This window comes from Pantoea wallisii (genome assembly GCF_002095485.1).
Lineage (GTDB): Bacteria > Pseudomonadota > Gammaproteobacteria > Enterobacterales > Enterobacteriaceae > Pantoea > Pantoea wallisii.
In genome coordinates this window covers 1-47,315 of sequence record NZ_MLFS01000039.1, presented here as the reverse complement: position 1 = coordinate 47,315, position 47,315 = coordinate 1, and the positions used below count along the sequence as shown (strand labels likewise).

The window sequence follows — 47,315 nt, the reverse complement described above, 5'->3', positions numbered from 1 at the left end:
CGACTGCCCATATTGTTGCCATTTTGCGTCCAGCTTGCCGCGCAGCGGGCGCGGATGGTGTGTCGTCATGCGTTTCCTGCCTGGTTGAGCATTAATTTTGTGACCGGGAATCCAGCCTCAACATAACGGTAAACAGCATCCGGGGAAATAGCTATATATCAATCAGCGATTTGCGATAGAGTGCCAAAAGTCGCTGGCGACGCAACCTCCTTCGCGGTCGCCATTTTTTTCGGGTAAAGGAGTGGTGATGAAACTGACTTTCCGCAAAACGCTGACCGCATTAATGCTGACCAGCGCAATTTCGCCCGCCTTCGCAGCCAGCGTGCCAGCCGGGGCAACGTTAGCCAGTAAGCAGGAGATCGTGCGCCATATTAAAGATGAACCCGCCTCGCTTGACCCGCTAAAAGCGGTCGGTTTGCCGGAGATTCAGGTTATGCGCGATCTGTTTGAAGGGCTCACCAATCAGGATGCCCGGGGCAACATCGTGCCGGGCGTCGCGCAAAGCTGGAGCAGTAACGATAACAAGAGCTGGATTTTCACCCTGCGGAAAGATGCGCGCTGGTCAAATGGCGAGCCAGTGACGGCGCAGGATTTTGTCTATAGCTGGCAGCGGGTCGTCGATCCTAAAAACAGTTCACCCTTTGCCTGGTTTGCCGCACTGAGCGGCATTGAGAACGCAGAAGCGATCACCAAAGGGGAGATGCCCGCCACGAAACTGGGCGTGACCGCCATCGGCGCTAGTCAGCTAAAAGTGACGCTGTCACGCCCTGTGCCCTGGTTCCCGGCGATGGTGGCCAATGCTGCAATGTATCCGGTCTCGCAGAAGGTGATTGAGCAACAGGGCGAGAACTGGACTGCGCCGGGCAAGCTGGTCGGCAACGGCGCGTACCAGCTTGAGTCGCGGGTGGTTAACGAAAAGATCGTGCTGGTACGTAATCCTCACTACTGGAATGACAAACAGTCCGTGCTGACCAAAGTGACGTTCATTCCGATTAATGAAGAGTCGAGCGCCACCAAACGCTACCGTGCCGGTGATATCGACATCACAGAGTCCTTTCCGAAAAATATGTATGCGCTGCTGAAGCGCTCCCTGCCGGGCGAGGTCTATACACCAGACCAGCTGGGGACTTACTACTACGCCTTCAACACGCAAAAAGGGCCAACCGCCGACGTGCGGGTGCGTAAGGCGCTCTCCTGGAGCATCGATCGCCGCATCATCGCGGAAAAAGTGTTGGGCACCGGTGAAAAACCGGCCTGGCACTTTACCCCGGACGTCACCGCAGGCTTTACGCCGCAGCAGAGCTATCTGCAACAGCACAGCCAGCAGGAGCTGAACGCACAGGCCAAAGCGTTGCTTACTGCGGCAGGCTATGGGCCCGCCAAACCGCTGCATTTGACGCTGCTGTATAACACCTCGGAGAGCCATCAGAAGATTGCGATTGCCGTCGCCTCAATGTGGAAAAAGAGTCTTGGCGTGGACGTTACGCTGCAGAATCAGGAGTGGAAAACATACATTGATAGCCGTAATAGCGGCAATTTTGATGTGATCCGCGCGTCGTGGGTCGGCGATTACAACGAACCCTCCACCTTCCTCAGTCTGTTAACCTCGAGTCACAGCGGTAATATTGCCCGCTTTAAGAGCGCCGACTATGATGCGGTACTGAATAAAGCCAGCAATGAAACCAGCCGTGCAGCGCGCAACGCCGATTACAATAAGGCCGAGCAGATTATCGCCGATCAGGTGCCGATTGCGCCGCTCTATCAATACACCAACGGGCGTTTAATTAAGCCGTGGGTGAAAGGGTATCCGATAAATAATCCGGAAGACGTGGCTTACAGCCGTGAACTGTGGATTGAGAAGCACTGATCGCCCTCTGTTATCACCTGCGCGGCGCACTGAACTGTGCCGCGCACCGCGCCTGTCATTTTTGCTCACAGCCTGATGATTGCAACTGGCCCGCGTCACGCTAGACTGTATCGTATTGATTTTGATAGTGAGGCGAGTGCGTGAACGTCATTGAAGGAAAAGCGCTGCAGGTATCGGATGCGATAATATCCTGCCAGTTTGATGGGAAAGGGGGTGTCATTCCGATTGAGGATAAAGACATCATCCACTGTGAACGTCACTGCTGGCTGCACCTGAATTATACCCAGCGGCAGAGCGCAGAGTGGTTACAGAATACGCCACTGATTCCTGACGCCGTGCGTGATGCGCTGGCCGGTGACAGCATGCGGCCGCGCGTCACCCGTCTTGGCGACGGGTTTATGATTGTGCTACGCAGCGTTAATCACAACGCCGATTCCCGGCCCGATCAGCTGGTGGCGATGCGCGTCTTCATTAACGACAAGCTGATCGTCTCTACGCGACGGCGCAAAGTTTATGCCGTTGACGAAGTCCTGACGGAGTTGCAAAAAGGCAATGGCCCGGTTGACGGCGGCAGCTGGCTGGTGGATGTCTGCGATGCGCTGACCGATCACGCCAGTGAGTTTATTGAAGAGATGCACGACAAAATCATTGAGCTGGAAGATGCCCTGATGGACCAGCAGGTGCCCGCACGCGGCGAGCTGGCGCTGCTGCGCAAGCAGTTAATTGTGATGCGGCGCTACATGGCACCGCAGCGTGATGTCTATGCGCGCCTGGCGAGTGAGAAGTTGCCGTGGATGAATGATGACGATCGGCGCCGTATGCAGGATGTGGCGGACCGGCTCGGGCGCGGCCTTGACGATCTTAATGCCGGCGTGGCGCGTACCGGTATTCTGGCTGATGAAGTGGCTTCACTGCTGGCCGAATCGATGAACCGCCGCACCTATACCATGTCGCTTATGGCGATGATCTTCCTGCCTGCTACCTTCCTGACAGGCCTGTTTGGCGTCAACCTCGGCGGTATTCCCGGCGGCAACTGGCCGCTCGGATTCACTGCGTTTTGTGTTCTGCTGCTGGTGATGGTACTGGGCGTTGCGCTGTGGCTGAAGCGGCGCAACTGGCTATAGCACAGACTGAAAAAGGCAATGTTGTTAAAAACCGGGAAAAACCTGATCGATATCAATAAGCCCCAGGCACAGTCAGGGCAAACTCTCTTCCGCAGGTGAATGCAACGTCAAGCGATGGGCGTTGTGCTCCATATTGTCTTACTTCCTTTTTTGAATTACTGCATAGCACATTTGATTCGTACGACGCCGGCTTATCCGCCGGCTTTTTTTTACCCGCTTGGCTTAACCCGGTATCTTTCCTACGCTTAAAGGACATTCAGCGAAACAGGAGAAGGGCATGCGAATGCAACACGCCAGCGAACCTATCCCCACCGATCCGCCACCGATTCCTGAGCCGGTGCCACAGCCGCAGCCAATACCGGAACCTGAACCGCCGCACGATCCTGAATTTCCACCTATTAGCGATCCACCGCCGCACCGCTAATAAAAAAGGCGCGTAGCCGAAGCGACGCGCCTTATTTTTTCAGAACCGTATTTATTTGATTTCCAGTATATCCAGACGCGCACTGACATCAGGCGCGTCTTCATCGTCAGGTTGCCAGCCAGCCGGTTGTACCGGCAGGGTTTCACGGTCAAAGCCGATATCACCGCCATCAACCACGCTATCGCCGTGTTTGATGCTTTTAAAATCGAACAGATTAATGTCTGCCATATGCGACGGCACAATGTTCTGCATCGCGCTGAACATGGTCTCAATGCGGCCCGGATAGCGTTTATCCCAGTCACGCAGCATGTCCGCTACCACCTGACGCTGCAGGTTAGGCTGTGAACCACACAGGTTACAAGGAATGATCGGGAACTGACGCGCCTCGGCAAAGCGGATGATGTCTTTTTCACGGCAGTAGGCCAGCGGACGGATCACAATGTGCTTACCGTCATCGCTCATCAGTTTCGGCGGCATGCCTTTCATCTTGCCACCGTAGAACATATTCAGGAACAGTGTTTGCAGGATGTCATCGCGATGGTGACCCAGCGCGATCTTCGTGCAGCCCAGTTCGGTCGCGGTGCGATACAGAATTCCGCGGCGCAGGCGCGAGCAGAGTGAGCAGGTGGTTTTGCCTTCCGGGATCTTCTCTTTAACAATCGAGTAGGTATCTTCATTAACGATTTTATACTCGACGCCCAGCTCATCCAGATAAGCTGGCAGGATATGTTCAGGAAACCCTGGCTGTTTCTGATCAAGGTTAACGGCAATCAGCGAAAAGTTTACCGGCGCGCTCTGCTGCAAATTGCGTAAAATTTCCAGCATGGTGTAGCTATCTTTACCGCCGGAGAGGCACACCATAATGCGATCGCCTTCCTCAATCATGTTGAAATCGGCGATGGCTTCACCCACGTTGCGCCGCAGACGCTTCTGCAGCTTGTTAAGGTTGTATTGTTCTTTCTTGTTTACTTCTTGATTTTCCGACATTATTTTCAAGCCTGAGAGAGAAGGCAAGGGCCGTTAGCGGCTGAAACAGGTTTCAGTGGCAATAAACCCTTTTGACATGAGTGCGTATGGTACGGATTGCGGGCGCGAAAGCCAGTCTAACGTGATCGCTTTGTACTGAAATCTATTAGTCATGCGCCGTTTCATCGTGGACGCTGACTCACATCATCTCCAGCGACTGCACGCCTTTAATTTCCATCACTTTATCATAGATAGCGTGCATAGGGGCGCGACGTGACAATGTCACCTCTACGCTCAGTTCGCATAAGCCGCTCTCTTCATCACGGTTGACCACGGCGATATGCCCGTAGCGCACCTTTTCCCGCTGCAGCACCAGTAGCACCAGCGGCACGCTTTTGGGTTTCAAATGCACAATTAACGTATGGTGGCGTCCAATCAGCCAGTGGCTAATCCGGCGGAAGGTCTCCAGCACCACCAGCGCCAGCACCGTGCCGTAAATGCCAATTTCATACATGCCGCTGCCAATCACTAAGCCGATTGCCGCGGTGACCCATAACCCGGCGGCGGTGGTTAACCCTTTAACAATCTGCTTCTGAATAATGATGGTGCCAGCACCAAGAAAGCCCATGCCGCTTACCACCTGCGCGGCAATCCGGCTGGGATCGAGCGAGACATGCTGATCGCCGAGCATATCGGCGAAGCCATACTTTGATACCAGCATAAACATCGCACTGCCGATGCCGACCAGAATATGTGTACGCAGGCCCGCTTCTTTGGCACGCATCTGACGCTCAAGACCGATTAATCCTCCCAGAATACCCGCCAGCGCGATACGGATAAGCATGTCCGTTAACATTATTCCCCCTGAGTGTCCTGATAATCCCGTGCGAAGAGGGCAAGTGGCCCCAATCCAATCAGGATAATTCTGCTTGCAATACCTGAAATTAAATTTTGTAAAAAGCTGTGTCGCCTATCGATCCCTCACCGCACCTGACATATGCTGGTGCGACTTTTCCGCCAGGTCCCCCGGAGCCCAATCGATGAAAGCCGCTACTTTACTGCTGGCCGGTGCCGCGCTGTTACTCTCTGCCTGCAGCAGCAACAGTGACAGTGAACCGCCGCAGCAGGCTACTGCCGCCCACGTCCAGCCCCATGTGATTATGTCATCTATGGCTGAGGTTAACTGCAGTAATGCCGGGGGGACGCTGGCGTTTTCGCGTCAGTTAGACGGTTCACGCGTTGGCATGTGCCAGCTGGTGAACGGTCGCCGCTGCGATGAGCAAGCGCTGATAGGTGGATCGTGCGCCCGCTAAAGCAGGCGCAATGTGTTATGCAGTCACCTGATTTGGGCAGTGTTCGCCACGGTCGAGTTGTTGCAGGTTGCCCAGCGTGGTTTCCGAAATCGCGGTGAGAGCCTCAGCAGTGAGAAACGCCTGATGGCCAGTAAACAGTACGTTGTGGCAGGCTGACAGGCGACGGAACACGTCGTCCTGAATCACATCATTGGATTTATCCTCAAAGAACAGGCCGCGTTCGTTCTCATACACATCCATACCCAGTGAGCCGATTTTCTGCTGCTTCAGTGCATCAATGGCCGCCTGCGAATCGATCAATCCGCCACGGCTGGTGTTGATGATCATGACGCCATCTTTCATCTGGCTAAACGCCTGCGCATCCAGCAGATGGTGGTTTTCCGGCGTTAGCGGACAGTGCAGCGTAATCACATCCGATTCAGTAAACAGCGTTTTCAGATCGACATACTCTGCACCCAGCGCCAGAGCTGCATCGCTTGGATAAGGATCATACGCCAGCAGCCGCATGCCAAATCCTTTCAGAATGCGCATCGTCGCAACGCCAATTTTACCCGTACCGATTACGCCAGCGGTTTTATTGTGCATATTGAAACCGGTTAAGCCATCCAGAGAAAAGTTGGCGTCGCGCGTGCGCTGATAAGCACGATGAATCCGGCGGTTGAGCGTCATCATCAGGCCAATAGTGTGCTCGGCCACCGCTTCGGGCGAGTAGGCGGGCACGCGTACCACCTGTAAACCCAGCGCAGCTGCCGTATCCAGATCGACATTATTAAACCCGGCGCAGCGCAGGGCGATATACTTCACCCCCAGCGCGGCAAGCTCCTCAACCACTGCTTTGCTGGCGTCATCATTCACGAAGATGCACACCGCATCATATCCGGCCGCGTTTTTTGCTGTGGTCTCCGTCAGCAAAAAGTCAAAGAAGGCCAGCTCAAATCCATAGCTGGCATTAACATGCTCAAGATATTTCTGGTCATAGTGCTTGGTGCTATAAACCGCAACTTTCATTGTTTCGCTCCTGAAAAATGTTAGGCCGTTATCACTACAGGATAACGGTTTCCGCCTGACTTTGCTGGTATTCAGCCGGTGAATCGGGGTAAGACCTTCATTTGCCGGGCATAACATGCCATCATCATTGTCAGGATTACGTTAACAACAGGAACGTTAGCTGCCATGACGCGGGGCCTTCGTCGAACACTAGCTGCGCTGATGGCGCTGATATTACTGCTTCTGGGCTTGCTGCTGACGCTGACGCAATGGCTGCCGCGTCTGGCGGGGATCTGGCTACCGGAAAATACCCGCGTTGAGCTAAACGGTACCCCACGCTGGCATCATGGTGGCCTGGCGTTTCCTCAGGTGCGCTATCTGGCAGATCAGTGTGAGCTGGCAAACGTGGAAGATGTGGTCATTGGCTGGCAGCAGCAGCGCTGGCAGGTTAATGCGCGGCATGTGCAACTCAACAGCGACTGTCTGCAAGCGCTGCCGCAGGGTGAGGCGGGGGGCGCACCGCGCAGCCTCGCTGCATGGCAGCAGATGCTGCCGGGCGCAGATATCCATCTGCAACAGCTGAGTATTCTGCCGTGGCAAGCTTACGCGGGTCATTTCGATCTCACCCTCAGTAAAGAGACGCAGCGGCTGCACTATCAGGGTGACAATCTGTTACTGGATGCGCACCTGACCGGCCAGCAGCTCCACATTGCGCAGCTGCAGCTTCGCCATCCTCTGTTACCTGAACCGCTGACGCTGCAGGGCGATCTGACCTTGCCCACTTTCGCCAATGGTTTGCCGGTGGCTGGCGAACTACGGGGCGGGGTGCATATTACCCAGTGGCCGCAGCCGCTTATGCTGGCCCTTAACTGGCAGCAGCAGCAAGGCGTGTTAAGCGTGCAGCAGCAGGGTGAGGACGATCCTTTGCTGCAACTGCCGTGGCAGGTGGATGCGCAGCAGATTCGCATTACGCAAGGCCGCTGGCGCTGGCCGCAGGCTACACAAGCGCTCTCCGGCGGATTGGCGCTCACGCTCGATAACTGGCAGCAGGGGCTGGAGAAGACACTGGTAAGCGGACGCATGAATTTGCTGACGCAAGGGCGTGGCGGGAAAGGCAATCTGGTGCTGAGCGTCGGGCCGGGCACGCTCAGCCTGATCGACAGCGCACTGCCGTTCCGGTTAACCGGCGAAAGTAAACTCGCCGATCTGCAACTCTACGGCAGCATACCCGGCCTGCTGCACGGCATGCTGACCGATCCGCAGCTGAGCCTGAAACAGGGCGCACTGCTGCGTTTGCGCGGCCGGCTACTGGACACGCTGGAAGTGGATGAGGCGCGCTGGCCGCTGGCGGGTGTCACCGTAGCATCACGCGGGATCAATGGCCGCCTGCAGGCTATTCTCAAGGCTCACGACGCGCAATACGGGCGCTTTACGCTGCACCTGGATGGCCGCGCCAGCGACTTCTGGCCTGACAGCGGGCGCTGGCGCTGGCGTTACTGGGGCGATGGCCGTCTGGCGCCGCTTGATGCCCGTTGGGATGTGCGGGGCACCGGCGGCTGGCAGGAGAGGCTGATTAGTCTGGATACGCTGGATACCGGTTTCGATAAGCTGGCGTATGGTGCGGTAGCGGTGGATGCACCGCGCCTGACGCTAACCGCGCCGGTGCGCTGGCAGCGTGACCCGGCCGCGCCAACGTTCACCGGCGGTTTTGCACTAAAATCCGGCCAGACGCAGTTCAGCTATGGCGGCTGGCTGCCAGCGTCTGAGCTCAACTTCGCAGCCCAGGGGCGCGATCCCAGCCATTTCCTCTGGCGTGGCGATCTCAGGGCAGAGGATATCGGGCCGCTGCGCGTACACGGGCGTTGGGATGGCGAACGCCTGCGCGGCGAAGCCTGGTGGCCGGCTCAGTCGCTGACGGTTTTCCAGCCGCTGCTAAGCAGCGATCTGAAGATGCGTATCCAGTCCGGTGAACTGCGGGCGCAGATCGCTTTCTCTGCCGCCGCCGGCCAGGGCTTCGAAGCAGGTGGTTTCTGGGCAGTGAGTAACGGCAGTGTCTGGATGCCGGACAGTGAGATCAACGGCGTCGATTTTACCCTGCCATTCCGCCTGAAAGATCATCGGTGGCAGCTCGGACGGCGCGGGCCGGTCACGCTGCGTATTGCTGAAGTGAAAAACCAGTTTGCGCTACAGAACATCACGGCCGATCTGCAGGGGCACTATCCGTGGCAGGTGCGCCAGCCGCTGACGCTGAGCAATGTTAATCTTGACCTGCTGGGCGGCCACGTTAGCCTGCCGCTGCTGCAGATGCCGCAGCAGCAGCCTGCACGCGTTTCGCTGCGGAATATTGATCTCAGCGAGCTGGTCACCGCCATCAAACCGAAACAGTTTGCCATGTCCGGCAAGGTTAGCGGCGAGTTGCCGCTGTGGCTGAGCAATCCGCAGTGCTGATCGAGAAGGGCTGGATTGCCAATAGTGGCCCGCTGACCTTCCGTATGGATAAAGACATGGCGGATGCGATTGTCAGCAATAACATCGCGGCGGGGGCGGCAATGGACTGGCTGCGCTACATGGAAATTTCACGATCCTGGGCGACGATCGATCTGGATAATGTTGGGCGTCTGACCATGCAGGCGGAGGTCAAAGGCACCAGTCAGTTCAGTAACCGGCGCCAGTCAATTAACCTGAACTATCAGCATCAGGAAAACCTGTTCCAGCTGTGGCGCAGTTTGCGCTTTGGCGATAATTTGCAATCCTGGGTGGAGCAGCACGCCACCCTGCCATCAAAAAGGGACCCGAAACCATGAGCCTGAGGGCACTACTGGTGCTGGCAGCCGGGCTGCCGCTAATGGGCTGCGTGCCGCGTATTGAAGTGGCGGCGCCGAAAGAGCCTATTACCATTAACATGAACGTAAAAATCGAGCATGAGATCCACATTAAAGTGGATAAAGATGTGGAAGCGCTGCTGAAAAATCAGAGCGGTCTGTTTTGAGGAGGCGCAGCATGAAACGTCACAGCATCGCGCTGGTAATGGCGCTGTTACTGACGCCATCGGCCTGGGCGCTCACGCTGGATGACGCGCGCCAGCAGGGGCGCGCCGGCGAAACGCTGAGCGGCTATCTCGCTGCACGTCAGCAGGATGAGGAGACGCTGGCACTGGTAAAGCGCATTAATGCGGGCCGTATGCAGCAGTATGCGCGTGTGGCGCAGCAAAATAGACTTACAACCAGCGAAGTGGCGCGCATCGCCGGCGAAAAGCTGGTAAATCGTGCCGGCAGCGGCGAGTACGTGCGCGGCATTAACGGGCAGTGGCTGCAGAAGCAGTAGGCGCGCTTCAGGCGTAAAAAAGCCGGGCACTCAGGCCCGGCAAATCAGATAGCACTGTTTTAATGATAATTACGCAGCAACAATCTGTTTGATCGCATCTTTGGCATCGCTGGCCGCTTTGGTCGCCACTTCCGGACCGTAAGCGATACCTTCAGCGAACACGAAGTTCACATCGGTGATGCCGATAAAGCCAAGGAACAGTTTGACGTAAGGAGTCAGCAGATCGCTTGGGGTATCTTTGTGAATGCCGCCGCGGCTGGAGAGGATCACGGCACGCTTACCTTTCACCAGGCCTTCCGGACCCGCTTCGGTGTAGCGGAAGGTCACGCCAGCGCGGGCAATCAGGTCAAAGTAGTTCTTCAGCTGCGTCGGGATGTTGAAGTTGTACATTGGCGCGGCGATAACCACGGTGTCATGGGCCTGCAGTTCTGCAATCAGCTCATCAGAGAGCGCCAGGGCTTCCTGCTGACGCGGTGACAGCGGAGCGTCAGAGGGACGCAGTGCGCCAACCAGCTCACCATCCAGCACCGGAATCGGCTGAGCTGCCAGGTCACGTACGGTGACGTCATTGCCTTTAGCGCGTGCCTCTTCCGCATAAAAATCAGCCAGCTGATTTGACTGAGAGTAACCGGCGAGAATGCTTGATTTCAGAACTAAAACGTTGCTCATGGTAGGTTCCTGTACGTTATGCGGTTGGCTTACCGCTCAATGCGTTACACTCTACGGCGTTCCTCCGGACGGTAAAAGCGTAATATTTCGAGGTCTATGTTCGAAATTATTGAATAAGGTGGCACGCCTTGTCAGGTCAGTCAGGCCAGTTTGTGCTATGATGGCGGCCATTAATCGATTGAATCTGCCGGGGATTCCGCCGGCAATGAGCGCCGCTGTCAGGGCCGCTGCAACAACAGGTAACTCATCACTATGTCATCATCCGTTACGTCACCTTTAGCCCCTCTCTGGACGCGGCTCGATAACCTGATGCTGCGCGATCGCCAGCGCTTGCAGCGCCGTCTGCACGGCGCGGCAAAAGTGAAGAATCCGGCTGCTCAGCAGGGCATTGCGGCTGAACTGGAAAGCGAGTTCGCAACCGCTGAGCAGCGCGTGGCGCAGCGCACGGCTGCCACGCCGCGCATTACGTTTCCGGAAAATCTGCCGGTCAGCCAGAAACAGCAGGAGATTGCCGCCGCCATCCGCGATCATCAGGTGGTGATTGTGGCCGGGGAGACGGGGTCCGGTAAAACCACGCAGCTGCCTAAAATCTGCCTTGCGCTCGGGCGTGGCGTAAAAGGCCTGATTGGACATACGCAGCCGCGTCGCCTGGCCGCCCGCACGGTGGCGAACCGCATCGCGGAGGAGCTCAACACCTCTCTGGGTGGCACCATCGGTTATAAGGTTCGTTTTAACGATCAGGTCAGTGAGACCACCCAGGTTAAACTGATGACCGATGGCATTTTGCTGGCCGAAATCCAGCAGGATCGCCAGCTGCTGCAGTATGACACCATCATCATTGATGAAGCTCACGAACGCAGTCTGAATATCGATTTCCTGCTGGGCTATCTGCGCGAGCTGCTGCCGCGTCGCCCGGATCTGAAAGTGATTATCACCTCGGCCACCATCGATCCGCAGCGCTTTTCACGCCACTTCAACCATGCGCCGGTCATCGAAGTCTCGGGCCGCACCTATCCGGTAGAGGTCCGTTATCGCCCGATCGTCGAAGAGGCTGACGACACGGAGCGCGACCAGCTACAGGCGATATTTGATGCAGTTGATGAGCTGGGCCAGGAGAGCCGCGGCGACATCTTGATCTTTATGAGCGGCGAGCGGGAGATTCGGGACACCGCTGATGCGCTGATGAAGCGCGATCTGCCCCATACCGAGATTCTGCCGCTGTATGCGCGGCTGTCGAACGCCGAGCAGAACCGCGTATTCCAGTCACACAGCGGCCGCCGCATCGTGCTGGCGACCAACGTGGCGGAAACCTCGCTGACCGTGCCGGGCATCAAATACGTTATCGATCCGGGCACCGCACGTATCAGCCGCTACAGCTACCGCACCAAGGTCCAGCGCCTGCCGATTGAGCCGATTTCGCAAGCCTCCGCCAACCAGCGTAAAGGGCGCTGCGGTCGCGTGTCGGAAGGTATCTGTATCCGTCTCTACTCGGAAGATGATTTCCTGAGCCGCCCGGCGTTTACCGATCCGGAGATTCTGCGCACCAATCTGGCCTCGGTCATTTTGCAGATGACGGCGCTCGGGCTGGGTGACATTGCCGCTTTCCCGTTCGTAGAGGCGCCGGACAGGCGCAATATTCAGGATGGCGTACGTCTGCTGGAGGAGCTGGGGGCAATCACCCTCAGCGAAGATGAAACCTATAAACTGACCGCCTCAGGACGCAATCTGGCGCAGTTACCGGTCGATCCCCGTCTGGCGCGCATGGTGCTGGAGGCGCAGAAGTTCGGCTGCGTACGCGAAGTGATGATTATCGCGGCCGCCCTGTCGATTCAGGACCCGCGTGAGCGTCCGGTGGAGAAACAGCAGGCATCCGATGAGAAACACCGGCGTTTTGCGGATAAAGAGTCGGATTTCCTCGCTTTCGTGAATCTGTGGAACTACCTGCAGGAGCAGCAGAAAGCGCTGTCCGGTAGTCAGTTCCGTCGCCAGTGTAAAAGCGATTTCCTTAACTATCTGCGCGTGCGTGAGTGGCAAGACATTTATACGCAGCTGCGTCAGGTTGTGCGCGAGCAGGGCCTGCCGGTCAACAGTGAGCCGGCGCCCTATCGTGAAGTGCACTGCGCACTGCTGACCGGGTTACTGTCACATATTGGCCAGAAAGATGCCGAAAAACAGGAGTTCACCGGCGCACGCAACGCACGCTTCTCCATCTTCCCGGGCTCCGGGCTGTTTAAGAAGCCGCCGAAGTGGACCATGGTGGCAGAGCTGGTAGAGACCAGCCGTCTATGGGGCCGCGTGGCCGCGCGCATCGACCCGGAGTGGATTGAACCGCTGGCGCAGCATCTGCTGAAGCGCAGCTACAGCGAGCCGCACTGGGAGAAAGCGCAGGGCGCCGTGATGGCTACCGAAAAGGTGACGCTCTACGGTTTACCGATTGTGCAGGCCCGAAAAGTGAACTACAGCCGCATCGACCCGCAGCTCAGCCGTGAGCTGTTTATTCGCCATGCGCTGGTGGAGGGCGAATGGCAAACGCGCCACGCTTTCTTCCGTAATAACCTGAAGCTGCGCAGTGAAGTTGAGGATCTGGAGCACAAATCGCGCCGCCGCGACATTCTGGTGGATGACGAGACGCTGTTTGCCTTTTACGATCGCCGCATTGGCAGCGACGTGGTTTCGGCACGCCACTTTGACAGCTGGTGGAAGCAGGCCAGTAAAGAGAATCCCGAGCTGCTGAATTTTGATAAGCAGATGCTGATCAAAGATGGCGCGGAGAAGATCAGCCAGCTCGATTATCCGAACTTCTGGTATCAGGGCAATCTGAAGCTGAAGCTCAGCTATCAGTTTGAGCCGGGCGCCGATGCGGATGGCGTAACGGTGCACATTCCGCTGCCGCTGCTGAACCAGGTCGATGAGAGCGGATTCGAGTGGCAGATCCCCGGCGTGCGGCGCGAGCTGATTATTGCGCTGATAAAGTCACTGCCGAAGCCGGTGCGGCGCAACTTTGTGCCGGCACCGAACTACGCTGAAGCATTTCTGGGGCGGGTGACGGCGCTGGAGTCGCCGCTGCTGGATGCGCTGGAGCGCGAGTTCCGCCGCATGTCGGGCGTGACCATTGACCGCGACGCCTGGCAGTGGGATCAGGTGCCCGATCATCTCAGGATGACTTTCCGCGTGGTTGACGAGCACAACCGTAAGCTTCAGGAGGGCAAGGATCTGCATCAGCTCAAGCAACTGCTGAAAGGCAAGGTGCAGGAGACGCTATCAAAAGTGGCGGATGACGGACTGGAGCAGAGTGGACTGCACATCTGGAGCTTTGGCGACCTGCCGCAAAGCTATCAGCAGAAGCGCGGCAACTATCAGGTGAAAGCCTGGCCTGCGCTGGTGGATGAGAAAGAGAGCGTAGCGATCCGCCTGTTTGACAGTGAGCAGGAGCAGCAGAAGATGATGTGGCGCGGTCAGCGCCGCTTGCTGCTGCTGAATATTCCGTCGCCGATCAAGTACCTGCATGAGAAGCTTCCCAACAAAGCGAAGCTGGGACTGTACTTTAATCCCTACGGCAAAGTGCTGGATCTGATCGATGACTGTATCGCCTGCGGCGTTGATAAGCTGATGGGAGAGGCGGGCGGTCCGGCGTGGCAGCAGGCGAACTTTGAGCAGCTACGCGATAAAGTGCGCGCCGAGCTGAATGATACGGTGGTGACCATTGCGAAGCAGGTCGAGCAAATCCTTACCAGCGTTTTCAGGATCAATAAGTTCCTCAAGGGGCGCGTCGATATGACGCTGGCACTGGCACTGGCGGATATCAAGGCTCAGCTGAACGGGCTGGTGTACCGCGGCTTCGTGACCGGGAACGGTTATCAGCGCCTTGGCGATACGCTGCGTTATCTGCACGGCATTGAGCGCCGCCTGGATAAGCTGCCGGTTGATCCGCATAGCGATCGGGCACGGATGCTGAAAGTGCAGGCGGTAGAGCAGGCCTGGCAGGCGTGGCGCAATAAATTGCCGCCGCAGCGGCAGGATGATGCCGAGGTGCAGGCGATTCGCTGGATGCTTGAGGAGTTGCGTATCAGCTATTTCGCGCAGCAGCTCGGCACGCCGTACCCCATCTCTGATAAGCGCATTCTGCAGGCGATGGAGCAGATCGGTCAGGCGCAGGGGTGATATGAACGCAGGCGGCCCTGTCGGGGCGCCTGCGGCTTACTGTGCCAGCTCTTCCAGCTTGTCTTTGAACGATGTCACCGCAATGGCGCGGTTATCGGCGCGGTAGCGATCGGCCGCAGCAGGGGCTGAACTCTGCACGGCGACCAGCTGCCAGCCATCGTCCTGCTTCAGCAGCAGCGGTGAACCGCTATCCCCGGGCAGGGTGTCGCACTGGTGTGACAGCACCGCGCGCTGCGCCCAGCCGGTAATAACGCAATCGCTGTGCGAATAGAGCGTATCAAGGTGATCGGCCGGATAGCCAGCCTGCGTGACTTTACGATCGGTCACTTTCAGCGCCGCGGTCAGATCGCTGCGCGACCCGTCAAACAGCGGAATCGGCACGATACCCGAGGGCGGATTGTGCAGAATCACCAGACCATAGTCGTAAGGGGCAGCGCCGGGCGGCACAATCCAGCCTTCGCCATCTGCCTGTAAACGGCGCGCCAGCGAGGGCTCCACGCGCGCATCAATATCATGAATTTCATAACGCCAGCCTTTGGCGCCGGCCATAAAGCGCAGCGCCACCGGTTTATCAAATTTTCCGGGCGGCGTGAGTAAACAGTGGCCGGCGGTGAGGGCGAGGTGAGCAGAAATAAGCGTGGCGGTGCACAGATTACCGCTCTCGGTTTCGAGCTGACCAATCGCGTCCCACGGGGCAGCGCTGACATCCGTAATGGCCTGACGGTGATCTTTGCCAAAGAACAGGGTTTTGATCTCTTGTGGGCTGAGCCCATCTTCATCATCGGCATGTGCGGCGAGATTAACGCTAAAAAGACCAACAAATAACAGGATAGCCAGGCGCATAGTTCTCTCAATGGCGAGAATAAAGTGAGGGTTTTGTCATCACGCTTGAGCGATAACTATAGTCGGTGAGCGGTAAAAAAGGGAGAAATATTGGAGTAATCAGCACGCTACAACGACCAGATAAAAAAGCTGGCTGCGACCAGGCCGCATAGAATCATCACAATCAGGATTATTTCGAAGCGATAGCGACGCACCATTTTTCGCTACTCCAGTAAATAAACACCCGGCATAACCGGGTGTTTTCAATCAATAATGCGGTGTTGGCGCGCAACGGCAACCTTATTTAGCTGCTTTTTTCGCTTTGTGATGTTTTTTAGCGGCCTGCGCTTTCTGTGCAGCAGGCTTGGTTACTTTTTTGTGGTGCTTTTTAGCAGCCTGCGCTTTCTGTGCAGCAGGTTTAGTGGCTTTGTGGTGCTTTTTAGCCGCCTGTGCTTTCTGTGCAGCTGGTTTGGTGGCTTTATGATGCTTTTTAGCCGCCTGCGCTTTCTGCTCAGCAGGCGCTTTCTTCGCCTTGTGGTGTTTCTTAGCCGCCTGCGCCTTCTGCGCAGCCGCTTTCTTATGGTGAGTCATTTTATGTTTTACTGGCGCGGTAGTTGTCGCGGCAGCAGCTGGCGCAGCGGTAGTTGTCTCAGCGGCGAAAGCAACAGAAGACAGACCCATAGCAGCGGCGATCACCAGTGCAAATAATTTTTTCATTGCAAAATCCTCGGACTATTTTTCATGTGTAGCCCACTGCGGGGCCGGTGAGAAGACTATATGAAAAACGGTCCAGCCTTTCCGTGAGGGATTGGTATCGGCGTGTAACCGATTGTACAACGCGGGAGAGGCGTGGATTTTCTGCAGGCCGTGACTGTTTTTGGCGTGGCGACCCGGCAGGGCCGCCAGCCAAGCGGCATTTACTCAGACAAATAGCGCTGTTCGAGGTGCTGGCGGAAATGCTGCGGATTCAGCGCTTCGCCGGTGGCATTAAGCAGCAGCTGTTCTGTCGGGAAGCGGCTGCCGTGCTGCCAGATATTCTGCTGCAACCAGTCGAACACCGGCTGCAGTTCGCCCTGACGGATGAGTTCATCAACCTGAGGGATCGCCCGCTTCACGGCCTGGAACAGCTGGGCGGCATACATCGCGCCCAGCGTGTAGGTCGGGAAGTAGCCGAAAGCGCCGTCGGTCCAGTGGATATCCTGCATACAGCCATCACGGTAATTGCCCCGCGTATCTATGCCCAGCGACTGCTGCATCTTTTCATCCCACAGCGCCGGAATATCCTCGACCTCAATGTCGCCTTCAATCAGTGCGCGTTCGATCTCATAACGCAGAATGACGTGCGCAGGATAGCTCAGCTCATCGGCATCGACACGAATAAAGCCCGGCTGCACGCGCTGCGTCAGGCGCACAAAGTTATGTGGCGTCAGCGCGGGCTGGTCGCCCATCAGCGCCACCACCTGCGGATGGATATGCTGCAGGAAAGCGGCACTGCGGCCCAGTTGCATCTCCATAAACAGACTTTGCGATTCATGCATTGCAGTAGAACGCGCCTGCGCTACAGGCTGCCCGCGCCACTGGATCGGCAGATTCTGCTCATAACGCGCATGGCCGGTCTCGTGAATAACGCCCATCAGCGCACTGAGAAAATCGTTTTCGTTATAACGCGTAGTGATCCGGACATCTTCCGGCACGCCGCCGCAGAACGGATGCGCGCTAACGTCCAGACGGCCATGGTTAAAATCAAAGCCCAGCGTAGACATGACGCTCAAACCCAGCTGTTTCTGCGATTCGATGGCAAACGGGCCGACCGGCGTGGCGATCGGCGCCTGCTGCTGCTTCTCTACCACTCGCTGCAGCAGATCGGGCAGCCAGCCCTTCAGATCGCCAAAGGTGCGATCGAGCTGCGCGCTGGTCATGCCGGGCTCGAATACATCCAGCAAAGCATCGTAGCGCGAGACGCCCAGCGCCTCCGCACGCAGCTGCGCCTCTTCACGGCTCAGCCTGACTACCTCTTTCAGGTTGGCGCTGAAACCCTGCCAGTCATTGGCCGGGCGCTGGCTGCGCCAGGCGTGCTCACAGCGGGAGCCGGCCAGCGATTTCGCCTCCACCAGCGATGCCGGCAGAAGCGTGGCCTGGCGCCACGCGCGCTGCATTTCATACAGGTTGGCCTGCTCAACATCGTTCAGCGAGGCCTGCTGCGCCGCCTCAAATAGCCCGCCGAGACGTTTATCCGTGAGCATTTCATGCATAAAGACGCTCAGTTCGGCCATCGCTTCACCGCGCGCCTGGCTGCCGCCCGGCGGCATGGTGGTCTGCATGTCCACACCGGCGATTGCCCCCAAATGCCCGAAGCGGGAGAGGCGTTGGAAGGTGCGGCAAAGTTCCTGATAAGCAGTGGTCATGTAAAAGCTCCTTAAGACGGTAAGCGCGGTGCAAGATCCCGCAAGGGTAGGTCAACCGGCCAGCGAAAGCGAACGCTGGCTCCGCCCAGTGGGCTACTCTCAATCGAAACATCGCCCTGAAGTGCCTGAGCGATGGAGTGCACAATCGCCAGCCCAAGTCCGCAGCCGCCGGTGGCGCGATCGCGGCTGGGATCAAGACGCACAAAGGGTTCAAACACCCGGGCACGCTCCTCCGGCGGAATACCCGGGCCATCATCCTCGACCTGCAGATGGCCCATTGCGCCATCAAACCACAGGCTGACCCGCAAACGCTGCTGAGCGTAACGCAGTGCGTTATTGACCAGATTATCCAGCACCCGCTCCATCAGGCGCGTATCAGCGGAGCCGACGTTTTCCAGCTGCGGGATGTCCAGGGTAATCTGCGTCTGCGGATTCATCGCCTGCACATCCTCAATGTGTACCCGCAGCCACTGCGCCAAATCGAACGATTGCAGATTGAGATCGACCCGCGGGCGATCGAGGCGTGCATAGGTCAGCAGCTCCTCAATCAGGCTCTCCAGCTGGCCAACATCCCGATTCAGCGCTGCAGATTCCGCAGCGGTAAGATTATCACTCATCTCCAGCCGGTAGCGCAGGCGCACCAGTGGCGTTCGCAGCTCATGCGCGATGCCATCTATCAGCTGCTTTTTACTGGCGACCAGCGTATTGATGTTCTCTGCCATCTGGTTGAAGGCCACGCCCAGACTGTGCAGGCTGGAGGTGCTCTCAAAATGGGTACGCACATCCAGCTCGCCGCGGCCAAAGCGCTGCGCCGCCTTCTCCAGACGCTGCATCTCCTGCCAGTGCGGGCGCAGCCAGATAAACACCGGCAGCGCCAGCGACATACCGATAAACGCCAGTAGCGCGACATCAAGGATGCGCATCTGGTGCAGGTAAAACAGGTAGGGGATCGGGCCCACGGAGAGGACATAGTGGCTGCGTGGAATGTGCTGCAGGAAGGTGTACTGATCATCGAGCGCGACAATCTCACCGGCGCGTAGCCGTTTCATGTCAACGTCATCCAGCTGGTATTTGCTCATCGGTTCGATATGCAGATCGAACGAGAGATCGAGGTCGAGGCTGCGGATGGTTTTGTTCCAGTCGCGCGGCGGGATCTCGCGCAGCTCACTGCGCATCAGGAACAGTGAGCTGGCCATCAGGTCATTCATGGACTGCCTGCCTGCGCGTTCGGCGGTGAATTTGTACACCAGCCCGACCAGCAGCGTCATCACCAGGAAGCAGACAAACAGCAGCAAATAAAACTGAATGAAGAGCTTTCTCATCAGGAGGGGGTATCCCAGGCCTGCGGCGCAAACAGATAGCCTTTGTTACGGATGGTTTTGATGCGGAAGGGTTCGGTCGCGCTGTCGTAGAGCTTCTTGCGCAGGCGTGAAATCGCCACATCAATGCTGCGATCCATGCCGTCGTAGCTCACGCCGCGCAGGGTTTTCAGCAACGCATCACGGTCAAGAATCTGGCCGGCGTGGTTGGCCAGCTCCCACAGCAGATCAAAATCGGCCGTCGAGAGCGTAATGTTCTCTTCAAAGAGCGTCACCTGACGATTCAGCGAATCGATGGTGAGCGAGCCGAAGCGCAGCACCTTCTGTGAACGCTGCTTCTCCGGCGTTACCTCTGGTTTGCCCACCTGCGCCTGGCGCAAATGCAGACGTAACCGCGCCAGCAGCACCGCCGGCGGGGTCGTTTTCAGAATGTAGTCATTGGCGCCCATCTCCAGCGCCAGAATATGGTTCATGTCACTGTCCAGCGACGTCAGCAGCACAATCGGCCCCTGCCAGTGGGCGCGCAGATCGCGGCACAGCGTCATGCCATCTTTACCCGGCAGCATGATGTCCAGCAGCACCAGTTCAGGATCGGCCGCCAGGATGGTGGCTTCCGCACGGTCGCCACGCGTCTCAACAATCACTTCAATATCGTGACGGCCGAGATAGGCCGCGATCAATTCGCCGACTTCCGGCTCATCTTCCACATAGACGATTTTGTTCATAATTCTCTGTAATAGCTGAAGATGTCAGCAGCATAGCTTTTCCCGGACCTGAGCTCTACGCTACCGCACGAATTATCCTTGTCTTACTGGTATGTACACCGTGAAATGTGCCATTATTAGCGGCGCGTTATCGCGCAGGGTTCGGAACCGTACTGAAAACAGGAGGAGTGCGAGGGTGTCTGATAAAGAGCTGGCTTCAGCCGGATACAGTGACCGCATCTGCTTCAATTACAGTGATTTTCTCTCCGCTTCCTGCAAAAAACGCTGGAGCTTTGTCGACGCCATTTACGGTGTAATGCCAATCTTTGGCATGGTGACACGTAAATCCGCACACAGTTTACAAGCCAGCGACGACCATCTGAAAGAATTAGCATTACAAATCATTTCAACGCAGGTCAGCGACGAGATTAATATCGCCCGTCTGATTACGCTGGCAGAGCAGCAGCACATTAGTCGCTTCGACATACAGCTGCCGTATCCGCTCTCTGCTGAGCAGCTTGATGCTATCCATCAGGAGTATCACAAGCCGCTCAACCTCACACAGCAGAACGATCTGCTGTGCGTGTCCATTCCCGTACAGCCGCACTGATTACTGCGTAAGCTGCCACAGTGCGGGCAGCGACGCCGCCATCAATAGCACCATCGCCATCCGTTCCAGCTGTGACAGCCGTTGCTCACCGCGACCGCCGCGACGTGCAAACAGAAACAGCATCAGACCCGGCGCATACAGCACCACCGAGAGCAGCAGATGCAGCGGCCCGGACGCATAGAGCAGCCACAGGCCGTATGTGCTGGCGCCGATGCCGGTCAACATCGCCAGCGGCTTATTCTGCCCGCGTACCACCTTGATCAGATACAGGCCAACCAGCAGATAGGGCACCAGAATCATCTCTGAGGCGATGGTCAGCAGCGTGTTGTAATCTGCGCCCGTAAGCGCAATCAAAATCAAACACACCTGCACGCTACCGTTGGTCAGCCACAGCGAGGCTGCCGGAGAGTTATGACGGTTCTGGCGCGCGATGCTGCGCGGAAATGCCCCTTGCCGGGCCGCCAGGAGCGGTACTTCTGCGGCCATAATCGTCCAGCTCAGGTAGGCACCACATACCGAGATAATCAGGCCGATGGCGATCACCGTATTGCCCCAGCTACCCAGCAGATGCTGCATCAGGCCGGCCATAGAGGGATTACGCATCTGCGCCAGCTCTGCGCGCGGCAACACGCCAAGCGAGAGCAGGGTCACCAGCAGGTAGACCAGCAACGCCGCAAGGACCGCCAGCAGCGTGGCGCGCCCGACATCCTTTTTATGCCGTGCGCGGGCAGAGACCACCACTGCGCCCTCGACACCAATAAATACCCACAGGGTAATCAGCATGGTTTGCTTAACCTGCTGCCACAGCGGCTGGCCCAGCTCCGTACCGCTGAAATCAAAATGGAAACGATCGTAATTAAAGGCCAGCAGCGCCAGGACCACAAATAACAGCAGCGGAACCAGTTTACCAAGCGTTGCCAGCAGATTAATGCTGGCTGCGGTCTGCACGCCGCGCAGCACCAGCCAGTGCACCAGCCACAGCAGAATGGAGGCGCCGAGCATCGCCTGCCAGGTATTGCCATCGCCAAAAATGACGCGATCTGGCGTATCGGTAAAGAAACTCAGAGCGGAGAAGACGATAACCAGGTAAGAGACATTGGCGATGACCGCGCACAGCCAGTAACCCCATGCGGAGCAGAAACCCATGAGCTCACCAAACCCGGCGCGGGCATAGGTGAAGATGCCGCCATCCAGATCGGGCTTAAGGCGCGTCAGTAACAGCATCGCCAGTGAAAGAAAGAGAATACCCACGCCGGTAATGAGCCAGCCAATCAACAGTGCCGCCGGGCCGGCAACCGCCGCCATGTTTTGTGGCAGGCTGAACACACCGGCACCAAGCATCGAGCTGAGAACCAGCGCGGTGAGCGCGCTAAGACCTAATTTTTTATCCAAAACGCCCTTCCTGAGTAGCAGAGTATGCTGGGTAGTGACTATTCCGCAGAAGTGTAGCGCAGTAACGCGCCGGCTTTAAAACGGAATGCCCTGAAACAGGCGGCAGATTTTACGGAGAGCGAAAAGGGAAGGCAATGCAAGACTATGCAGATTCGCATAAGGATTATGCAAACAGCAGGGCGATGCGCATCGCCCTGCCTGAGGCTTACTTAAACAGGTCTGCGGTGACGGTCAGGTTGCCGCCGCTCTGGTTCTGCCATTGACGGGTAACGTGGTAATACTTGGCACCTTTGGCAATCGCGCGTTTGCCCACGGCTTCCGAGATCTCAGTTGGCGTACCAAAGTGATCGGAGAAGGTGATGGTATCAAACGGCTGCATCTGTGCGGCCGTGATGGCATTCACTTCCTGAACACTGCGGCCATCCGGCTGAGTGACAGTGTAACGCTGGCCGGTGGAGCTCTGCGTTTCAAAGAAGCGGCCCACTTTGGTGCTTGGCGTATCTGAAGAGGCTACGCCAGGAATGGCCACTCGCTTCGCCGCTGCACCGCCTGCTGCCAGCGCCGCTTTACCGGCTTCAGAATCTGCCGGAATAGTGTCCGACGTATCCTGTACAACGCGCGCTTTGGCATCCGCTTTATAAACATAGGCCGTGACATACTGGTTGCCGCCGTTATTGGCATCCACCTGACGCACAATAAAGAACGAAGCGGCACCTTTATTCTTCGCGGCTTTGGCGATGGCTTCGTTTACATCAGGCTGGCTGGAGAAGAAGCCGCTGACGGAAACGGTATCAAACGGCTCAAGGCGGTACGCTTCTGCTTTGGGTAACTCTTTTACACCGTTGAACATGCGGTATTGCGTGGCGGTCTCGGCTTTCGGGGCATTGGCTTTGAACAGATCTGCGGTGACGCGCCAGTTGCCGCCATTGCCGTTGCTGTCGTTAATACCCTGTACATAGAAAGAGTCTGCGCCTTTTGCATCGGCGGCTTTGGATACGGCATCGGTCGCATCGCCGATTGCATTGAAGCGGCCACTGATATTAATACGTTCGAATGGTTTTAATGCGGCCGCCTGTTCTGGCGTTAACTCTTTAGCAGCAAACGCATTGGCTGCCAGCAGTGATAACAGGGTCGACGCCAGAAGGGTGTTCTTGAGCTTCATAAAAATGATCCTTCGCCTTACGCAAATTGAGTACGAAAACGTGCTGGACTCTTGATGTATAACAGATTAGCCGTTGATTATTGCATGTAATAATCGGCCTGTCTCAGCCAATTTATGCGCATACGATTGACAATTACAGTGAAATATTCATCAGCCTGTCATGCGGAGCTGATAGGGCCTGCTTATGCGCCATATATCGTTATATCTGGTAAGGCTTAGCGCTGAAATAGTTAACACATTGTTAATTAAAGGTTTTTAAAAACACTATGTTCGACATGACACGTTTTTGCGCAGCATAATATTTTTAAGATTGTCACAAATGCAGTGTCATAACATGGCTTTCGCGGTTCACATCTGAATATATGGGTGAATGTCATCGGTAAGCATTATCGCTGTGGATCGCCCTTCACATTTTCAGTAGGTTATAAAGACTTTGTTACATTGCGCATTTTGTTCATAAAAAGCTGAAACACCGTTTCGGCTTTTGAACATGTGCCGCTTACAGAACTCATCCTTTAATTATTGAAAGGAAACAGTATGTTAATCGGGATACCCAAAGAGCGGTTAGCCAATGAGTCGCGCGTTGCTGCAACGCCGAAGACCGTTGAGCAGCTGATCACGCTGGGCTTCAGCGTTACCGTTGAGCAGGGCGCCGGCGTTCGCGCCAGCTTTGACGATGAGAGCTTTATCGCCGCCGGTGCCAGCATCAGCGCCACGTCAGAAGTCTGGCGGTCAGACATTGTGCTGAAAGTGAATGCGCCTGACGAAGGCGAAATTGAGCTGACCCGTGCCGGCAGTACGCTGGTGAGCTTTATCTGGCCGGCGCAAAACCCCGCGCTGCTGGAAAAACTTGCCGCCCGTAACGTCACGGTCATGGCGATGGATTCGGTGCCGCGTATCTCCCGCGCTCAGTCTCTGGACGCGCTAAGTTCGATGGCCAACATCGCCGGCTACCGCGCCATTGTAGAGGCCGCCCACGAGTTTGGTCGCTTCTTTACCGGCCAGATCACAGCTGCCGGCAAAGTGCCACCGGCCAAAGTCATGGTCATTGGTGCCGGCGTTGCTGGTCTGGCGGCTATCGGTGCTGCGGGGAGTTTAGGGGCTATCGTGCGCGCCTTCGATACCCGCCCGGAAGTGAAAGAGCAGGTGCAGAGCATGGGCGCCGAATTCCTCGAGCTGGATTTTGAAGAGGAAGCTGGCAGCGGTGACGGCTACGCCAAAGTGATGTCTGAAGCTTTTATTAAGGCGGAAATGGCCCTGTTTGCGGCGCAGGCGAAAGAGGTCGATATTATCGTCACAACGGCGCTAATCCCGGGCAAACCTGCACCAAAACTGATTACGGCAGAGATGGTTGCCAGCATGAAGCCGGGCAGCGTGATTGTCGATCTGGCTGCCGCCACCGGGGGCAACTGCGAGCTGACCGTGGCCGATCGGGTTACGCTGAGCGATAACGGCGTGAAGATTATTGGCTACACCGATCTCCCCAGCCGCCTGCCAACCCAATCCTCTCAGCTGTACGGCACCAACCTGGTGAACCTGCTGAAACTGCTGTGCAAAGAGAAGAATGGTGAAATCACCGTTGATTTCGAGGATGTCGTTGTAAGAGGCGTGACGGTAATTCGTGACGGTGAGGTCACCTGGCCCGCACCGCCTATTCAGGTCTCCGCAGCGCCTAAAGCCGCCCAGCCCGCCGCCCAGCCACAGGTTAAAGCGCAAGCTGAACCGGCCTCACCGTGGCGCAAGTATATGCTTTTGGCGCTGGCGGTAGTGCTGTTTGCCTGCCTGGCAAACGTGGCACCACCGGCGTTTCTGTCGCACTTTACCGTGTTTGCGCTCGCCTGCGTGGTGGGTTACTACGTGGTATGGAACGTGAGCCATGCGCTGCATACGCCGCTGATGTCAGTGACCAATGCCATCTCCGGCATCATTGTTGTAGGCGCGGTCCTGCAGATGGGCCACGGCGGCTGGGTGACGTTCCTGGCGTTCATCGCCGTTCTGATTGCCAGCATCAATATCTTCGGTGGTTTCACCGTCACCCAGCGCATGCTGAAAATGTTTCGTAAGAATTAAGGGGTAACAACATGTCTGGCGGATTAGTGACTGCAGCATATATTGTTGCCGCAATTCTGTTTATTTTCAGCCTTGCCGGTCTCTCAAAGCATGAGACCTCAAAGCAGGGTAATCTGTTTGGTATCAGCGGGATGGCGATTGCGCTGCTGGCGACTATTTTTGGTCCTGACAGCGGCAACGTGGCCTGGATTCTGCTGGCCATGGTCATCGGCGGAGCGATCGGTATCCGCCTGGCGAAAAAGGTCGAAATGACCGAAATGCCAGAGCTGGTGGCCGTGCTGCACAGCTTTGTAGGCCTGGCTGCGGTGCTGGTGGGTTTCAACAGCTATATAGATCACGCGCCAGGGCTGGCGCCGGTGATGGAGAACATTCACCTTACCGAAGTGTTCCTTGGCATTTTTATCGGGGCAGTGACCTTTACAGGCTCGATCGTGGCGTTCGGCAAATTGCGCGGCAAGATCTCGTCAAAAGCGCTGATGCTGCCGCACCGCCACAAAATGAACCTTGCTGCGCTGGTGGTCTCCTTCCTGCTGATGCTGTGGTTTGTGCAGACCGCCAGCAGCGGCGCGCAGGTGTTTGCTCTGCTGCTGATGACGGTTATCGCGCTGGTGTTCGGCTGGCACCTGGTGGCCTCGATTGGCGGGGCTGATATGCCTGTTGTAGTCTCAATGCTGAACTCCTACTCCGGATGGGCAGCCGCGGCGGCAGGCTTTATGCTCAGCAACGATTTGCTGATCGTGACCGGCGCGCTGGTCGGTTCATCCGGTGCCATCCTCTCATACATTATGTGTAAAGCGATGAACCGCTCATTCATCAGCGTGATTGCCGGTGGCTTTGGTACCGATGTCAGCAGCGGTGATGCAGATGAAGAGGCCGGTGAGCACCGTGAGATCACGGCGGAAGAGACGGCTGAGCTGCTGAAAGGATCTACGTCTGTTGTCATTACCCCTGGCTATGGCATGGCGGTGGCGCAGGCGCAGTATCCGGTTGCGGAGATCACCGAGAAACTGCGCGCGCGCGGCATCAAGGTGCGTTTCGGTATCCATCCGGTGGCAGGCCGTCTCCCGGGCCACATGAACGTGCTGCTGGCGGAAGCCAAAGTGCCGTATGACGTGGTACTGGAGATGGATGAGATCAACGATGACTTCAGCGATACCGATACCGTTCTGGTGATCGGCGCCAATGATACGGTTAACCCGGCGGCGCAGGAAGATCCGCGCAGCCCGATTGCCGGCATGCCGGTGCTGGAAGTGTGGAAAGCGCAGAATGTCATCGTATTTAAGCGTTCGATGAACACCGGTTACGCCGGCGTGCAGAATCCGCTGTTCTTCAAAGAGAACACGCAGATGCTGTTTGGCGATGCCAAAGCCAGCGTTGAGGGTATTTTGCGGGCATTATAGATTGATTGATGCCAGAAACAGCAGGGCGGCCCAGTGTGGCCGCCCTGATCATTTAATCGTCTTCATCCTCTTCGTCGTCGTAATCGATCGGCGATTTGAAATCATCAGGCTTAATGGCCAGCAGGTCGCAGCGCAGATGGTCGATCACCTGCTCGGCGGTATTGCCGAGAAATGCCGCAGACAAGCCCGTACGGCCAATGGTGCCCAGCACCACAATCCCGGCATCCAGATGCGAAGCGATATCCGGAATGACCTCCTCCGGTAACCCTTTCGCCACGTGGGTAAACTCTTCGCTGATGGAGAACTTCTGGCGCAGCGCTTTCATCGCCACCAGATGCTGGCCGCGGATCGCGTCGTTATACACGCTGGGATCAAAATCCGGCAGTTCAATGGCAATGTTGATAGGGGTAATTGGATAAGCCCCAACCAGATGGACTTCCGTATGATTGACCATCTCCGCCAGCCGCGACGTTTCACGGATCAGTTTTTGGTTCAGTTCATCGTGGTGAGGCTCTTCGCTCGCCAGATTCACCGCCACCACGGCTTTGCCACCCTCCGGCCACGGCTGATCTTTTACCATCCACACCGGGCAGGGACATTTACGCAGTAGATGCCAGTCGGTAGGCGTGAAAATCACTGCCTCGAGCCTGTCGTGCTGATGCGCCATCTTCAGCACCAGATCGTGCTGATGTGCCAGCACTTCCTGGATAATGGCTTCGAAAGGGCGGTTATGCCACACCACTTTAATCTCAATCTCTACGCCGGCCTCAATATAAGCGTGGGCCTGCTCGCGAATCCACTCGGTGCGCTGGCTGATCACCCCTTTGCGCATATTGGCACGCTCATCGGGCGATAACAGGGTGGTCATTTCGTAGGAGAAGTCGTAAATAGGCAGGAAGGCTTTGATTTTTCCGCCGATACGTTGATTAAGATAGACCGCACGGCGCAGCGCGGGCTGGTCATCCTGCTGAGCATCAATCGCAACCAGGATATTTTGATAACGGGACATAAGCAGTCTCCTCAAACCAAAGCGAAGTTGGATTAAAGATAGCCTAAGAATGCGCAGGGCAGAAGCGGAAAAGTTGTTGCCGGATCAACAAAATAACATTTACTGACCCGGCATTAATCTCACGCGGCTTGATCGGCCTGACCGGCCAGTTCGGCCAGCAGTGCGTGGTTTTCAATGGTGATATATTTGCCTTTGACCGCCAGCATGCCGCTTTTCTGGAAGCGACCCAGCAGACGGCTAATGGTCTCGACGGTCAGTCCCAGATAATTACCGATGTCGCCACGCGTCATGGTCAGGCGAAACTCACGCTGAGAGAAGCCGCGCTGGCCGAAGCGACGTGACAGATTCCAGATAAACGCCGCCAGGCGCTCTTCGGCATTCTTCTTCGACAGCAGCAGAATCATATCCTGATCGCCTTTGATCTCCCCGCTCATCAGACGCATCATCTGCTGACGCAGCGCGGGCATTTTGCCGGAGAGGTCATCAAGGGTTTCAAACGGGATTTCACACACCATCGCGGTCTCCAGCGCCTGCGCGAAGCTGGGGTGATGCGCCCCCACGATGGCGTCAAAACCGACTAAATCACCCGCCAGATGGAAGCCGGTAATCTGTTCGTCGCCCTGCTCGGTAATGGTGTAGCTTTTAATGGTGCCGGAGCGAATAGCATAAAGCGATTTCAGTTCATCACCGGCTTTGAACAGCGTCTGGCCTTTCTGAATTGGCTTTTTGCGCTCAATGATATTATCCAGCTGATCCAGTTCATGTTCGTTCAGCGTGAAAGGAATACACAACTGGCTGATACTGCAATCCTGACAATGGATGGCACAACCGCCAGACTGAATACGTCGAATGCTGCGTTTTTCCGGAATCATATAGGTACGCTCGATGATTATTGACTGCGGTCAATTTTAACATTTTTCCCTGCTATGTGAACTCATCCGAGCAGTATTAATGATCAAAACCTCACAAATGTTGTGTATTCGCGGCTTTGAAGCATACATACCGCGGTGCCTGATTTGATCTGGAACGATTTCTTGCCATTTTTACAGGTGGCCCCCTATTGCCGCTGCGCAAAAAGTGACAGATGTGATGTGCAATAACCTTTGCTAAGATTTTGCTTTTAAGCCTGACAATCGGCCCAGTTCAACACCCGGCAGGAGTGAACACCATGAACCTTGATGATGAAGATCTGTTTCGGGATGCCATGGGCGATGTAACGCCACTGAAAAATTGCGCCAATACACAGTGGCTGCGCGTGCCCTCAGCGAAGGCAGCAGCACAAACGCAGCCAGACGCACCGCCAGAGAACTTTCTGACGCGCGGCTTTCTCGAGATCATCCCGCTCACCACGCCGCTGGAGTACAAAGCCGACGGTATCCAGCAGGGCGTGCTGGATAAACTGCGGTTGGGAAAATATGATCTCGACGCCAGCCTTAATTTGCTGCGGCAGCCAGTAGAGACCTGCCGTCAATCGCTGTTCAGTTTTATGCTGGAAGCGCATAAGCAGGGCCTGCGCAACCTGCTCATCATTCACGGTAAAGGGGGCAATGACGAATCCCATGCCAATATCGTTCGCAGCTATGTTGCGCGCTGGTTACAGCAGTTTGATGATGTGCAGACATTCTGTATGGCGCAGCCGCAGCACGGCGGGGCAGGCGCGCTCTATGTCGGCCTGCGTAAAACCGATAAAGCGCGGCTGGATAACCGGGAGCGGCATGCAAAGCGCAGCCGCTAGCTATGGAATTTACGGATTGTCGCCATCAGTACTTCTGCACTGAGATTGAGGTGGCTACCGCTGCGGGTAATGATCCCCACTGGCTCACCGGGCCCCGGAGAGGCGATTGGCAGCGCCTGAAGCGCGCGGTGACTCAAATCCTCTTTTACCGCGCCGGAAGGGACAAACCACACGTAGTCATAGCGTAGCGCCAGCTGCCGTGCCAGTGAGGTTGAAGAGGTCTCAACGCAGTTTGCCGGCAGTGAGCAGCCCTGTTCCTCCAGCATATGCTGGGCAATACGGCGCGGCGCGGTCCCTTCAGGCGAAATCACTACCGGCCACTGCATCGCGCGCGACAGGGTGACATTGTCACTTAGCAGCGGATGCTCCGGGCGCACTACCAGATTGAGTGACTCCAGAAACAGCAGCTCATAGGTCAGTCCGGCCATCATCTCACTGCCTGCCATGCGGCCAATGCCAATATCAAACTCACCGGCACGCAGTCCCGCCAGCAGCACATTGTTGTGCAGCGTAGCAACCTGAACCGTGGTATTGGGCTGCTGCTCATGAAAGCGGTCGAGGATCTGTGGCAGCATACCCATCGCCGCAGTGGTGAGCGCACCCAACCTAATAACCACCGGCCGGCCGGGAGCCGGCGCGTTAAGGCTTTGACCGGCATGGTTGAGCGCATCCAGCACTTTCACCGCATGCGTTAAAAACTGTTCACCGGCCGTAGTGAGCTGCGCGCCAAGGCGCCCGCGTTCAAGCAGCCGCGCTCCGGCCAGCTCTTCCAGCTCATTAAGCGTTTTTGAGAGGGCCGGCTGGCTGAGGTTGAGGGTTTCAGCGGCGCGGCCCAGAGTACCTTGCTGCGCAACGGCAACAAAGGTGTGCAGATGGCGCAGGCGAATGCGCTGATTAAAAAGATTATTTTTATTCATAGCCTCAAACATAGTGAGTTATACCTTGCCTCAGCAACCGTTAAATTAAAATTTTGTTAACTTAGTTGCAGAATCATCTTAACAAATCAGCACGATGTACCGCAGGAAAATAACTCCCTGTTTTACAAGGTTTATTGATAAAACACGGTTGCACCCGTCTTATTACCCTCTGTCATATCAACGCGTTATGCATGCAAAGTTTGAATAATTCTCAATTTCACTTAAAAAGGGTGACGGTTATTGTTAACGATGCGCTATCATAAGCGCCGTTTTTTTTACCAAAACTGATGATTAAACGATGAAAGTGCAGGAGTGGTACCGTGACCAGCGTTGAAGCCCCAGACGTCCGCCAGCTCATTAATCAGCGTGCGCTAAGCCGCTGGCAAAAACGCTTAATTGCACTGTGCTTCATCGTGGTGGCGCTGGATGGCATGGATATTGCGCTAATGGGCTTTATCGCGCCAACGCTTAAAGCCAGCTGGGGCGTAACCAATCATCAACTGGGCGCGGTGATCAGCGCCGCTCTGATTGGCCTCGCGCTAGGGGCGATGGTGGCCGGTCCGCTGGCCGATCGCTACGGCCGCAGGGTCATGATCCTGCTCAGCGTGCTGTTTTTTGGCCTCTGGACGCTGGCCACGGCGATGGCGCAGAACATCGAACAGATGATGGTGTTTCGCTTTCTGACCGGGTTGGGGCTGGGCGCGGCAATGCCTAACGTCGGCACGCTGGTGGCGGAGTATGCACCAGAGCGGCGCCGCTCGTTCATTATTACCGTAGTGTTCTGCGGTTTCACCTTTGGCGCGGCCTCCGGTGGTTTTGCTGCCTCCTGGCTGCTGCCACGCTATGACTGGCACTCGGTGATGTTCATGGGCGGCGTACTGCCGCTGCTGGTCCTGCCGTTTCTGCTGCGCGGCCTGCCGGAGTCCGTTCGTTTTCTGATTAGCCGTCGCGCGCCCGCCACGCGTATTCATGCGGTGCTGGAGCGGATGCTGCCGGGCGCCGTGACACCGGGCTGTGATTTCCACCGCAGCGAACCGCCAGCGGCTCAACACAGTGCGGTGGCAACGGTACTGTCACGCCGTTACCTGTTTGGCAGTACGATGCTGTGGGGCGGCTATTTTATGGGCCTGTTCCTGGTCTATTTGATTGGCAGCTGGTTGCCTTCGCTGATCAATACGCTTGGCATGTCGGTGACGGAAGCGGCAATCGTCACGGCGATGTATCAGGCGGGCGGCACGGTGGGGTCGTTATTTGCCGGCTGGCTGATGGACCGCATCAACGCCAACCTGGCACTGGCCATCATCTATTTCTGCGGTGGCATCGCCATCGTTGCGCTGGGATTCTCTCCCGCGCAGGTTGGGTTGATGAGCGGCATCGCCTTCTGCAGCGGCTTCTGCTTTAACGGTGCCAATACCGGCATGAATGCGCTCTCTGCCAGCTACTATCCCACTCATGCGCGCGCCACCGGCTCCAGCTGGATGCACGGCGTCGGGCGCGTGGGTGCCATCATCAGCGCCTTTGCCGGCGCAGAACTGCTGTCGCTGGGCTGGTCATTCAGCCAAATCTTTTTACTGCTGGCGATTCCCGCCGTGCTCACCAGCGTGATGCTGGTGCTGAAGTGCCGCTTTAGTAACCCGCCATGCCATACTGAGTGACAGAGCGATCACAGTTTTGTGAAATTCTCACCCGGCGCTAAAGGGTTGATCTACAGTAGCAGCGACCCTTTAGTCCGAGGTGATATCCATGGATAACTTTCTCACCAGCGATGCCATCCGCACGCTGTTCTCTCAGGCAATGTCAAACATGTACCAGCAGGAGGTGCCGCAGTATGGCACGCTGACGCAGCTGGTTACCGCCGTTAACGATCGTACGCTGGAAGCGCACCCCGAACTGAAAAATCGTCTCGCCGCCGCTGATGAGCTCAGCCGGCTAAGCGTTGAGCGCCACGGCGCGATCCGCGTGGGCACCGCCGCCGAGCTCAGTACCCTGCGGCAAATGTTTGCCATCATGGGCATGGAGCCGGTCGGCTACTACGATCTCTCGCAGGCCGGCGTGCCGGTCCACTCCACCGCGTTCCGCCCGGTGACCGATCGTGCTTTACGGCGCAATCCTTTTCGCGTCTTTACCTCGCTGTTGCGGCTGGAGCTGATTGACGACGATGCGCTGCGCGCCAGGGCCGCCGACATTCTGGCGGCCCGTGATATCTTCACGCCAGGCTGTCGCGCCCTGATTGCGCAGCATCAACAGCAGGGCGGCCTGAACGCCACTGAGGCGGCGCGTTTCGTGCAGGAGGCGCTGGAGACCTTCCGCTGGCACGCGCACACCACGGTGGACAGCGCCACCTACCGCGCGCTGAGCCAGCAGCACCGGCTGATTGCGGATGTCGTCTGTTTCCGCGGTTGCCATATCAACCACTTAACTCCGCGTACGCTGGATATCGATCGTGTGCAGGCCCTCATGCCGTCACGCGGTATTGAGCCAAAAATGCTGATTGAAGGCCCGCCGCAGCGTGCGGTACCGATTTTGCTGCGTCAAACCAGCTTTAAAGCGCTGGAGGAGACGGTGCAGTTTAATGATGGCGCGCCGGGAACGCACACCGCGCGATTTGGTGAAATTGAACAGCGCGGCGCGGCGCTGACGCCGAAAGGCCGGGCGCTATATGACCGTCTGCTGGCTGAGGCGGGTAGCGGCAGTGACAATCAGCAGCATCAGCAACACCTGAGCGCGGTGTTTAGTGAGTTTCCGGATGATGAACAGGCGCTGCGCGAGCAGGAGCTGGCGTGGTTCCGCTATCGGCTGACGGAAAGCGGAGAGCAGCAGCCACCGCGCGCCGGTGAAAGCATTGCGCAGCTGTTGGCAGAAGGACGGTTACAGGCTGAGCCCATTGTGTATGAGGATTTTCTGCCGGTCAGCGCCGCCGGAATTTTCCAGTCAAATCTGGGAAGTGAAAGCCAGGCGCGCAGCGCAGGTAACGCCAGCCGGGCCGATTTTGAAGCCGCACTGGGCGCGCCCGTACAGGACGAAATGGCGCTGTATCAGCAAACCCAACAGCGTAGCCTGACGCGCTGCGGGATTGCCTGAAGAGAGAACCGGTCCGTAACGTGAAAGCACCTCGTTAGCGGACCGGCTATGTTTCTTATGAACACTATTGCAAGCGCGCATCACGCACCAGCGTGTACTTCCCGGCACCCAAAAACATAATGGCGAGTGCGCCCAGCAGGTAAAGCACTTCCGTTTCCAGCGACCATGCACCTACATCCGTGCGATGCCAGAGGGCGCCCATCTTTACCAACAGCGTAGCGACCAGCATGTTTATCGCCATCACAAACGCGGCAGGACGCGTCATTAACCCGACGATCACCATTGCGGGTGCCACAATTTCCCCGATGTAAGCACCGTAAGCGATGAAACCTGGCAGGCCTTTCGCAGCCAGCATGTGCGCGATCCAGCCAACGCCATGCACTACTTTGAATTCGCCATGAAACAGTAGCAGTCCGCCAAATGTCAGACGTAACAGCAGCTTACCTAAATCCGGGTGATCGCTCATCCGGTTGAACAGCTGATTGATGCCACTGACCATCGCGTCTCTCCATCGCGCCAGGTTAACTTGCAACCTTAAAACAAAGGGCATGCAGGGGGTTAACCAAAAAATTTGATGAAGTTGTTCAAGGAATTGGTCGCTTATTCGGCTTAATCTGCAAATGCTTTCAAAACATAGACATTCGCCTGAGGCCTGCAAATAATGGAACGATGCTTAACAGGGAACCCGAGATGAAAAACGAACGACGTCTGAGTATCACTACTGCCGAAGGTGAACTCAGAGGCCAGATGGATGAAGATATTTATGTTTTCAAAGGGATACCTTATGCCGCTGCCCCGACAGGTGAGCTGCGCTGGCGTCCGCCACAGCCGGTCGCGCCATGGCAATCGGTGCGGGATGCTACGCAATGGGGCGATGCCAGCTGGCAAAGCCGTGATTATTGCGTGGCCGCAGGCGGGGGCGATCCCGGCCGGTTTAGCGAAGATTGTCTCTATCTGAATATCTGGACGCCAGACACAGAACCCGCCACGCCGCTGCCGGTGATGGTGTGGCTGCACGGAGGCGGCTTTACCATTGGTGCCGGCAGCCTCGATCCTTATCGCGGCAAGGCGCTGGCCGCGCAGGGCGTCATTGTGGTGACGCTCAACTATCGCCTCGGGCACTTTGGCTTCTTCTCCCATCCGGCGCTGGATGCACAATATCCACCGGGTGCCGTGGTCAATAACTTCGCGCTGCTGGATCAGATTGCGGCGCTGCAGTGGATCCAGCGCAATATTCCGGCGTTTGGTGGCGATCGTCATAACATTACGCTGTTTGGCGAATCCTCCGGGGCGCGCAGCGTGCTGTCGCTGTGCTGCTCACCGCTGGCAGAAGGGCTGTTTCATAAAGGCATCGTGCAGAGCGCCTACAGCCTGCCCGATGTTCCGCAGCACAAGGCGCAAGCGATCGGTGTGCAGGTGGCAACACACTTTGGCCTGACGGAAAACGTCAGCGCTGAGCAGCTACGTGCGCTGCCCGCCGATCGGTTCTGGCCACTACAGCGCCCGCTGGCGCTGGGCCCGGTAGCGATCAGCGGCGATGCAGTGTTACCCAAACCGATGCTGGAGACCTTTATGGCCGGCAAACAGCATCGGGTACCGCTGATGGTTGGCAGCAATAGCGATGAAGCCAGCGTGCTTGACTATTTTGGCGTGGATGCTACTGCGGTGCTGGCGCAGATGCGCAGCAAAAGCCGCTTCAGCTATCGCCTGATCAAATGGCTTTACGATATTCATGACGATGCGCTGCTGGGCCGCGCGGTGGCGCGCGATATGGCCTTTACCGTCATGCCGCTGCTGGTTGCGCAATCCCAGCACAGTATCGGCATGCCGGCGTGGCGCTACTGGTTTGATTACGTCTCCGAAAACGCCCGCGATCTCTATCCACACGGCACCTGGCACGGCAACGAGATCCCTTATGTCTTTAACACGCTGGGCACGCTGCAGCCGGCAGAGCGTGCTTACACCGCCAATGACCGCGATTTTGCCGCACGCGTCAGCGCATTTTGGGTGGCATTTGCGCGCGATGCCAGCGCCTTCAGCTACCGGCTGCAGGGGGAGATCGACTGGCCGGTCTGGCGACCGGGCGAAGATCTCACGATGGCGTTCGGGAGTGAGGGTAAACCGCAGGCGGTGCTCAGGGCGCGCTTTATGCGCCGGCGGCTGCGGCTGTTCCGTCTGATGATGCGCAGCCACGTCAGGCTTTAATAGCCTGCTAATCATGAAACGGCGCAAACCCATTCTTAAGGCAAATTTGCGCCTATCCCGCTGATTTTGTGGAGACGCGCTGTGTCTGCCGTCATGGCTAATCAGCAATTTATTAGTTTACAAAACAGTTACATTTTCCCGATTCGCTGCCGATAAACGCATTATGCCTGATGTTTTCGGGCCTCCTTCGCGTTTCACTCCAGGGAATTATGTATGGGTATCTTAAAAAACTTCACGATTCGCGCAGTTATGTTGACCATTCTCGGCTTGTTCTGCCTGTTATGGTGTGGGGTCGGGCTGTTTAGCGTCCACTCGCTCAACGCACTGGGCGAAGGCAATGATATTGATCGTCAGCTGGTCAATCAGATGACGGTGTTGAGCAAAGGCAACGATCAATATTTCCGCGTTGTCACCAGGCTCTCCCGCGTAATGGATGGGCGTACGGCCGGTAACGCGCCGGCACCGGATGCCTTTGCGCCGGTGCAGCAGGCGCTCAGTAACATGCAAGAGCAGTTAACGCAGTTCAAAGCCATGGCGCCGGGCCCGATGGACCCGGATACGGTTAACAGCGTCATTGCCAGCTGGCAAAAGCTGCTGGATGAGGGCATCGCGCCACAGGTGGCGCTGGCGCAAACCGGCTCGCTGGATGCCTGGCGTGCACAGGCCAATAACGTCACGCCACCGCTGAGCCGCGCGTTCGGTGCCACGGCGGAAGCGTTTAACAAGGCGGCCGGCATCAAGCTGGATGAGACTCGCGTCACCGTCGATAAACTCACCTCCATCACCAAAGTGATCATCGTGGCTGCGGTGGTCATGGGTTTGCTGATTCTGCTGTTTACCGATCGCTATCTGGTGGCACTGCTGGTTAAACCGCTGGAGCGCATCCGCCATCACTTCTCTACTATTGCGCAGGGCGATCTCAGCCAGCCGGTAGCCGATATGGGCCGCAACTGCGTAGGCAAACTGGTGCCGCTTCTGAGCGCCATGCAGGACAGCCTGCGTGAAGCCGTCAGCGCTATCCGCAGCGGTACCGAGAATATCTATCGCGGCGCGGCAGAGATCTCTGCCGGTAATAATGATCTCTCGTCACGCACCGAGGAGCAGGCCGCTGCGCTGGAGCAGACGGCGGCCAGCATGGAGCAGCTAACGGCCACGGTAAAATTCAACGCGGAGAACGCGCGTCAGGCCAGCTCGCTGGCAGAGACCGCAACCGGTACTGCGCAGCAGGGTGGCCGGCTGGTTGGCGAGGTGGTCACCACCATGCAGGGCATCTCCGGCAGTTCGAAAAAGATTGCGGAGATCACCAACGTCATCAACAGCATCGCCTTCCAGACCAACATTCTGGCGTTGAATGCGGCCGTTGAAGCGGCGCGCGCCGGCGAACAGGGGCGCGGTTTTGCCGTGGTCGCGAGTGAGGTGCGTAATCTGGCGCAGCGCAGCGCCGGGGCAGCGAAAGAGATTGCCAGCCTGATTGAGGACTCCGTTGTGCGGGTGGAGAAGGGATCTGAGTTGGTGAGCAGTGCCGGCAGCACCATGCATGACATTCTGAAATCCGTGCAGGATGTGAATGAGATCATGAAACATATCGCCTCGGCCTCTGAAGAGCAGAGCAAAGGCATTTCTCAGGTCGGCACGGCGGTAACAGAAATGGACAGCGTCACCCAGCAGAACGCCTCACTGGTGGAGCAGGTCTCCGCTGCGGCCAGCGCGCTGGAGCGTCAGACGGAGGCGCTGCAGGCTTCCGTGGCGAAGTTCCGTCTCTCGGAGAGCGCTCCGGTTAGCCACACCGTGCCGGCTCAGCCGCTGCGCCGCCCGGTGCTGACGGGCGCGCCTCAGGCTAAACCGGCCAGCGCCGATGAGTGGGTTTCGTTCTGAGAGTGACACAACCACGCCACCAGTTCCGTCAGGAACGGTGGCGCATCTTGCTCTGCACACCGTAGCAAACTGTAGGCGGCCCCGGTGGCTACCGTGGCCGCAAACGGCGCAATTAACCGCTGATGCGCAATATCATTTCCCACCAGCGTGATATCCGCTATCGTCACGCCAAATCCCTGAATTGCTGCGCTGATCGCGAGATCCATGGTCGCGAAGTGCTGATTGCGCGCCATCGGCAGCGTGACGGCCTGACCCTCCAGCCATAGCTGCCAGTCACGCTTATCATTGGTCGGGTGCAGAAAGGTCAGCTTCGCCAGATCGTTGATGTGCTGGGGTACGGCGATGCTACTGGCCAGCACCGGCGTCAGTTGCTCGTCAAACAGACGAATGGCCCCGGCAGGCGGCGTACCAAATACTATTGCCGCATCATAATTCTCCAGTTGCGAGGCGTGATCGAGCGTGGTGGTCAGCGCCACGTGGATCTCCGGGCGCCGTTGCTCCAGCGCCACCAGGCGCGGCACCAGCCAGCGCATGGCGCAGGTGGGAGCCTTAAGGCGAATCGTGGTGTTGCGGCGGCTGGCTTTTTCTGTGGCGTGCACCAGCAGGTTATAGCCCTGCTGAAGCTCTGGCAGTAAAGCGGCACCCTGTGAGGTCAGGCGCAGACCGCGCGCATGGCGCTCAAACAGCGCAAACCCCAGCCAGCTCTCCAGCGTCGCGACTTTCCGGCTCACCGCACCTTGCGTGATGCAGAGCTCGCTGGCGGCATGCGTCAGATTGAGATGGCGGGCAGTCACCAGAAAAGCATGGATGGCGTTGAGCGGCAGAGCGGAGCGGGTCATAACGGCCTCAGCTATGAATTTTGATCATGGCTATTATGACAACAATTCGCTTGTTGACTCAAGCTGCACGCCGTTGAATAGATATCTATCTGGAATACGTGGTTATGCAACCGTGTGGAGCAATCATGACACTCAACAGCAGCGTTACTTTCACCTCAAAACAGCCTGACGTGGGTACAACAATTTTCAGCGTCATTGGTCAGCTGTCGGCACAGCATCATGCGGTCAATCTTTCGCAGGGCGCGCCCAATTTCCCGTGCGATCCGCAGCTGGTGGAGCTGGTGAGCAGCGCGATGCGCGACGGCCACAATCAGTATGCCGCCATGACTGGCTTACCGGCACTGCGCGAAGCCCTGGCAGAGAAGGTCCATGCGCTCTATGGCCAGCTGTATGACGCCGGCAGCGAAGTACTGATCACCGGCAGCGCCAGCCAGGGGATCTATATGGCGATTGCGGCGCTGGTGCATGCGGGTGATGAAGTGATCTTTTTTGAGCCGGCGTTTGACAGCTACGCGCCAGTAGTGCGTCTGCAGGGGGCAACGCCGGTGGGCCTCAAATTACAGGCGCCGGCCTTTACCATCGACTGGGATGCGCTACGGGCCGCCATCACGCCACGCACCCGGATGATTATCATCAATACGCCGCACAATCCGAGCGCGCAGGTGCTAACGCCTGCCGACCTGGAGCAGCTGGCGGCATTGACGCGTAACACCGACATTATTGTGCTGTCGGATGAGGTGTACGAACACATCCTGTTTGATGGCCGTCAGCACTGCGGCATGGCGACGCACCCGGCGCTGGCCGAACGCAGCGTCATCGTCTCTTCATTTGGTAAGACCTTCCACGTCACCGGCTGGCGCGTGGGCTATGCGCTGGCACCGGCAGCGCTGATGGCAGAGATCGTGAAAGTGCATCAGTTCATGATGTACGCGGCCGATACGCCGATGCAGGTCGGATTTGCCCGCTATCTGCAACAGCCGGAGAACTACCTGCAGCTGGCACCGTTCTACCAGCAGAAACGCGATCGCCTGCAGGCGCTGCTGCAGGATTCACCGTTCAAACTGCTGCCAAGCGCCGGCTCCTTCTTTATGCTGGCCAGCTACGGACATTTCAGTGACGAAAGCGACAGCGAAATGGTAAAACGTCTCATCGTCGATCACGGTGTGGCTACCATTCCGCTTTCGGCGTTTTATATGGATGGCACAGACAATAAATTAATTCGCCTTTCATTCGCTAAAGATGATGCAACGCTCCAGGCCGGCGCGGAAGCGCTATGCCGGGTTAAAGGGTAATTAGGGGAAAATAATGAAAAAACGTAATGCACTGTTTGTCGCGCTCGGCCTGCTCACGTCAGCACACGCACTGGCTCAGGAGACTTTACGCTACGGCCTGGAGTCGCAATATCCACCGTTTGAGAGCCGTAACGCGCAGGGCGAGCTGGAGGGTTTTGATATCGAGCTGGGCAAAGCGATCTGCCAGGTCGGTAAATTTGATTGCAAATGGGTCGAAAGCAGTTTTGATGCGCTGATTCCGGCGCTGCAGGCGAAGAAGTTTGATGCGATTAACTCGGCGATGAACATCACCGAAGCGCGAGCTAAAAATATCGATTTCACTAAACCGATCTACCGCATTCCCACCATGCTGATTGTGAAGCAGGGCGAGAAGCTGCTGCCAGACGCCGGTTCGCTGAAAGGGAAAAATATCGGCGTGCTGCAGGGATCCATTCAGGAGACCTATGCGAAGAAGCACTGGGAGGCGCAGGGCGTGACCGTGACCGCGTATCAGGATCAGAACCAGGTGTACAACGATATGGTGGCCGGACGCCTGGACGGTACGCTGGTGATGTCTGCGGCCGGTCAGTCTGGTTTCCTGGATAAGCCACAGGGCAAAGGGTTCGCCTTCGCCGGTAAGCCGGTTGAGGATGACACCATTCTTGGCTCCGGCATCGGTTTTGGTCTGCGTAAAGGCGATGCAAAGCTAAAAGGCGCGCTGGATGAGGCAATTGCAAAAGTGCAGAACGACGGCACCGTGACAAAGCTGGCAGCGAAGTTTTTCCCGGGCATTGATGTAACGGCCAGCAAGTAGGTTGCGTTATCCGGTCGCCACCAACGGCGACCGTCAGACGAAGGGGCGCACTGTTGCGCCCCGGTACCTATTTTTTCGCCGCCAGATAACACAGCGCTTCAGCCACCTCATAAGACTTCACAAACGACGGAATCGGCAGGAACTCAAAGCGGGAGTGGAAATTGTGCGCGCCGGTAAAGAAATTCGGTGTGAGCAGCCCCTTCGCCGAGAGCGCCGAACCATCCGTGCCGCCGCGCATAGGGATCACCTTTGGCTCAACGCCAACCTGCGCCAGCGCGGCAAAGATCAGATCGATCGCGCGACGATCTTCCCCCAGCGCATTGCTGATATTGCTGTAGATATCATTGATGGTGAGCGCCACATGGCCGGTGGGATACTGCGCGGCAATCGCGTCCGCGACCTCAATCAGCTGCTGTTTCTTCGCGTCAAACCCTTTCAGGTCAAAATCGCGGATAGAGGCTTTCAGCACCGCGCGGCTGGCGTTGGCCTGCATATCATTAAACCAGATATAGCCTTCGCGGCCTTCGGTATGCTCCGGCGTCGCCTGGCGATCAAAGCGCGCGATAAAGTCGTGCGCCATCAGCAGCGGATTCACCAGCACGCCTTTGCCGGACATCGGGTGTGCCGGCACGCCGGTAAAGGTGATCTCGGCGGAGGCACCATTGAAGCACTCATATACCACTTCGCCCAGCTCGCAGCAGTCGATGGTCCAGGCGAAGTCAACGTTAAACCGCGTCTCCAGATCCAGCGCCTTCGCGCCGCGCAGGCCAATCTCCTCATCCGGCACAAATGCCACGACCACATCACCGTGCTCGCCGTGCAGGTTTTCCAGCAGCGTCATCACTACGCTCACCGCGGCTTTGTTATCTGCACCCAGTACGCTGGTGCCGTCGCTGAACACAATCTCCTGACCAACATAGGGCAGGATCTCCGGATGTGCATCCACGCGCAACCAGATATCCCGCTCAGGGTTGAGGCACAAATCTTCACCGGTAAAGGTCAGGGTTTGCGGATGGATATCCGGGGAAAGGCCGACATCGACGGTATCGATATGAGTGATAAAGCCAACACGGGGCGCGCCGCTTACCGTGCCCGGCTTTACCGCCGTTACGGTGGCGTGCCGATCAATCACCACATCCTGCAGGCCGAGATCGCGCAGCTCCTGCGCCAGCAGTTCTGCCATGGCGTGTTGTGAAGGGGTACTGGGCAGCGTGGTGGATTTGACATCGCTCTGGCTGGAGACCGCCAGATAACGGTAGAAGCGCCGGGTCAGCTGACGGGCAAGTTGGTCTGTCATCACAATTCCTTATTAGCTTTACGCCACAGGTGATACGCCTGACGGCGAAATCATGTTATTTATGAAATAAATACCGATGCTGGCTTATGGAAGTCAATAAAAAGCGAGAAACATAATGAAAAAGATGATGGTCAAACTGGCGCTTAGCGCACTGGGGTTAGCGGTTGCAGGTGGGGTATCAGCGAAGACGCTGGTCTACTGTTCTGAAGGTTCGCCGGAGAACTTTAACCCGCAGCTCTACACATCGGGCACCAGCGTAGACGCCAGTGCCGTGCCGATTTTTAACCGGCTGGTGGATTTTAAACCGGGCACCACTGAGCTGGTGCCCAGCCTGGCAGAGCGCTGGGAGATCAGCCCGGACGGCACGGTATACACCTTCCATCTACGTAAGGGCGTGAAGTTTCAGAGCAACAAGGCGTTCAAACCTTCGCGTACCCTCAACGCGGATGATGTCATCTTCTCGTTTATGCGCCAGATGGACCCTAAAAATCCATACCACAACGTCTCCGGCGGTAACTACGCCAACTTTGAAAGTCTGGAGCTGGCGAAACTGATCAAGAGCATTGAAAAGGTGGACGACACCACGGTGCGTATCACGCTGACGCACGCGGAGGCGCCGTTCCTTGCCGATCTGGCCTGGTACTTCGCCTCGATTCATTCGGCCGAGTATGCCGACCAGATGCTGAAAGCCGGTACGCCAGAGAAAGTAGATATGCAGCCTATCGGTACCGGTCCGTTTGAGCTGGTGCAGTATCAGAAAGACTCCCGCATTCTCTACAAAGCGTTCCCGGATTACTGGGAGGGCAAAGCGAAGCTGGATCGTTTGGTATTCTCCATTACGCCGGATGCTTCGGTGCGCTTCGCCAAGCTGGAGAAGAACGAGTGCCAGGTGATGCCGTTCCCTAATCCGGCCGATCTGGAGAAGATGCGCAGCAACCCGAACCTGACGCTGGAGCAGAAGTCCGGTCTGAACACCGGTTTCCTGGCCTTTAACACGACCAAAGCACCACTGGATAACGTGAAAGTGCGTCAGGCGCTGGCGATGGCCATCAATAAGCAAGCGATCATCGACGCCATTTTTAAAGGCACCGGCACGGTCGCAAAAAACATTCTGCCGCCCGATGTGTGGAGCGCAGATAAAGATCTGAAGGATTACGCCTACGATCCGCAACAAGCCAAAGCGCTGCTGCAGGAGGCGGGCATTAAGCCCGGCACGGAGATCGCACTGTGGGCGATGCCGGTTCAGCGTCCCTATAACCCTAACGCACGGCGCATGGCAGAGATGATTCAGGCGGACTGGGCCAATGTCGGGATTAAAGCCAATATCGTCAGCTATGAGTGGGGCGAATACCTGAAGCGCGTGAAGGGCGGTGAACACCAGGCGGCACTGATGGGCTGGACCACGGCAACCGGCGATCCTGATAACTTCTTCGGCCCGCTCTACAGCTGCACCTCAGCCAATGGCGGCTCGAACTCCTCAAAGTGGTGCTACCAACCGTTTGAAAAGCTGATCACTACCGCCCGCGCGGAGCAGAATCATGACAAGCGCGTAGAGATGTACCGCGAGGCGCAGCAGATGATGCATGACCAGATGCCGGCCGTGATGATTGCCCACTCGACCATTTTCGAGCCGGTACGTAAAACGGTGAGTGGTTATCAGGTCGATCCCTTTGGTAAGCACATTTTCTATCAGGTAGATATTAAAGAGTAATCCCGCCGGCTGGCAGGCGGCCCGCTGCGCCGTCTGCCGTCAGGGCTTCCAGCGTTGGCGCAGCGGCTCCTCCAGTGCGTTCAGCTGCTGAACCAAAAATTGCGTAAACAGCTGCAGGGCAGCACTGCGCGGGCGCCCGGAAGGCACCTGCAGCTGCAACGTGCGTTGGCTCAACTGTTCAATCCCTGGCGAACGTAGCACCAGCCGTAAGTCTCCGCTTCCTGCAGCACGGTAAACGCGCTGCAGATGGTGACCGCCAGCGGGGTGCGCAGTAAGAAATTAAATAGCGTGGAGAAGGTGTCGCAGGTTAATACCGGCTCAATCAGGTTGCCGCTCATGTGGCTGGCCAGCTCAAACAGCTGCCGCACGGTAGTATTTTGCTGCGGCAGCGCCAGCGGGTAGTGACTGAGATCGGCCAGCGTAACCTGCGGCGCCTCCGCCAGCGGATGGTGCTGATGCATCACCAGCAGCACGGGCGCCGGCCACGATCCCATCACCTCCACGCCCGGTTCGGCATGCAGGCTGAACTGCAACGCCAAATCGCACTCACCACTGCGCAGCAGCTCCGCCACACTTTGTGAGCTGGCCACTTTGACGTCAAAGAGTACGCCCGGGTTTTCCACGCGGAAGGTGGCAATCAGATGCGGCAGCAGGGTAAACGCCAGGCCATCGGTACAGGCGATGCGAATCAGCGTGCGCCGCACCGCTTTTAAGCCTTTGATCTCCGCCAGCGCATACTCCATATCCAGCAGATTTTTACGCACGCGATGCGCAAAGATTTCACCGGCCTCGGTAAGCACCATGCCACGCGCGTGGCGCGTAAACAGGGGCACGCCAATCTGGTTCTCCAGCCGCTGTATCTGTCGGCTGATGGCAGATACCGCCACAAAGAGCTGTTCGCTGGCTGCGCTGAGCGATCCGCTGTTCGCCACTGCCAGAAAATAGCGTATCTCATTACTCAGCATGGTGATGCCTCACGGTGGTGCATGCCTCATCAACGGGCAGGCCAGCGTTGCTTTAAAGGCAAAGCATACTCGATAAATTGATAATTGTGGCAAAGCACGCTTTCCGCAAAGATGACAAAACGAAAAAACCAAAAACAGACAGGCAAACATGACAGCAGAACAGGCAGTAACCCAGGCGAGCGCCTGGTTTGATAGCGGGGCGTTTCAGCGGTTACTGGCGCGTCGCGTGGCGCAGCGCACCGAGAGTCAGCGTCAGGACCGCGCGGCTGAACTGCAGCACTATTTACAGCATGAGATAGGCCCGCAGCTGACGGCGCTGGGATTTACGCTGCATGAGATTGAGAATCCGCAAGCCGCACACTGCCCGTTCCTGGTCGCGGTGCGGATAGAGGATCCCGCGCTGCCCACGCTGCTGAGCTACGGCCATGGCGATGTGGTGTTTGGTGATGATGAGAACTGGCGCGCGGGGCTCTCGCCGTGGCAGCTGGTTGAAGAGGGCGATCGCTGGTATGCGCGCGGTAGTGCAGATAATAAAGGCCAGCACTGCGTTAACCTGGCCGCGCTGGAACAGGTGTTTCAGGCGCGCGGCGGGCGTCTGGGCTTTAACTGCAAACTGCTGTTTGAGATGGGCGAAGAGATCAGCTCACCGGGGCTGGCACAGCTGTGTCAGCAGCAGGCGGCGCTGCTTCAGGCCGATCTGTTTATTGCGTCGGATGGACCGCGGCTGAATGCGCTGCGCCCCACGCTGTTTCTTGGCTCACGCGGAGCCGTCAATTTTCGACTCAGCGTCAATGCCCGCGACAATGCCTATCACTCGGGTAACTGGGGCGGCTTGCTGAGTAATCCGGGGACGCAGCTGGCAAACGCCATCGCCTGTCTGGTTGATGCGCAAGGGGTGCTGCAGGTCGACGCGCTGAAACCAACCTCACTGACGCCGCCGGTACGGGCGATCCTTAGCGATATAGAGGTGGGCGGCATGCCGGGCGATCCGGCTATCGATCCCCTTTGGGGCGAGCCTGGTCTGACGCCTGCCGAACGGCTCTACGGCTGGAACACGCTTGAAGTGCTGGCCATGCTCTGCGGCAATCCGGCACGCCCGATGAATGCCATTCCGGGCGACGCCACGGCGGTGTGCCAGCTGCGTTTTGTGGTCGGTACCGACTGGGAGAATCTGGCACAGCACATTGGTGCGCACCTCGAACAGCATGGCTTCGGCTATGTGCAGGTGGAGTTTATGCGCGGCTCACCGGCCACGCGCCTCGATCCCACCGATCCGCTGGTCAGTTGGGTGCTGCACAGCATGGCGGAAATCAGCGGCAAGAAACCGGCGCTGCTGCCAAACCTGGGCGGCTCGCTGCCGAATGAGGTCTTCTCTGACATCCTCGGGTTACCGACGTTGTGGGTGCCACACTCCTATCCGGCCTGCGGGCAGCATGGGGTCAATGAGCATATGCTGAAATCCATCGCGCGTGAAGGGCTGCAGATCATGACGCGCCTGCTGTGGGATCTGGGCGAGCAGGGCACTGAGCTGGTGGCGCAGCATCGCGCCCATACCGGAGGTGCCGCATGAGCAGCATCAGCCACAGCGTCCCCCTCAGCCAGCCCAAACCCAACCTGCACAAAACGCTGTTCGCAACCTGCATTGGTAATGCGCTGGAGTGGTTCGACATCGCGGTTTACGGTTTTTTTGCCAGCTATATTGCGCACGCCTTTTTCCCCACCAGCGATGCTTCGGTCTCGCTGCTGCTGACGTTTGGCAGTTTTGGTGTTTCGTTTCTGATTCGTCCGCTGGGGGCGATTGTGCTGGGGAACTATGCCGATCGTCACGGGCGCAAAAAAGCGCTGCTGCTGTCGATTAACCTGATGATGCTGGGCGGTGCCGTCATTACCTTTATGCCAACCTATGCCAGCATTGGGCTGCTGGCGCCGCTGCTGATTTTGCTGGCGCGCCTGGTTCAGGGCTTCTCCGCCGGCGGCGAGTTTGGCAGCTCCACGGCGTTTCTGGTTGAGCACTTTCCGGAGCGCCGCGCCTTTATCGCCAGCTGGCAGTTTGCTACCCAGGGCGCAAGCACGCTGCTGGCGTCGGCGTTCGGCCTTGGGCTAACGCAAATCCTGACGGAGAGCCAGATTCAGGAGTGGGGCTGGCGCATTCCCTTCGCCTTTGGTCTGCTGATTGGCCCGCTGGGAATCTATATTCGCCGTCACGTGCATGAGCCCGCCAGCTTTGCCGCGATGGAGCCGGAGGCCGCGCCGCTCAAGCGTCTGTTTGGCCGGCAAAAAGAGCTGATGCTGCTGGCGATTGGGCTGATGGTGATCTCAACCGCCGTCAACTACATGCTGAACTATGTGCCGACCTACGCCACAAAAAATCTGCATCTGCCCGGTTCGGTTGCGTTTACCGCTACCTTGCTGGCGGGCGTTATTCTGACGGTGGTGACGCCGCTGATGGGGTTGTGGGCGGAACGCATTGGCCGGCTGCCGCTGATGTGGGGTTCGCTGGTGCTGCTGATTATCACCATCTATCCGGCCTTTGCGCTGGTGGTGAATCACACCACGCCAACCACCCTGATTATACTGGTGTGCTGGATGGCGCTGCTCAAGTCGGTCTATTTCTCTACCGTGCCGTCGGTGATGGCCGATCTGTTTCCGATTGGCACGCGAGCCAGCGGTATGGCGATCAGCTATAACGTCGCGGTGACGGTTTTTGGCGGCTTTGCGCCGTTGATCTGTACGTTGCTGATTACGGCAACCGGCACCAGCCTGGCGCCGGGCTACTATTTGATGGCCATGTCACTACTGAGCGGTTGCGCGCTGCTGCGCAGCCAGAAGCGGGTGAAATAAGCCTTACCGCTGCGGCGTGATGTTAAGATACATCAC

Annotated in this window: 38 protein-coding genes and 2 pseudogenes; 21 read left to right on the top strand and 19 right to left on the bottom strand. The window is 57.2% G+C overall.

The genetic code is table 11. The features are described from left to right. The first annotated feature begins 247 nt into the window (after positions 1–247). From HA48_RS14210 to HA48_RS22195, 3 genes are all read left to right on the top strand, one after another. A complete protein-coding gene (locus tag HA48_RS14210) occupies positions 248–1,867 on the top strand; it encodes a peptide ABC transporter substrate-binding protein (RefSeq protein ID WP_128601898.1) in 1,620 nt (539 codons plus the stop codon). A 140-nt stretch (positions 1,868–2,007) separates the two neighbouring features. Beyond that, entirely contained in the window at positions 2,008–2,991 is a 984-nt protein-coding gene (gene zntB / locus HA48_RS14205) for a zinc transporter ZntB (RefSeq protein WP_128601897.1), read from the top strand. 277 nt (positions 2,992–3,268) lie between these two features. Beyond that, positions 3,269–3,415: a hypothetical protein gene (locus HA48_RS22195; RefSeq protein WP_167377152.1), complete on the top strand. Its 147-nt coding sequence runs from the start codon at positions 3,269–3,271 to the stop codon at positions 3,413–3,415. A gap of 51 nt (positions 3,416–3,466) precedes the next feature. On the opposite strand, the gene ttcA is transcribed toward HA48_RS22195, so the two are convergent. Both ttcA and HA48_RS14195 read right to left on the bottom strand, forming a co-directional pair. Then, positions 3,467–4,402 (bottom strand): tRNA 2-thiocytidine(32) synthetase TtcA, encoded by a 936-nt coding sequence (ttcA, locus tag HA48_RS14200; protein ID WP_128601896.1) that lies wholly within the window; start codon positions 4,400–4,402, stop codon positions 3,467–3,469. Between the two features lie 178 nt (positions 4,403–4,580). Beyond that, complete coding sequence (locus HA48_RS14195) at positions 4,581–5,237, bottom strand: MgtC/SapB family protein (protein ID WP_128601895.1); 657 nt, start codon at positions 5,235–5,237, stop codon at positions 4,581–4,583. 184 nt (positions 5,238–5,421) lie between these two features. On the opposite strand from HA48_RS14195, the gene HA48_RS14190 reads away from it, so the two are divergent. Continuing rightward, positions 5,422–5,694 carry a putative hemolysin gene (locus tag HA48_RS14190; RefSeq protein WP_128601894.1) on the top strand — a complete coding sequence of 91 codons (273 nt, stop codon included), beginning with the start codon at positions 5,422–5,424 and terminating at the stop codon, positions 5,692–5,694. A 15-nt stretch (positions 5,695–5,709) separates the two neighbouring features. Here the strand turns inward: HA48_RS14190 and HA48_RS14185 are convergent, their stop codons facing one another. Further along, positions 5,710–6,702: a 2-hydroxyacid dehydrogenase gene (locus HA48_RS14185; RefSeq protein ID WP_128601893.1), complete on the bottom strand. Its 993-nt coding sequence runs from the start codon at positions 6,700–6,702 to the stop codon at positions 5,710–5,712. Between the two features lie 165 nt (positions 6,703–6,867). On the opposite strand from HA48_RS14185, the pseudogene HA48_RS14180 reads away from it, so the two are divergent. The 3 genes and pseudogenes from HA48_RS14180 (at position 6,868) to HA48_RS14170 (ending at position 10,005) form a co-directional block, all read left to right on the top strand. Beyond that, positions 6,868–9,485, top strand: a pseudogene (locus tag HA48_RS14180) (YdbH family protein). Next, complete coding sequence (locus tag HA48_RS14175; protein ID WP_039333459.1) at positions 9,482–9,670, top strand: YnbE family lipoprotein; 189 nt, start codon at positions 9,482–9,484, stop codon at positions 9,668–9,670. The pseudogene HA48_RS14180 and the gene HA48_RS14175 overlap by 4 nt, the downstream one beginning before the upstream one ends. Positions 9,671–9,681: 11 nt before the next feature. After that, positions 9,682–10,005, top strand: coding sequence for a YdbL family probable chaperone protein (locus HA48_RS14170; protein WP_128601892.1), 324 nt, complete (start codon positions 9,682–9,684; stop codon positions 10,003–10,005). Between the two features lie 69 nt (positions 10,006–10,074). On the opposite strand, the gene azoR is transcribed toward HA48_RS14170, so the two are convergent. After that, positions 10,075–10,674, bottom strand: coding sequence for an FMN-dependent NADH-azoreductase (azoR, locus tag HA48_RS14165; protein ID WP_128601891.1), 600 nt, complete (start codon positions 10,672–10,674; stop codon positions 10,075–10,077). A 252-nt stretch (positions 10,675–10,926) separates the two neighbouring features. Between azoR and hrpA the strand changes: the two genes are divergently transcribed. Then, a complete protein-coding gene (gene hrpA / locus HA48_RS14160) occupies positions 10,927–14,835 on the top strand; it encodes an ATP-dependent RNA helicase HrpA (protein ID WP_128601890.1) in 3,909 nt (1,302 codons plus the stop codon). Between the two features lie 36 nt (positions 14,836–14,871). On the opposite strand, the gene HA48_RS14155 is transcribed toward hrpA, so the two are convergent. From HA48_RS14155 to rstA, 6 genes are all read right to left on the bottom strand, one after another. Beyond that, positions 14,872–15,678 (bottom strand): trypsin-like serine peptidase, encoded by an 807-nt coding sequence (locus tag HA48_RS14155; protein ID WP_128601889.1) that lies wholly within the window; start codon positions 15,676–15,678, stop codon positions 14,872–14,874. Between the two features lie 107 nt (positions 15,679–15,785). After that, complete coding sequence (gene ydgU / locus HA48_RS23040) at positions 15,786–15,875, bottom strand: small membrane protein YdgU (RefSeq protein WP_482809943.1); 90 nt, start codon at positions 15,873–15,875, stop codon at positions 15,786–15,788. An 82-nt stretch (positions 15,876–15,957) separates the two neighbouring features. Further along, a complete protein-coding gene (gene asr, locus HA48_RS14150; RefSeq protein ID WP_128601888.1) occupies positions 15,958–16,374 on the bottom strand; it encodes an acid resistance repetitive basic protein Asr in 417 nt (138 codons plus the stop codon). Between the two features lie 200 nt (positions 16,375–16,574). Beyond that, the gene (locus tag HA48_RS14145) at positions 16,575–18,062 is read right to left on the bottom strand and encodes a carboxypeptidase M32 (protein ID WP_128601887.1); all 1,488 of its coding nucleotides are present in this window, start codon (positions 18,060–18,062) and stop codon (positions 16,575–16,577) included. Positions 18,063–18,073: 11 nt separating this feature from the next. Then, positions 18,074–19,384 carry a two-component system sensor histidine kinase RstB gene (gene rstB / locus HA48_RS14140; protein ID WP_128601886.1) on the bottom strand — a complete coding sequence of 437 codons (1,311 nt, stop codon included), beginning with the start codon at positions 19,382–19,384 and terminating at the stop codon, positions 18,074–18,076. Further along, the gene (gene rstA, locus HA48_RS14135) at positions 19,384–20,106 is read right to left on the bottom strand and encodes a two-component system response regulator RstA (protein WP_128601885.1); all 723 of its coding nucleotides are present in this window, start codon (positions 20,104–20,106) and stop codon (positions 19,384–19,386) included. The genes rstB and rstA overlap by 1 nt, the downstream gene beginning before the upstream one ends. A gap of 175 nt (positions 20,107–20,281) precedes the next feature. Between rstA and HA48_RS14130 the strand changes: the two genes are divergently transcribed. Then, a complete protein-coding gene (locus HA48_RS14130) occupies positions 20,282–20,695 on the top strand; it encodes a hypothetical protein (RefSeq protein WP_128601884.1) in 414 nt (137 codons plus the stop codon). On the opposite strand, the gene HA48_RS14125 is transcribed toward HA48_RS14130, so the two are convergent. Continuing rightward, on the bottom strand, positions 20,696–22,087 hold the full coding sequence (locus HA48_RS14125) for a basic amino acid/polyamine antiporter (protein WP_128601883.1): 1,392 nt from the start codon (positions 22,085–22,087) through the stop codon (positions 20,696–20,698). 205 nt (positions 22,088–22,292) lie between these two features. Next, the gene (gene ydgH, locus HA48_RS14120) at positions 22,293–23,249 is read right to left on the bottom strand and encodes a DUF1471 family protein YdgH (protein ID WP_128601882.1); all 957 of its coding nucleotides are present in this window, start codon (positions 23,247–23,249) and stop codon (positions 22,293–22,295) included. Between the two features lie 537 nt (positions 23,250–23,786). Between ydgH and pntA the strand changes: the two genes are divergently transcribed. Both pntA and pntB read left to right on the top strand, forming a co-directional pair. Continuing rightward, the gene (pntA, locus tag HA48_RS14115) at positions 23,787–25,319 is read left to right on the top strand and encodes a Re/Si-specific NAD(P)(+) transhydrogenase subunit alpha (protein ID WP_128601881.1); all 1,533 of its coding nucleotides are present in this window, start codon (positions 23,787–23,789) and stop codon (positions 25,317–25,319) included. Positions 25,320–25,330: 11 nt separating this feature from the next. Further along, positions 25,331–26,719: a Re/Si-specific NAD(P)(+) transhydrogenase subunit beta gene (gene pntB, locus HA48_RS14110; protein WP_128601880.1), complete on the top strand. Its 1,389-nt coding sequence runs from the start codon at positions 25,331–25,333 to the stop codon at positions 26,717–26,719. 52 nt (positions 26,720–26,771) lie between these two features. Here pntB and uspE read toward each other — a convergent pair whose 3' ends face one another. Both uspE and HA48_RS14100 read right to left on the bottom strand, forming a co-directional pair. Then, positions 26,772–27,728 (bottom strand): universal stress protein UspE, encoded by a 957-nt coding sequence (uspE, locus tag HA48_RS14105; protein WP_128601879.1) that lies wholly within the window; start codon positions 27,726–27,728, stop codon positions 26,772–26,774. Positions 27,729–27,847: 119 nt separating this feature from the next. Further along, positions 27,848–28,600, bottom strand: coding sequence for an FNR family transcription factor (locus HA48_RS14100; RefSeq protein ID WP_128601878.1), 753 nt, complete (start codon positions 28,598–28,600; stop codon positions 27,848–27,850). Between the two features lie 296 nt (positions 28,601–28,896). Between HA48_RS14100 and smrA the strand changes: the two genes are divergently transcribed. Continuing rightward, positions 28,897–29,463 carry a DNA endonuclease SmrA gene (smrA, locus tag HA48_RS14095; RefSeq protein WP_128601877.1) on the top strand — a complete coding sequence of 189 codons (567 nt, stop codon included), beginning with the start codon at positions 28,897–28,899 and terminating at the stop codon, positions 29,461–29,463. Here smrA and HA48_RS14090 read toward each other — a convergent pair. Beyond that, on the bottom strand, positions 29,460–30,380 hold the full coding sequence (locus HA48_RS14090; protein ID WP_128601899.1) for a LysR substrate-binding domain-containing protein: 921 nt from the start codon (positions 30,378–30,380) through the stop codon (positions 29,460–29,462). The genes smrA and HA48_RS14090 overlap by 4 nt on opposite strands. Positions 30,381–30,700: 320 nt before the next feature. On the opposite strand from HA48_RS14090, the gene HA48_RS14085 reads away from it, so the two are divergent. Both HA48_RS14085 and hglS read left to right on the top strand, forming a co-directional pair. Next, complete coding sequence (locus HA48_RS14085) at positions 30,701–32,035, top strand: MFS transporter (protein ID WP_128601876.1); 1,335 nt, start codon at positions 30,701–30,703, stop codon at positions 32,033–32,035. 88 nt (positions 32,036–32,123) lie between these two features. Further along, positions 32,124–33,461: a 2-oxoadipate dioxygenase/decarboxylase HglS gene (gene hglS, locus HA48_RS14080; RefSeq protein ID WP_128601875.1), complete on the top strand. Its 1,338-nt coding sequence runs from the start codon at positions 32,124–32,126 to the stop codon at positions 33,459–33,461. A gap of 64 nt (positions 33,462–33,525) precedes the next feature. Here the strand turns inward: hglS and HA48_RS14075 are convergent, their stop codons facing one another. Further along, a complete protein-coding gene (locus tag HA48_RS14075; protein ID WP_128601874.1) occupies positions 33,526–33,960 on the bottom strand; it encodes a DoxX family protein in 435 nt (144 codons plus the stop codon). A gap of 191 nt (positions 33,961–34,151) precedes the next feature. On the opposite strand from HA48_RS14075, the gene HA48_RS14070 reads away from it, so the two are divergent. Together HA48_RS14070 and HA48_RS14065 are read left to right on the top strand one after the other, a co-directional pair. Then, a complete protein-coding gene (locus HA48_RS14070; RefSeq protein WP_128601873.1) occupies positions 34,152–35,666 on the top strand; it encodes a carboxylesterase/lipase family protein in 1,515 nt (504 codons plus the stop codon). A gap of 213 nt (positions 35,667–35,879) precedes the next feature. After that, complete coding sequence (locus tag HA48_RS14065; RefSeq protein WP_128601872.1) at positions 35,880–37,541, top strand: methyl-accepting chemotaxis protein; 1,662 nt, start codon at positions 35,880–35,882, stop codon at positions 37,539–37,541. Here the strand turns inward: HA48_RS14065 and HA48_RS14060 are convergent. Then, a complete protein-coding gene (locus tag HA48_RS14060) occupies positions 37,499–38,380 on the bottom strand; it encodes a LysR substrate-binding domain-containing protein (protein ID WP_128601871.1) in 882 nt (293 codons plus the stop codon). The genes HA48_RS14065 and HA48_RS14060 overlap by 43 nt on opposite strands. Positions 38,381–38,505: 125 nt before the next feature. Here HA48_RS14060 and HA48_RS14055 point away from each other — a divergent pair, with 125 nt between their 5' ends. Next, positions 38,506–39,672 carry a methionine aminotransferase gene (locus tag HA48_RS14055; protein WP_128601870.1) on the top strand — a complete coding sequence of 389 codons (1,167 nt, stop codon included), beginning with the start codon at positions 38,506–38,508 and terminating at the stop codon, positions 39,670–39,672. Positions 39,673–39,685: 13 nt separating this feature from the next. Further along, entirely contained in the window at positions 39,686–40,465 is a 780-nt protein-coding gene (locus tag HA48_RS14050; RefSeq protein WP_128601869.1) for a transporter substrate-binding domain-containing protein, read from the top strand. Positions 40,466–40,532: 67 nt separating this feature from the next. Here the strand turns inward: HA48_RS14050 and pepT are convergent, their stop codons facing one another. Continuing rightward, complete coding sequence (pepT, locus tag HA48_RS14045) at positions 40,533–41,762, bottom strand: peptidase T (RefSeq protein WP_128601868.1); 1,230 nt, start codon at positions 41,760–41,762, stop codon at positions 40,533–40,535. 115 nt (positions 41,763–41,877) lie between these two features. On the opposite strand from pepT, the gene HA48_RS14040 reads away from it, so the two are divergent. After that, positions 41,878–43,473 carry an ABC transporter substrate-binding protein gene (locus HA48_RS14040; RefSeq protein ID WP_128601867.1) on the top strand — a complete coding sequence of 532 codons (1,596 nt, stop codon included), beginning with the start codon at positions 41,878–41,880 and terminating at the stop codon, positions 43,471–43,473. Between the two features lie 39 nt (positions 43,474–43,512). Here HA48_RS14040 and HA48_RS14035 read toward each other — a convergent pair. Then, positions 43,513–44,438, bottom strand: a pseudogene (locus tag HA48_RS14035) (LysR family transcriptional regulator). A gap of 148 nt (positions 44,439–44,586) precedes the next feature. On the opposite strand from HA48_RS14035, the gene HA48_RS14030 reads away from it, so the two are divergent. Both HA48_RS14030 and HA48_RS14025 read left to right on the top strand, forming a co-directional pair. Next, on the top strand, positions 44,587–46,008 hold the full coding sequence (locus tag HA48_RS14030; RefSeq protein WP_128601866.1) for a M20 family metallopeptidase: 1,422 nt from the start codon (positions 44,587–44,589) through the stop codon (positions 46,006–46,008). Next, entirely contained in the window at positions 46,005–47,279 is a 1,275-nt protein-coding gene (locus tag HA48_RS14025) for an MFS transporter (RefSeq protein WP_128601865.1), read from the top strand. The genes HA48_RS14030 and HA48_RS14025 overlap by 4 nt, the downstream gene beginning before the upstream one ends. Positions 47,280–47,315 lie beyond the last annotated feature (36 nt).

Bases quoted from the DNA above. Each gene is read 5' to 3' on its own strand.
- HA48_RS14210 (WP_128601898.1), top strand. From the start codon at position 248: ATGAAACTGACTTTCCGCAAAACGCTGACCGCATTAATGCTGACCAGC.
- HA48_RS22195 (WP_167377152.1), top strand. From the start codon at position 3,269: ATGCGAATGCAACACGCCAGCGAACCTATCCCCACCGATCCGCCACCG.
- ttcA (WP_128601896.1), bottom strand. From the start codon at position 4,402: ATGTCGGAAAATCAAGAAGTAAACAAGAAAGAACAATACAACCTTAAC.
- HA48_RS14195 (WP_128601895.1), bottom strand. From the start codon at position 5,237: ATGTTAACGGACATGCTTATCCGTATCGCGCTGGCGGGTATTCTGGGA.
- HA48_RS14190 (WP_128601894.1), top strand. From the start codon at position 5,422: ATGAAAGCCGCTACTTTACTGCTGGCCGGTGCCGCGCTGTTACTCTCT.
- HA48_RS14185 (WP_128601893.1), bottom strand. From the start codon at position 6,702: ATGAAAGTTGCGGTTTATAGCACCAAGCACTATGACCAGAAATATCTT.
- HA48_RS14175 (WP_039333459.1), top strand. From the start codon at position 9,482: ATGAGCCTGAGGGCACTACTGGTGCTGGCAGCCGGGCTGCCGCTAATG.
- HA48_RS14170 (WP_128601892.1), top strand. From the start codon at position 9,682: ATGAAACGTCACAGCATCGCGCTGGTAATGGCGCTGTTACTGACGCCA.
- azoR (WP_128601891.1), bottom strand. From the start codon at position 10,674: ATGAGCAACGTTTTAGTTCTGAAATCAAGCATTCTCGCCGGTTACTCT.
- hrpA (WP_128601890.1), top strand. From the start codon at position 10,927: ATGTCATCATCCGTTACGTCACCTTTAGCCCCTCTCTGGACGCGGCTC.
- HA48_RS14155 (WP_128601889.1), bottom strand. From the start codon at position 15,678: ATGCGCCTGGCTATCCTGTTATTTGTTGGTCTTTTTAGCGTTAATCTC.
- ydgU (WP_482809943.1), bottom strand. From the start codon at position 15,875: ATGGTGCGTCGCTATCGCTTCGAAATAATCCTGATTGTGATGATTCTA.
- asr (WP_128601888.1), bottom strand. From the start codon at position 16,374: ATGAAAAAATTATTTGCACTGGTGATCGCCGCTGCTATGGGTCTGTCT.
- HA48_RS14145 (WP_128601887.1), bottom strand. From the start codon at position 18,062: ATGACCACTGCTTATCAGGAACTTTGCCGCACCTTCCAACGCCTCTCC.
- rstB (WP_128601886.1), bottom strand. From the start codon at position 19,384: ATGAGAAAGCTCTTCATTCAGTTTTATTTGCTGCTGTTTGTCTGCTTC.
- rstA (WP_128601885.1), bottom strand. From the start codon at position 20,106: ATGAACAAAATCGTCTATGTGGAAGATGAGCCGGAAGTCGGCGAATTG.
- ydgH (WP_128601882.1), bottom strand. From the start codon at position 23,249: ATGAAGCTCAAGAACACCCTTCTGGCGTCGACCCTGTTATCACTGCTG.
- pntA (WP_128601881.1), top strand. From the start codon at position 23,787: ATGTTAATCGGGATACCCAAAGAGCGGTTAGCCAATGAGTCGCGCGTT.
- pntB (WP_128601880.1), top strand. From the start codon at position 25,331: ATGTCTGGCGGATTAGTGACTGCAGCATATATTGTTGCCGCAATTCTG.
- uspE (WP_128601879.1), bottom strand. From the start codon at position 27,728: ATGTCCCGTTATCAAAATATCCTGGTTGCGATTGATGCTCAGCAGGAT.
- HA48_RS14100 (WP_128601878.1), bottom strand. From the start codon at position 28,600: ATGATTCCGGAAAAACGCAGCATTCGACGTATTCAGTCTGGCGGTTGT.
- smrA (WP_128601877.1), top strand. From the start codon at position 28,897: ATGAACCTTGATGATGAAGATCTGTTTCGGGATGCCATGGGCGATGTA.
- HA48_RS14090 (WP_128601899.1), bottom strand. From the start codon at position 30,380: ATGAATAAAAATAATCTTTTTAATCAGCGCATTCGCCTGCGCCATCTG.
- hglS (WP_128601875.1), top strand. From the start codon at position 32,124: ATGGATAACTTTCTCACCAGCGATGCCATCCGCACGCTGTTCTCTCAG.
- HA48_RS14075 (WP_128601874.1), bottom strand. From the start codon at position 33,960: ATGGTCAGTGGCATCAATCAGCTGTTCAACCGGATGAGCGATCACCCG.
- HA48_RS14070 (WP_128601873.1), top strand. From the start codon at position 34,152: ATGAAAAACGAACGACGTCTGAGTATCACTACTGCCGAAGGTGAACTC.
- HA48_RS14065 (WP_128601872.1), top strand. From the start codon at position 35,880: ATGGGTATCTTAAAAAACTTCACGATTCGCGCAGTTATGTTGACCATT.
- HA48_RS14060 (WP_128601871.1), bottom strand. From the start codon at position 38,380: ATGACCCGCTCCGCTCTGCCGCTCAACGCCATCCATGCTTTTCTGGTG.
- HA48_RS14055 (WP_128601870.1), top strand. From the start codon at position 38,506: ATGACACTCAACAGCAGCGTTACTTTCACCTCAAAACAGCCTGACGTG.
- HA48_RS14050 (WP_128601869.1), top strand. From the start codon at position 39,686: ATGAAAAAACGTAATGCACTGTTTGTCGCGCTCGGCCTGCTCACGTCA.
- pepT (WP_128601868.1), bottom strand. From the start codon at position 41,762: ATGACAGACCAACTTGCCCGTCAGCTGACCCGGCGCTTCTACCGTTAT.
- HA48_RS14040 (WP_128601867.1), top strand. From the start codon at position 41,878: ATGAAAAAGATGATGGTCAAACTGGCGCTTAGCGCACTGGGGTTAGCG.
- HA48_RS14030 (WP_128601866.1), top strand. From the start codon at position 44,587: ATGACAGCAGAACAGGCAGTAACCCAGGCGAGCGCCTGGTTTGATAGC.
- HA48_RS14025 (WP_128601865.1), top strand. From the start codon at position 46,005: ATGAGCAGCATCAGCCACAGCGTCCCCCTCAGCCAGCCCAAACCCAAC.